Source organism: Siphonobacter curvatus, assembly GCF_002943425.1.
GTDB lineage: Bacteria > Bacteroidota > Bacteroidia > Cytophagales > Spirosomataceae > Siphonobacter > Siphonobacter curvatus.
Window position 1 is genome coordinate 1 of the sequence record NZ_PTRA01000006.1, and the last position, 57,671, is coordinate 57,671.

The window sequence follows — 57,671 nt, forward strand, 5'->3', positions numbered from 1 at the left end:
CTTCGCTTTGAAGTGCAGGACACGGGCATTGGCATTCCCGAGGAGTCGTTAAAGCAGATTTTTGAGGAGTACTCCCAGGCTTCACTTGACACGACCCGCAAGTTCAAGGGCACGGGGCTGGGCCTGGCCATTGTGCATTTGCTGTTGAGTCTGCACCAAAGTCAGATTTTTGTGGAAAGTCAGCAGGATCAGGGCTCCCGCTTTTACTTTGACATTGCCTTTCCGAAGGCCGTTTAAGTATTAAAAAATGGCTTTTAAGAAAGAAACCCAATGATTTACTGTTTAAGATAGTACAGTAGGACATCGTTCTTTTTCAGTAGCTTATCCGAAAAGGGCGGCAATAAATGCAATAATGTTGCATTTATTGCCGCCCTTTTCCTTGTGATTCCAAAAGTGTAGTTACTTTTGCAACATTGTTGCATTTTTACTCCACTATAAACATGAAGCGTACATTTAGAAACCTTGGCCTGTTTATGCTGGCCTCTGCTGCCTTTCTGAGTTGCCAGAAAGACAATGCAGTCGAAGATTCTTCCACCCGCGAACACCGATTTTTGCGGGTACTGGTCTCGGATCAGGAATCTAAACAGCTAACCCAGATTAACCCCTATGACGGCACCACCAGTACTTTTGACGCTAAATATCCCCTGGCGAATCTCTATACGACTGCTTCTCAGCGTTTTGCGGCCGTTTTGTACCAGGGCCAGAATCTGGTGGAAGTATTTGATTCAGGCTTCGAATCGCACGTTGATCATGTCGATCAGAAAGGTACGCCCAAGTTTGGTTCCATTACGGCAACGGGTCTCAAGCCTACGCACTTCAAAAGTCGCGGTCAGGAATCCCTGATTTTTAACGACGGAGACGGTACCCTAAGCCTAGGCAATGAAACCAATTTTCACACCGCCGGAGCCCAGATGCAGGTCATCAACGCCGGACTCGTCCCGCACCACGGAGCCATGGCGGCTTTTGACAATGGTACCTATGCGGTAACCTCGGCCCCGGCCAGCGGAAAAAGTCCAAACCGGGTACTCGTCATTGACAAGCAGGGCAAAACAACGCACGCGTCTACGCAGGAAGTCGGAGCCATTCACGGCAACGCGACGGATGGAGCCCATGCGGTTTTCGGTGCCTACACCTCGGCCGAGGCTACCAGTGGAGGCGTATTGGTCGTTGAATCGAACGGCGAACAACGGATGATTGCGAATCCCGCAGGCTTCGGAGCGTACCGCCTCGGCAGCATTTACTACGCGGCGGCGGCCAAGAAATTCATTGGTTTTGTTGCGACCAAGGGTGCGTATCTCATCGATTTGTCCAGCAATCAGATTACCCCTATTTACGCGGGTACGGATGCTTTTCAGTGCAAGGTAGATTATGCCGGGAATCGTTTGCTCGTCCTTTCGCTTGATGGTAAACTGCGGGTGTATGATTTAGCCAGTAATCGTTTGATCAAAGAAGGCAACGTAATCGGCACGACCGATGCTGGAGCTACGTATAAACCCATACTGGAAGCTACCAACCGGTTTGCGTACATTGCTCTGCCGACCACGGGAGAGGTACATCAGATTAACCTCGAAACGCTGGCTACGACCACCAAACACAAAGTGTCTGCCAAACCCGTACGTCTGACTTTGCTGGGTTTTGAAAGCAGCGAAGGTCATAATGACTAAGATTTCTTCCCATTAATTCTAAAAAAAAAGAACCCGAAAGCTCGACACTTTCGGGTTCTTTTTTTTAGGCCTTATTCCCATTTCGGAAACGGATCGCGGAAGCGTACGCCGGTCTGCATCCGCCGGATTTCGGCTGGGGTACACAGGCAGCTTTCCAGTTCCCGAATGATTTGTTCTTGTGCCAGGTCCTGACCAATAATCACCAACTCATTCATGCGATCGCCAAAGTCAGGATGCCAGCGTTTCCGAATCAATAATTCATTTTCCTGATAAGCGGGATAGTACAGGCGTTCTTTCTCCGGAATTGCTGCCCACCAGGTACCCGCCGGCTCGGCCCGTAAAGAGCCTCCCGCCTGCCCCCAGCTCAGGGCTTTATCGGGTCGCGACGCCAGCCAAAATAACCCCTTCGAGCGTATGATCCCCGCGGGCCATTCTTCCTGAAGATACGCCCAGAAACGCTCGGGATGCAGCGGCCGGGAATTCCGGAAAACGAAGGAATGAATGCCGTACTCCTCACTTTCGGGAGTATGATGGCCTTTCTGTAATTCCTCTACCCAGCTTTCTGCCTGCGACGCTTCCTCCAGATTAAACAGCCCCGTATTCAGAATCTGTTCGGGTTCTACCCGACCGAAACTTGATTCGACCAAGCGGGCTTTGGGATTCAGATGCTGGAGAATGGCCTTTAATTCCCCCAGTTGATGCGGGGTAATTAAATCCGTTTTGTTGAGAATCAATACATTGGCAAACTCAATCTGATCGGTCAGTAAATTAACGATACTCCGCGTATCGGCCTGATCGTCTGGGTTGAGCTTCCGACTGCGGACGGTATCAATCGAACCAAAGTCTTTGGCAAAGTTGTAGGCATCAACTACGGTTACGAGCGTGTCCAGCCGACTGAACGCCGATAAGTCAATTCCCATCGCTTCGTCGGTATAACTGAAGGTCTGAGCTACGGGCAAAGGCTCTGAAATGCCCGACGATTCGATCAACAGGTAATCAAAACGGTTTTCTCGAGCTAGCTTTTCCACTTCAACCATCAGGTCTTCCCGCAGAGTACAGCAAATGCAGCCATTAGACATTTCGACGAGTCGTTCCTCGGTACGAGACAGTACATTCTGCGATTGAATCGTCTGAGCATCCACATTGACTTCACTCATATCATTGACGATAACGGCCACTTTCAGGCCGTGACGGTGATGCAGGAGATAATTGAGCAGGGTGGTTTTACCCGCTCCCAAAAATCCGCTCAGTACGGTTACGGGGAGTTTTTTTACCATGAGGAGAATACGTTAGGGGTTCATATTTGCAACGTTGTTGCAAATATGAACATTTAAATGCAACATTGTTGCATTTATCAACCTACTATTTTCTCTTCAAGTAATACGAAGCCTCATCGCTGAGATTGTAGTAGCAAGGTTACTCGGCTTCGTTCGTATTGGTTTGCAACCAGGCTACTTTTTGCTCGGATTCATGGGGCTGACTAATTAATTCCCCGTACAGTTCAGGACGGCGGGCCTGTAAATAGCGATGCCCTCCGGCCTGCGTGAGATTGTCGGAGGTCAGGATTGCGGTTACGACTTCATTATCCAGGGATCGGCATTCGGCCAGTATATCACCGAAGGGGTCCAGAATCATGGAGCACCCGTTTTTGAGCTGATCGTCATCCATGCCGATGGGGTTGGCAAAGACGGCATACACGGCATTATCGTAGGCTCGGGCGGGTAGCCATTTCATCAACCACTGCCGCCCTTTGAGTCCATCAAATTCAGCTCGCAGGGAAGTGGGGTCATACTTCCGGTTCTCCCAGAGTTTGGGATCTACAAATCCGGCTCCGGGACGAGTAGAGGGCGTACACATGGTTACGTGCGGCATCAGAATAATCTCGGCTCCGAGTAGCTTGGTGGCCCGCACATTCTCGATGATATTGTTATCGTAACAAATCAGGATACCGCATTTCCAGCCGTACAGATCAAACACGCAGTACGCGTCGCCGGGCGTCAGGTGTGGATTGATGAAAGGATGTAACTTACGGTACTTTGCCAATAGGCCGGATTGATCCACGCAGACGTAGGCTTTGTACAGACGATCCTGTTCATCCTTTTCGAATAAACCCGCTGCAATTGCAATCCGATGCTTTCGGGCCAGACGGATCAATTCATCGGTGCTGGGTCCCGAGGGGATGGGCTCGGCGATAGCCAGCAGTTCTTCCCGACTCAGGTGTCGGGCAAAAGTATATCCGGTAATAGAACACTCGTGAAACGCAATCACCTGAGCACCGGTCTGAGCGGCCTTGCCCGCCAGTTGATCGATGATGGAAAGATTATACGCTTTGTCACCACTCTTGTTTTCAAACTGAGCAGTAGCCATAACCAGGGTTCGCATAAGAGGCTTGTTTGAGTAGGCCCCAAAACTACGGAACCCGCTGGCAGCAGAATTGTACAAATTCGACAAGCCTTAGTCAGGTGAAGGAAGGAAATTGACCGCCAGACGATTTTGCTGTTTCAGATAAAGTGAAGGCGTAAGGCCGGTTAGCTTGCGGAATTCCCGGATCAGATGGGCCTGATCATAGTAGCCCGCTTCGTACACCGCTGGTGTCATCCCATGTTTGTACTGGGGCTGTTGTACCTCTTTGAGAAAATAATGCAGCCGAACAATACTGCCCATTTTTTGCGGACTTACGCCAATGATTTCCTTGAATTTACGCTCCAGTTGCCGTTGTTCGTAGCCTGTAAACTGCATCAGTTCACGAGCCGTAAAGCATCCGTTTCGCTGAATGATCCACTGCGTAGCGGCTGTGATGAGGGGTTGCGGCCGATCCGTTGCCTGCTTAAGCAAGACTTTGAAAAAATGATCGAGCTGCTGCTTACTCGACTGGACGTCAGTTGAGTCGCTGAGTTGCTGATACAGGTCACGGCTCGCCGTCCCCAGTATGAGATCCAGTTCTACGATTTGGTTGCTTAGCTCCGAAGCGGGTATTCCCAATAAAGAGCTCATCCCATACGGCTGAAAAACCACGATGATCAGATTGGTAATTCCGCTCGCATATACCGTTTTGTACTCCCTGATCTGCCCATAAACGAAGGAGGCCGGGAGTCGATCGCCCCGATCATCTTGCAAAAGCGAATTAAAGGAGAAAACCAGGCCTGTACTACCGTCCGAGAATAACCGTAATTTTTGTACGCTTTCAAACGAATGCCGGATGAAGAGATAGTGCCGGATGAACGGCAGCAAAGCGGGAGCGGGTAACAGTTGCATCGCTGAAGAGGAGTTGGGTAACCTTCAACCAAAGGCAAAGCCTACGCAACATACGATTTTTTCGTTGACTGTAGTACCCAGACACCCGATAGGCTACCTGAAGACTTTCTAAATACCCCTCCGACCCACGCTTCATGTAAATTTCAGCCGGGATGCTGTTCCCCGGCTGAACGTACACTTAAGGTAAAAATTCCCGGCTTATTGCTACGCCCGCCATGGTACCTGCGGCGACGGCGACACTCACGGTTCGCTTCATGGTCGTGGCATCACCCGCGGCATACACCCCAGCGATACTCGTTTTTTGCAGGGCATCTACCTGAATATAACCGTCTTCTGTGTGCACGCACCCCAGGTCCCTGGGTAATGGACAGTGCTGTTCAAAAGGCGGGCGGGCGTACAGGGCATTCAACGGAAACTTCCGGCCGTCAGCAAGTACCAAATGCTGTAAATACCCATTTTCGTGAACGATCTCCTGTAAAGGCGTTTCTTCAATGGTAATACCAAGCGAACTAAGAATGGAGGTGTCCGGAATGGTGGAAGGTGCGTTGGTGAATACGGTCAGTTGCGGAGTCCAGTTACGGATGAGGCGGCCCATTTCCAAAGCGGTTTCTCCGTTCATGAGAATACCGGTTGGCTGATCGCGATACTCGTAACCATGGCAATACGGACAGTGAATGACTGAGATGCCCCAGCTTTTGGAAAAACCGGGCAGGGCGGGCATCAGGTCCCGAATGCCGGTAGCGAACAACAGTTTTTTGGCCTGTATAACGGAACCCGCATCCGTAGTCACGGTAAAATTCATATCCTGCCCCGTTACGCTGACAGCCGTTTCGCTTTGGAAACGAACCGTGGGATAGTTCAAGACCTGAGCTTTGGCACGTTCGGCAATCTCGGCAGGTGTACTGCCATCCTGCGTAAGGAAATTATGGGAATGAGGAGTTTGACGGTTACAGGGCCGACCGCTATCTAGGATAACGACTTGTCGAATGGCTCGCCCCAGGCTCAAAGCTCCGGCTAAACCGGCGTAACTACCGCCAATAATCACGACATCTACAGATTGTTTCATGGTCTTTTCAGGAAAGTAACGTCACAAACGTAAGACTTTTGTCACATATATGTGACATTTCAATGCAAAATTTTTTAAAGCCCTATGCCTTTACTAAACGAAAGCCAGGCAAAATGTTTAAGACTATTTTTAGCTACGGAGCCCATCGCTTCGGCATTGACCGTCGCAGCAATTACTCCACTAAAAAACATGGCAATCCATTCCGCTGTAAATTCGGAAGCGATCAAACCCTGAGTCTGCAATTGGGTGATCACACCCCGATACCGCGAGTAAAATGCATCATACTGAGCACAATCAGGGTTTTGTGACGAGTGCAGATGTTCCGGTCGGGTATGTAGTTTGCTGAATAGCGAAAACTTGGCTCCGCATTCTACACCCGCGTACACCATATTCTCCAGTTGCTTCAGCGGATCATCCGAAGCTTCCAAGGCCTGCATCATGGCGGTCCGGCAACTCCGCTGCATTTCCTTCTGGCAGCTCATCAGTAACGCTTCGCGGGTTTTGAAGTAGCGGTGAAGCGTCCGCCGGGTAATGGCGGCTTTCTCCGCTACCTTTTCCAGCGGAGCGGAATAATCCTCGTTAAAGACGAGAATGGCGGCGTCGATGATCTTTTGTTGGGTGTTTTGCATACCGTAAAAGACAAAACTACGAAAAATTTATTGGGAAGAATGGCTTCTGAACCTATCCATTGAATGGATCAGCCGAGTGTTGATGAGTTACCACTCGGCTGATTCGGTTTCTAGGTCCAGTAGGTAATGGGGGCTTTCGGGAAACGCTCCTGCCAGGCCCGGGTCAAAAACGTTCGCAAGGATTGCATCATTTCAGGACGGTACACAAACTTCACGCCCCCAAACTTATTGTACTTGCTGGCCCGACTGCCCTCGTCCATTTCAACGCCAATATTGGGATACCAGCCGGATAATGCCGCCTTGCTGCCGGGGGTGAAACGGTGGGTAATGAACTCAACCGTCAGATCGCAGGGAAAATCCAGGCGATCGGCTAACTGATCCAATAGGTCGGTATAATGCTGCTGCCAATCGGGAATGGGCATGATGGGAGCCAGTACCACCCCCACCGCGTAACCTCCGCCGCCAAGGGCACGGGGCAACGCTAGTTTTCGCAGGGCTTCGATACGAGCCGCCACCGGTGCCGTTCCGCCTTCGAGGCGGCGGGCAATGGGTTCGGCGTTTAGACTTACCCGTGCCCGCGTCCGGCCTTCGTGGGGCAGGTTCAGCAAGGGGTTTACCTGATCATACTTGGTCACAAACCGCAACTGAGCCTGCGGGCGGGTAGCGAAATAACGGACGCATTCTTCTAAACTGCCCGTGAGGTGTTCTATACCAATGACGTCGGTGTAGCAGCTTACTTCAAAACTCGTCACCCGGTCTTCCCTTTCATAGGTAGCCGTATGGGCCAGCAGTTGCGGCAGATTAGCAAAAACCCTGGTAACGGGCGGTCCCGACAAACTTCCGGCCAGGTAACAGTACTGACAGTGAGCCGGACAACCTTCGGCCAGGTTGAGCTGCCAGTCGGCCGAAGGCGGTGTTGGTTGCAGCCGCAGGGCACTTGGCGGAGCTTTCACCACGGCCAGGGTATTCTTGGCGTTTCGGTAGGTTTCGCGTTCGTCCGCACCACGCAAACCCGTAATGCGGTTATTTTTCAAGACTTCAATGGGTAAATCCAGAGCCTGCATCCGCTGGTACATTTGCTGACCGAAAGGTTCTTCCAACGCGTCTGGCGTAAAGAGCACCCGCTTGGGTAACCACAATCGGCTGGAGACAGTAGGACTCAAACTAGACGTAATTTTCTCGGGAATGGTTACCATCAGATAAGGAATTAGGGTTGGTTTCTTCGCTATTATATAAACCCCGAAACACCCTTTTTAATTCAGTATAGCCCCAATACTTACAAATACATACTATTGATTTACAGATACTTGTAAATTATTTTCACTATATTTTCCAGGAAGCTTTTAGTAAAATGGACGTACCTGGTTTTATCGAGCCATCTCGGGAGTCTTTCGAACCGAGTACCTCTGTTTTCCGCCAACAAAAAAATACAATATCGGATTTTCCTACTGACATACGGCTGTCATCCAGCCATTAGAGCTTTGCTATCGTAACCTTAAACGCACGCAAGATGTCTGGATCTTTCAAGGTGAACGCAGGAATCATCACACCGAAGCTCGCGGAGAGCAAAGCATTTTACCAAAACGTACTGGATTTTACGGTCCTATTTGAAAACGACTTTTTCGTATTGTTGCAACAGCCTAGGGGTACGGCAGAAATTAGCTTCCTCTTGCCCGATCATCCTTCGCAACAGCCGCTATTTCATCCGTCTTTTGCCGGAACGGGCGTTTACCTAACCATCGAAATTCCTGATGTTGAGCAGCAGTATGCACGCATCAAAAGCTTGGGCATACCTATCCACATTGATTTACGAAAAGAACCTTGGGGAGATAATCATTTTGCGATTGTTGATCCCAATGGAATCAGTATTGATCTGGTTACTTATCAGAGCCCAGCGTAACCAGAACCATAAGACTCGGTTTGTTTTTGTTCACCGCAAATAAAAAAGGTCTACCTGTCGTCACAAGTAGACCTTCATACGTTTAATCTTCTCAGTCATCAAAGCCGCCACTTCTTTGACCGATGAAGTGATACAAAAGTGGCTTCAAACTGCTAAAATGTTGTTGATCTTCGACAAATGGTAGGTTTAGCTCGATAAATGGTAATTTTTGCAGGTTTTTTAGAAAAGTAGTTAACATTAGTTTACCTATACTTATTAACTATTTAGATTACCAAAACTTTCGGTAGTGTTCCACTCAAGGATTTAAGTACATTGGTTCAGTATTTACGGTAAGGGACTGGGATTGTCCCAAATCAACTAGAATAGTAAACTGATGCAAGCCCGCCTCTTCAGGACCATGGATGAATCGCAACCTCAACTCAGCTGGGCGTGCAGGCACCTTCCTTAAGAATTCGGATAGTGGTTGAAAACGTCGTTCTTCATCTGCTACCTGTACCCAATCACTCAAATCGCTCCCGGCAGGTAAACCAGTAGTATAGGATTGGTTACTGATTGTTTTGATGGATTTTATCTGATCCAGGGGTACTTCTAAGGGGCTACAAGCCCAAGCACTCCAGCTTCCACTCCCCTGAAATGTATTTGAAAATTGGAGTCGGCCGTGAAGAATTATCTCAAGCTCAGAAAAATGAACGGTGTCACGGGGAGTTACTGGAACAACGCCTTCAGCAGTACGTTTCCCCAACTGTGATTCGTAGGATTGAATGGCGTAATGCAACACGGAATCCTTGCATTTTCGACAACTCCAGAATGTGCCCACGAACGTAGGACCTAAGAATAAAAGCAAGAGAAAGCTTAGACTTTTCATGAAGGTACGATTTCTCCATAGACACGCTTTTTAGGATTTGCGTTGGTGTACCGACTAAATCAAACCTTATTCTTAGTCTTTGCTAAGCAGGAGTGGCCTGGTATTTTTACCAAGAACCCTAAGTTATTACTACCAATCAACCTATTAACTCATATAATCCATGCAAACTGTCGCTTTACAATTCAATGCCAATGGCTACCTCATGAAGGATAATGTTCAGTTGGCGGTGTCGGAGGAAGGAAATCCTGCCATTCTTAAAGTGGAGGAAATGCCCATTATCGAAGAACCCATTTCTAAACTGGGCCTGGACATAACCTTGCTCATTGCAGTTCCTAATCAAAATTCCCGCCAACTCGAAGAATTTGAAGCTTCCTGCGTACTTAACTATGAGCAGGCCTTATTCTTACGGAATTTCATTGATACCTTCCTTCAGGTAAATAAGTAACGCTACTTTCTTACTGGAGTACTACCGTTTTTTGCTGAGTTATTGCTCAGAAAAGCACACCTTCTATGCATCTATGGAACAAATCCCTGCGTACTTTCGTAGTAGGATGAGCTTTCATTTAGTCAACATGCATAAACACACCTGGCCCCTTCTCCTGGGAATGTTTGTCGTATCTGCGTGCTCCAGTACGCATTACTACGCGGCACGTTCCACGGGATCGGCATTACTGGAAGTAACGGATCAGGCCAACCCTTCGCTGGTTTCCGGGCCGAGTTCCAATCTAGCCAACTACCTGCAAACGTACCATGATAGTCTGGATCGTTCCATGAATCAGGTGCTGGTACAATCCGCTAAATACCTTAAAAAAGGAGGTGTAGAATCCGAATTGGGTGATCTACTGACGGATTTATTTCGCGAGCAGGCCCAGAAACGATACGGAGCTACGATTGATTTGGCTCACATGAATAACGGAGGAATTCGAGCCGAACTTCCCGCGGGCAATATTACGCTACGGAATGTGTACGAAATCATGCCTTTCGACAATGATTTGGTGGTACTGACGGTATCGGGCGAAACGATGCGTCAGTTTATCGAATACCTTGCCGCCCGTCTGGACCCGCAGTCTGGTCTGAAGCTGGTAGTGGATAAGGAGACTAAAAAACCACTGGAAATCTACGTACAGGGTCAGCCCTTCGACTCGCAAAAAACCTACCGTATTCTGGTAAGCGACTACGTAGCTACGGGTGGCGATAGTGCCTTTTTCCTGAAAAATAGCCTGAAATCAGAGCCGTTGAATTACCTCATGCGGGACGCCATACGCGATTATTTCGTTAGTAAAGGTCAGCAAAATCAAATTCTTAATCCCCAGCTGGACGGTCGTACTACCCTCCGCTAAGTCCCTAATTGTATGCGTTCTGATCGTCGCCATTTTTTTCGACAACTCACGGGTTTAAGCGGAGCCTTAGTGCTGGGTAGCTTTGAGGGCTGGTCCCAAACACAGGCCGATTCGCTCAAACTAACTATTCTACATACCAACGATACGCATAGTCACCTCGACCCCTTTCCGCCCGGTGACCGTAATGCCGGTAAAGGTGGTGTCGTCAACCGGGCTCGTTTACTCAGTAAAATCCGGCAGGAAGAGTCTCACGTACTGCTGTTCGATGCCGGGGATATTTTCCAGGGTACGCCCTATTTTAATCTTTTCCATGGAGAGCCGGAAGTACAGAGCCTGAGTATGCTAGGATACGACGCCATTACGATGGGCAACCATGATTTTGACGGCGGTATGGAGGTATACGCCAAACAAATTCGGGAGCACGCAACTTTCCCCGTCCTGGTAGCTAATTATGATTTCAAAAACACCCCGCTACAGGATTTAGTAAAGCCGTACAAAATCTTCAAAGTCAACGGCCTACGCATCGGCGTTTTTGGTCTGGGCATTCAACCCAAGGGATTAATTCCGGCGAAATTATTCGGCGATACGCAGTACCTTGACCCCTTGACTAAGGCGAATGAAGTAGCGGCGTTTCTGCGGAACGAGGAAAAGTGCAGTTTAGTCATTTGCCTTTCTCATTTGGGCTTCAAAGGTAGTGCCGGAGAGATAATCGATCCGATTTTGGCTGCTCAGTCCCGGCATATCGATCTCATTATCGGTGGGCATACCCATACCTTTTTACCCGAACCCAAAGTCTTTACCAACCTGGATGGCAAGCCTGTACTCGTGAATCAGGTAGGCTTTGGCGGTATCAATCTGGGGCGTCTGGACTTTACATTTGATCGTGTGACCAAACAGGTATTTTCTTCAGGGAATAATTTGACGGTTGCTTAACTACTAATAGTCCAGCAAAATTTGACTTTTCTGACTCCTAACCTTAAAAGCCTGCCTTGCTTACAAAGCAGGCAGGCTTTTAAGGTAATATGAGATATATAGGTGGGTGGATGATGCACAACAAGGAACGCCAAATTTGATAACATCGGCATTCTGGGAATAGGTGGCTCCGTTAGTTTGCATGAAAATCCCCTTATCCAATTCAACTAACGGAGGTTCACCGAACATGTGTTTACGAATCGGCTAACACGTTTGCTAACGCTATCCGTAAACGTCACAAACATACAAGCCTAAAAAAAAAGGTTAGTAGACCTAATCTAACTACTATTAGGCCCCCATATTTAGGGGCTTATTATTCAAAATAGACGGTAGACTTATGAGCAGTAATAATTTAACAATTCTGCTTTTTTGAGTAGCTAAACTATTTACGATTCCTATATTATACCTAAATTTTCTGATTAATAAAAATCAAAAATTAGTTTAACAAAAGTTAAACAATTATGTTATCAAGTAACTAACTGCATGTATATATTGTAAGTCGTTCCGCCCGTATACCTATCTTTTCGTAACTTAAACCCTACGCTATGATGCACCGTTGGCTTTATCCAGCCTCATTCCAAACCATTCAGTATAGTAAGTTTTTTGATTTTTAACCCCACACCTTTTAGTTTGTGACCCATCCGCCAATGAATATGACTCGCCTTGAATTTTTAGTCGCCCAACACGTTACTATTAAAGAAATATTACTTTCTTCTTTTTCCGCTGACGACGATACGGTCATTCGTCTAGCGGATAGCCTGCTCATGAATCAAAGCAAAATTGCTACTGAACTACAGGAACAGGCTTACATGCTCATTAGAGCGGGAGACCTTCAGTTTGAGGTATTCAATAACCGGGGACACGTCAACATTCAGCAAAAAGAGTAAAACCCGGATCAGTGAATTTTTGAAAAGCTGGAACCTTCAGGCCTTGCCGCGAATGTTCCAGCTTTTTTTGGCCTTTGAAAAGCGATAAGTTGCCTTGACCGAGATTGTGCAGGATGTACCAATGAACGGATCGCTTTATCTTCGGACCGTCAAATGAATCTCTAACCGCATGAAAAAATTACTTTATCTGGTCAGCATATTTCTAGTTTGTGGGGGTTCGGCCCCCCGTAGCATCAGCTGGCTGGCGTTGGGTGACTCCATTACATACCTTAATGACCACACGGATGAAACGCAACATCGCATATCCAAGGGTTACCTAACGCTCATTACGGAACGACACCCGCGAATCCAGTATATCAACCAGGGACATAATGGATGGTCATCCGTACAGATTGCCCAGAAGATCGAATCACTGGGGCTGGTGAAAGCGGATGTATTCACCGTTTTTCTGGGCACGAACGACTGGTGGCAGGGAAAGCCCCTGGGCACGCTGGCGGATTATGAACAGCATACCGGAGCCGAAACCATTTACGGTTCCTTTCGTATCATTCTGGATAAGTTCAAACAGCTCAATGAATCCGCAAGGGTCATTCTGATTACGCCGATGCAGCGGGTAGATTTTGTGTACATCAATAATTTCAAGAATCAGGCGTATGGTTCGTATCAGGAAAAAAATGGACAGCGACTGGAACAGGTCGTTGAGGCTATTAACCAAATTGGAAAGCTGGAGAAGTACCCCGTCGTTGACCTCTACCACGATTCGGATTTGGCTCTGAAAAAACTCGTCCGCTTCAAACGCCTGAAAGATCCCCAAACGGGTCAGTACCGCGACTATCCTTATCCTGACTTCATCGGCGTACCCTTCAATCCCGATACTGATGACTATCCCTACCCCAAAGAAGCCGCTGCCCTGACCTACGATGGTTTGCATCCTTCCGACGCCGGCTACCAGATCATCGCCGACCGTTTACTGGGTAAATGGCGGGGACGGAAGTAATGGTTTTCGTTGTTAGTTGCTGGTTCGAGCGATTCAATTTACGAGTATGGGTGTAGCGTATGACTCAATAAAAAAGCACCGCGACCTCCAAGATCGCGGTGCTTTTTTATTGAATTTTATCCGATACTCGTTTGTCTAGAAGCTGTACCGGGCTCCCAGCTGAATCTGGTAAGGGTTACCAGAGGGGTTCACGACACCCGCGGTGTTCACGCGGTAGTTGAAACGAGCAGCCGTTTTATCGAAGCCAGCGGCTTGCAAACCATACAGCGTCTGCGTACCCAACGTCTTCGTTACACCCCAGTTTTTGTTCAACAGGTTCGAGAAGTTGAATACGTCCGCTGAGATTTCCAGTGCGTGGTTTTTATAAAGCTTGAACTTCTTGTTGGCCCGTACGTCGAACGTACCGTAGAAACCATTGATTCCACCATTACGCTCCGCAATTTTTCCTTCGTATTTCAGGATGTAATTTTTGATGCTCTGACTAGCGTCAGGGTTATCCAAAATCGCCTGTAGGCCCGTACGTACGTTCTCAGGAACGCTACCGTTGGTACGGCTGAAAATATAGGCCAGATCGTTCGTACCCACAAAGTCACCGTTGTTATTCGCTCCTGACAATATCGAGTAACGCGTACCGCCGATGCCGGAGTAACGAACCCCAATCGTGATACCGTAGAAGGAAGGCAGCGTAGCGGCCAAGACCACTTTACTGCGGAAATGACCGTCTGAATACGTCACCCGGCTCAGGTTACGTGGGTCATCTACTACGGGCAGGGACAGGGTTGCTGAGTTGGCTACGTTTCCGTTAAAGGACGTATTATCGCGGATGTCGTTCCAGGTATAGCTGGCCGTGATTTCCCCATCCCGGAAGTAACGGTACGTGGCATCAGCTACGAAAGCAAACTGGTTTACTTTTCCTTCGCTAACCAACTCCAGGACGCGACCATATTTCTTGCTGATTCGACCTTCCAGCCAATCGGGTACACCACTCGTCGGCATGCTGTTCAAAGGTACGTACACGCCCCGATTGCCTTCTTGTGACAGGCGGAAGAAAGGCTCTACCGCCATGTTGCGATCTACGTAGGTGTAGTTGTTACGACCCAGTGACATATATCCGGCGATTCCTACGCGAAGACGATCCGTCAGGAAGCGGCTGTACGACAGGTTTGCTTTGTACACCACGGGAATACGAACATCCGGACCATAGGTGTTGATGGTAGGCAATTGAAACTGAGCCAGACTTGGAATACTACCGTAATTATTCCGGTACGCATTGAAGTCCGGTCTCGGCACGTTTGCTCCCCGAACATCCACGGTAGCCAGGTGCTTACCGTCAAAGGTTAGGTTATTGATAACCATGTAGTTGTTGATGTCGGAAGCAAATACCCCCCCGCCAAAACGTACATAATCGGTGTGACGCTCGTTCACATCCCAAGTAAATTGCAGACGAGGCTGTACGACAAAAGCCTTCAGTTTGTTATCGGTACGAATACCCAGTTCGTTAAGCAAATCCTGATTAAGCGGAGAAGAAGGGTAATGCGTATAATCCAGACGCAGACCGGCCGTCATGTCCAGACCGCGGGCAATCTTGGTTTGCATTTGTCCGTAAATACCCGCGTTAAGCGTTTTACCCGTTACACCCCAGTCATCCATCAAAGGCACTTCGCGGTAGTAGCGGTAAGGCTTCAGGTTGTTGAAGTTTTCCAGAGCCGTAATCGTACCGCCCGTGGTTGGATCTACCTCCGTATTATAGTGGAAGCGACCATTTACTTCACTACCGTACACCGAATAAGCATTGGTGTACATCACGTCAAAGCCAAAGGTATACTGTACTTTGTCGGTGTTGTAATACAGGTTGTCTACCAACTGAATGACGTTGTTGCGGAAACGTTCCTGAGCAAAACGGTGACCACCCATCTGGATGTTCGTCGTAGCATTCCGGCCTCCAGTTAGGGTAGATGCGACGTTTTCGACGATCGCCCGGGGGATGTTGGCTCCGGGCAATTGATCACCGGGGCTACTTTTCTGGTAGGTATACAGGTGCTGAAGTTTCAGCTCATTGGTCATCCGCGGATTCAGCGTACTGCGTAAGGTAGCCAGCAAGCTGTTGTCTACGTTGTAATCGTTACCGTACGATTCATACAGGTTGATGGCCGTGTTATCGGCTAAACCTAATTTATTAACGTCGCTGGTAAAGTTATTCCGCAGGGTCAGCAGGTGCTTGTTGTTGATCTGCCAGTCGATCCGGGCAAAGGCTGCGTCCGAACCACGTTTTTTATCAAAATTACCGTACTGTCGACCTTCGGGCGACATACCGTACTTGTTACGGGCAATGGTAATGTACTGATCGAGGGTAGCGGTTGTTACGTTAAAACGGCTTTCATCGGTAGCCGTCCGAATGTCCGCAATGATCAGCGGGCGGGAATCCTGCTGGTGATCCCATACCATGAAAAAGTGTAGTTTGTCCTTAATGATCGGACCGCCCAGCGAGAAACCGTACTGATTCGTTGAGAAAGGAGCATCGCGTTTGTTCCCCCGAATATCATAGGGGCTTGACAGCCAGTTCGCCCGCGTATAGTTGAAAATGCTTCCTGTAAATTTGTTGGTACCGGCTTTCGTTACCACACTCACCGTACCACCCCCGGCCCGGCCGAAGGTTACGTCATACTGGTTGGTCACGACTTTAAACTCCCGAATGGCTTCCATGGAAATCGAGTATGGAGCCCCGCTTCGGCTGGTGGTGGCTCCGGCCGAGGTCGGGTTTTTAGCCGTCATCCCATCAATGGTAAAGTTGGTGGAAGAAGCTAACTGACCCGAAAGGTTATCCCCACGACTCAGCGGAGAAAGGTCCATCAGAGAGCGGTAGTTCCGACCGTTTACAGGTAGTGTCAACATGGCTTTTGCTGAAATGGCCGTCGCCGTACCGATATCTTCGATCTTGTTTTTCAGACCGGAAGCGACAACTTCAACTACCTGTAAGCTTTGTTCACCTTCCTGCATGGTCAGGTTCACGCGGATGGCGTCACCCTGGTTGAGCATATAGCCCGTTCGCTTTTGTTCACCGTAACCAACGAAGGTGGCACGCACCAGATAGGGACCACCCAGGGGAAGCTCTTTAAAAGAGTATTCACCTTTGGCATTCGTAACGGTTCCGGTCGTAAAGCCCGTCGATTCGTTTTTGATCTGAACGGTTGCTCCCGGTAAGGGTGCGTTATCTTTTTCATAAATAACCCCGAAAATCGAGGCTTGCGTCGTTTGGGCAAACGAGGGCTGAGCAAGCCAGCACGTACCCAAAACAACCAGGATGGCGAGTAATAAAGATTTTTTCATCTAATGGGAATAAAGCGTAAAATTCCCGCAAATAGACAGTTCCAACGTTAACTGGATATTAACCGCCCGTTACGAAATCAATACGAATGAATTCCGCAATAAATGCCTCTCTGTGGTTCTAGGCCCGTAAACCGGTTTTATCTTCCAGCGTCACACGGGCTATTTCATCCTTTTGTTTGAAGCTAACTCGCTAGTGCTGTTAGATGTACCGCAGCAGTTCCATTGTGGCTCGCACCATCGCAGGCGTACCCCCAATCCGGTCGTGAAAGCTGACGGATCATTGACGCCGCCGGGTTTCCGATTCAGCATATAACTGATCAAACTCCCATTTAACCTGATTCAAAAACGGATCGACCGAGAAACGTCGACCCTCCACGAGTAAACTATCATTGCACCGCAGAGTAGACGGTACCACCACAAAATCTCGGTTGTGAGGTGTTGAATAAGTAAACTATCCATTTTGAAATGAGCCTGTGCTCCTACCTAGCAAAGGGTCCCAGTACGAAAAAAGGCAATAAGAAGCTGTTTCATCGAAGGGATGAATGAAAAAAGGGAAGAAAATAAAGAAGTGCGTATTAGTCGATGCGGACCAAAGCCCGGCCCTGCATGTGCCCTTTCAGTATGGTTTCAAGGACGGCGGGAACTTCGGCCAAGGTGATTTCTCGCGTTAAGCTCGGTAAATCCGCAGGTTTCCAATCGCCACTCAGGTGCTTCCAGATTTCCGATCGGGATTCAATGGGGTATTCAACCGAATCGATTCCAAGGAGCTGTACGCCGCGTAGGATGAACGGGAAGACCGTCAAGGGCAATTCGCCCCCATTCACCATGCCACAACAGGTAACCACCCCGCCGTACTGCACACTTTTAACAAGAGTAGCTAATACCGAACCACCCACGGTATCTATGGCACCGGCAAAACGCGGTTTCAATAGGGCTTTCCCTGAGGTATCTTCCAGCTCCGTACGGGGAATAATTTCGCTGGCCCCCAGACGGGTAAGGAACGCATGGGCTTCGGCTTTGCTACTAACGGCGGTAACAGGATACCCCAAACGTTCCAAAATGGCTACGGCAATAGAACCTACGCCGCCCGTCGCTCCGGTAACGACTACAGGCCCCTGCTCGGGACGAATTCCGGACCGGAGTAAGGCCGCTACGCTCAACCCGGCCGTAAAACCCGCCGTACCGTAACTCATACTTTCTTTGAGGCTTAAGGACTCGGGCCGACGAACCAGCCATTGAGCGGGCACCCGAATGTATTGGGAAAGGCCACCGCTGGTATTCATGCCCAGATCAAAACCGGTAACGATTACCTCATCGCCTACCTGCCAGTCGCCGTGACTGGAAGCTTCAATAACCCCTGCTGCGTCGATGCCCGGCGTATGGGGGTATTGGCGAGTCACGCCCCGATTACCCGAGGCAGAAAGAGCGTCTTTATAATTCAGCGAGGAGTAACGAACCCGAATCAGGACTTCTCCCGCCGGGAGTTCGTCAATCCTTTTTCGAGCTAAAGTAGTTTGAAAAGAACCGTCGGTTTCTTGCGTTACAAGCAGACATTCAAAGGTGGTTTCCATGCGTTTTGAGTGTAGATGATGAACCTTATGACTCCAACCGTACGACAATCTTGCCACTGAGCGTACCGGCTTCCATTTGTTCATGTACCTGGATGATTTCATCGAAGGTAAACATATGAGCGATCCGGGGCTGAATCAGGCCTTTGGCTAGATAATCGGCGAGTACCTGCATGTCTTCGCCGCTGGAATGGACAAACAGGAAATCCGCCTGTAAGCCCCGTACTTCGGCCTCCGCTTTCCACGCCTCCCCCTTTCCACTCGGAATGGTGATAAGCCGACCCGTTGGTTTCAGAATATGCAGGGCTTTCACGGCAGCTTCGGCCCCGAGTGTGTCCAGAGCAAAGTCAATATCCTGCGTGACCTGTTCGAAATCGGTGGTCTGGTAATTGATCCATTCATCGAGTCCCCGGGCCTTCAGTAGAGCTTCGTCTTCTGCCTTCGCCGTTCCGACGACGTAAGCCCCCAAAGCCTTGGCCATTTGTACGGCGAAAAAACCAACCTCTCCGGCGGCCCCCTGCACAAACACCCGCTCGCCCGCCCGTACAGCCGCTTTCCGAATCGCCTGATACGCCGTTAGAGCGGAAAGAGCCGTACCCGCAGCGATTTCGAAGGAAACGGAGGTGGGTTTCAGGGCTAAATGTTGGGCAGGAGCGGCTACGTACGCGGCATAAGCTTTGCCATGACCAGGGAAGTTGATCATTCCGAATACCTCGTCCCCCGCTTTAAAGGCGGTCGCGGCACTTTCAACGACTACGCCAGCGATGTCCCAACCTAAAACCAGAGGCGGGTCGTTTTTAATGTTTTCGTACTGTCCTTTCCCCTGTAAGGTTTTGTGATCTACCGGATTGATGGATAGAGCCTTGACTTGTACCAGTACCTCGCCGGACCGGATAGCGGGGCGGGGTAAGTCCCGGAGCTGTAATTGATTACGCCCGGCAAGGGGTTCCATGACGATGGCTTTCATACCAGAAAAGATTTAGAAACTGCAACTACGCAACAGTAACGACGATCTTGCCTACGGTTCTACCCGTTTCCTGTTGGAGATGAGCCTCACCCATCTGCTCAAAGGTATAGATTTTAAAGAGATGGGTTCGTACCATTTCCTCCGCTACTAAAGCGGCAATTTGCTGCATATCGGCTCCATCAGATTGTACCAGAAAGAAAAAGGCATTGATTCCCAGAGCCGCGGCCTGCTGTGTAATGGCTTCGGGCAATCCCGTAGGAATACTGATGAGCGTAGCTCCCGGTTTAAGTACCTTGAGTGAACGTTCCAGTACGGGCAGGGCTCCCACGAAATCCAGTACCAGATCCACCTCCGCCACGACTTCATCGAAGGGCTGAGCCGTATAATCAATGAATTCATCAGCTCCCAGACTTTGTACAAACGCCTGATTCGATGCTGAAGCCGTACCGATGACGTACGCTCCGAAATGTTTCGCCATTTGTACGGCAAAATGACCCACCCCGCCCGCAGCAGCGTGAATTAAAACGCGTTGACCCGGCTGAACCGGAGCTTTATGCACCATGGCCTGATAGGCCGTCAGAGCAGCCAGGGTAGCGGCAGCGGCTTCTTCGTGACTAACATTAGCCGGCTTCAAAGCTAACTGGTCAGCGGGAGCGGCGACGTATTCCGCATAGGCCTGACCATGACCGGGAAAATTGACCATGCCAAATACTTCATCGCCAACCTTGAACGCCGTTACGTTGGAACCAATTTCAGTGATAATCCCGGAAACATCCCAGCCTAGAATCAGTGGATGCACGGATTTTAATCGCCCGGCCATGCCTTTTCCCGCCCGCGTCTTTGCATCAACGGGGTTGATACTGATGGCTTTTACCTGAATCAATACTTCATTTTCCTGTACGGTGGGTACGGGCACATCGGTGTAAACAAATTGATCGACGCCTCCAAATTCATTAATTACAATGGCTTTCATGCTGGTTGTGGTTCTAAGTGCGGTGCAAAGTTGTACCAGTTTTTCCAGTACTTCCCGGTAGATATTTTCTCATTTCCGGTACATTTGTGCCAATGGTAGTAAAATCATGCCTTGGTGGATTTTGCGTTACGGTCCATACCGAAAGTTTTTACGTTACCGGTCCATTCATTTCATACAATGATGCAGAAAGAACGTTTGCACGAGCCTTTTACGATTGTTCACAAAACCCTCGATGAATGTCCTAAAGGCGGGCATCAGCACTTGTTTTTTGAGCTGGTTTATATTTTGTCGGGTACTGGCGTTCAGTGTATTAATCAGAATAAGTTTTCGTACCGCCCGGGGCATATGTTTCTGATTACGCCAGAAGACTGCCATTCGTTTGCAATCGAAACGACGACGGAATTCTTTTTCCTGCGGTTCACCGACATTTACCTGCACACCAATACCTTTCAGACCGACGACATTCAGCGACTGGAATTTATTCTGCAAAATGCCAACCATCAGCCGGGCTGTATTCTTCGTAACCAGCCCGACAAATTGCTGGTACAACCGCTTGTGGAGGCCATTATCCGCGAGTATGCCCAGTGGGACCGGTACAACAAGGAACTTATTCGTCAATTGGTGAATACGCTGCTTGTCATTGTTACCCGAAATATTGCCCGCTACTTACCTCAACAGGTGCAGGCCCATACTGACGAGCGGGCTCTGAACATTCTGCATTACATCCAAAACCATATTCACGAACCCGAAAAAATCCGGGCGGAAGCCGTCAGCCAGTACTTTGGCCTGTCGGAAACGTACCTTGGCCGCTATTTCAAAAAGCATACCCAGGAAACCATGCAGCAATACATTACGAACTACCGGACGAAGCTAATCGAAGCCCGGTTGCAACATAGTGACCTGCGAATCAATGAAATTGCCTACGAGTTGGGTTTTACGGATGAAAGTCACCTCAACAAATTCTTTAAAAAACAGCGAGGAATCAGTCCCACCGTATTCCGCCGCCAGCAGAAATCCGCACTAGCGTAATAAAGCTTTTTGCTGCTTTGTCAAAGCGGCGGCTTTCTGTAGAGCCTCCGCCAGCGGTAGTCCTTTTTTCATGCCCGGACGCTGATGACCCGTAGACGTCAACCAGGCGTCTTTCAGTACGGCCTGCTTTTCCGCTTCTAGTTCCAGCAGTTGGGCACCTTTGGGGTGAAAAGCTACGCTCGCTCGGGCATCCGTCGCGGTAGCTGCCTGATCTTCCCCCAGCCCTACCAAGAGTTGCTGAGCCATGAGCCAGTGGCCCTGTGCCTGCGGGTGAATACCATCTTCGGCCAGGTAAAAAGTGGCGTTCTGTTGCCGCTGGGTTTCCAGATAGTTTTTCATGGGAAAGTGAATGTCCAGTACCCGCCACTGCTGAGCATCTCGTTGCGAAAGTAGCCATTCAGCGTAGCGATCCAGCACAGCGGCGTAGCCCTGAGCCTGTCCCCGACTCTCATCGTATACGGGCGGGGTGACGTGGATGATGGTGGCACCCGCCTTCACGACCTGATCATGCAACCACTGCATTCCTGTACGGAAGGCGGCAAACCGGCTTTCATCCCAAGGAAGGTAGATCCCATCGTTCATGCCGTAACAGGCAATTACCAAATCAGGTTTGGTTTGCTGCAAAACCCGAGTCAGCCGTTCGTGTAGATCGGGCCGGGGAAATTTACCATCGGCGTGGTTGGGCTCGGATAGACCGGATACCGTTTCACTGGGTAAACCCACATTGATGATTTCGTAGTTCTGACGGGGGTACTTCACGCGTAAATATGCCGCTACATCGGTCACATAACGGCCATCGTAAGTAATACTGTTACCCAGGAAGACAATTCGATGTACCTTTTTAGGAAAGGGTTGAGCTTTTAGATCTATGTGACATAACAAGCTGATCAGCATCAACACCAGGAAACGCTTACTGAATAAACGAGCGTGAATAGAACGCATTCTTTATTTTGGTTTAGAGCAAATGATAGAGATTAGCCCCCTGCCGCCGTAAGATAAGCGGAGGATCTCTTTTTAGAAAATTACGGAGCAAGTACCTCAACCCTACGAAGAAATCAATTTTTAGCTCTATAAAAAAAAGAATGGGGTACAAGCCGCCTGCGAGTACCCCATTTGAGTCTACAACTGGACAGGGTCCAGGTGAGAGCTGCATAACCGTCAATTTAATTTGTAATTCCAGTGTCTTGAGGCCGTTCCAGATTCACATGTCAGGCATTGCATCGAGGCAATACTTTTCCTTATACGCCGAATAAACCGTAGATATGCTGTTTACAAACTCAAACCTATAAGGTAATTTTCACAATGGACATAGAATAACTTGACCAATTCTTGTAGTATTAATACTACAAACACGACTCTTACCATTAGTTAATTTTTATTAGATTTTGTATTGATTGCCAATTTTGGAGGGAAGTTACACTGGGTAAAGTTTCAGCAATTGAAAGAAATAGAACGTTTTATTCGTGCTTCTATTTCATTGGTATATTCTATTATTGACTTATCTTATTTTCTGACTTTAGTTAGACAGCTCACGTTTTATATTCCCTATCTTAAAATATCTTATCAATCGTTTAGTTACTCTTAACTCTCTTCTACTTTTCAAATAATCTTTAGCGGGAAAAAATAAGAAGGCAGAAGAACAAGTACTGCTTGATTATTCCAGTAGAGGAAAGTTATTGACCACTGATTAACCTGCGTTACTGTAGTAAGTATTTTATTCAATTTTTACAGATTATTCAATAAAATAGTTAAGTACCTAGTACAATTCTAAACAAGCAAAAAGTAGGGCTATAAACTGTAAACAAACAAGGGTACGCAGTTTTGCGTACCCTTGTTTAAAATCATACCTCCAATCGTTTACTTTTTCTGTTCGGATAAGAAGGTTACTAGAGAAGCAAATTCTTCGTAGGAAAGGGCATTGGCCAGCCCCGCAGGCATCATCGAGTTTTCCATTTCTTTCCGGCTGATAATATCCGAAGCTTTGATGGTGTATACCTGCCCGGCAATGTCGCGGAGCACCACCCGGCTGGCGGATTCTTCCGTTACAAAGCCCATGTAGCTTTTCTTACCTTTTGCGGTAATCATAACCGTTGCAAAACCCTGAGAAATAGAGGCGTTGGGTTTCAAAATGGATTCTGCAATCTGATCCCGGCTCATGATCGAACCAATTTGTCCCATAAAGGGCCCTTTCATGGGTTCATTGCGGCTCAGGCTGTGGCAGGCAATGCAGCCCTGCTGCGTAAACAGGGTTTTACCCAGCGTAGCATTTCCTTTTAATTTTTCCAAAGCCAGCATGACATCCTCGATGGACGACTCGCCTACCTGACCTTTTTTATTCTTGATTTTCTCCAGGTCCACTTTGACCTCTTCTTTCGCCACCGTAGTCTCCTGTCCACCCCATTCGGCGATGTTCATGCGATGACGGCTGTTGAGATCCGCGTAGAAGGCTTTATCGCCGGACTGCTGCCACTGTTTCATCAGAAAATCCTTCACCTTCGGCGATGATTCCCAGGCAACCGCTTTGTAGTATGGACCGTGCGTGTCGGGTCGCGTACTCCACCACCAGCTTCCATCGTAATCGGCTTCTTTCTGATACAAGCGGGCCAGCGTTACCAGCATCTGCTTTTTCAAGGCAGCATCATTGGTTTTGTCATAGGCAGCCATGATACCGTCTACTGCCTTAGGATCGTGCATGGAACGTAAGGCCCATAAAGCGAGGGTAGATTGATCAGTACCCAGTGCTTTTACGCAGGCGTCAACGGCATTCAGGCTCACGAGTGCCCGAGCGGCCAGGTGGGCGGGTACGATCGCCGAGTTAGGCGTCGCGTGAGGTCCTTCGGCATTGCCTACAGGAGCTACGAAGGATGCCGGTACTTTCACCCGCAAGAGAGCCGTAGCAGCCTCCGGTTTTCCCAGACGGCCCAGACCAATGATGGCCGCTGTTTGTACGCGGGCTGAAGGATCGTTCAGAGCTTTCAAGAAAGGTTCAAGTGGCACTTGTTGAGCCCAGGCTTTGCGATCGGCCAGAGCTTTGAGAGCGAACTCCCGCAGGGTGGTATCCTCGGTCAGCTTAACCAGATTGCTGATGCCCTGACTCCCCGCCGACTGAGCGTAAGTGAACAAAGCGGCTACCCGACTGTGCAGAGGCTGAGATGCATCCGTCACCAAAGCCCACGAGGCCGGAGCTACGCTGGCAGCCGGACGCGTAAGCAATTCCTGCTGAGCAGCCAGACGAGCTACGCTACTACCCAGCTTCAATGCTCCGACTAGCTGTTCAACACTGGCTTTCTTGACATCCATAAACGGCTTGTAAGTCCAGCTTTTCGGAACCGCCCGCACCACAAATCCCTTACCGGGGTTACCCGAATAACCGGCACCATCCCAGGCAGACAGATAGGCCTGTCCGGACGCGTCTACGTCAATATCCGTAATCTGCGGAAGTCTGATAAACTCCTCCTCTTTTTGCGTAAAACTGGCCTGATCGGATGTCACGCGGTGCAGGTACAGCTGGTTACGACCCCAGTCGGCCATCATCGGCACGCGGTTGTATTTCTCCGGCCAGGTATCATCGTCCATAAACAAGGAGCCCGTACCCGAACCACCGCCCACGTCAACCAGAGCGGGAATGATTTCATCGGTGAAATGCATGAACAGCGTTGGATAGCCGTACTCGCCCGTTTGGAGTAAATGGCTGAAGCGGACGTTCCAGCCGCCGCCGTCGTTGGTGTTTTCCCGCGTGAAAATGTTCATGTACGGGTCAATAGCGACGTCGTACACATTTCGCGTACCGTGGGCATACACTTCCATTTCGGTACCGTCGGGCCGTACTCGTACGATTCCACCGCCGAGCATGGTCAGCTTTTTACCCGATCGGTCTATTGCGTCATGGAAACCAAAATCACCTACAGAGATATAAATCCAGCCATCAATTCCCTGACGGATGCCGTTGGTCGCGTGATCCGTTCCCCGGCTTTGCAGGAAATTCGGATTACTGATGTGTTCAATCAGCGGGCGGGAAGGTCCGTCCGCTACGCCATCGTGGTTTTTATCGTCGAACACGACCAGGTCCATCCCCGTAGCCACGCCCTTTTCCTTCGAGAAAACCGTATGAAGTACGAATACCTGATCGCCAATGGTCAAAATACCCCGTGGGTTATCGACTTTTGCAAAAATGGTATGCGAGTCGAGCTTGCCATCGTGATTGCTGTCAACGAGGCGGACAATACTGCCCTGCCCCGCCTTCTTACCCAGCGAACCCATCTTATCCACCCCTACAAATACTTCTCCCGAAGGTGCTAAGGCCAGACAGGCGGGGCTTGGCGTCAGCTCCGGTCCGGTAAAAGGAGTCACCCGTAATTCCCCGGGCCAACTAGTTCCATTGGGCAAAGAATCGATGAGCACCCGCTGCGAGGGAAGCGACTGCGGGCGATTCGTGCGGGAGGTATTCCAGAATAATAATAAGGAAGCTGTAATCAGCGGAAGAGTAATCTTAAGCATTAGGGAAGAGGAGGTTTCGTGAATATACAAATGTAGAGGTTACCCTTATTTTTTAGACCGTAAAAGCCAGCCTTTTCCCTAATATTTGCAAATCGTTATTAATTACCACTTTTTCAAGTCCTAGCCTGTGCTTTGCAACGTATCCTCCGTTATGAAATACAGGCTTTTGAAAGTCTATACGGAATGGTGCTTTTTAGGTATCCTTAATGAACCTGGAAGTGCTATCAAACAAGCAAGGGACTGAAACGTACTACCATTCACAGCTAACCGATCCCAAATGCCATGTTAGACCTCATCATTGATGCCCGACCCGCAACCCTGGGTAATAACTTTACGATTCGCCGGATTCTGCCTTATCGGCTTCGACGCATGATCGGCCCTTTCATTTTTATGGATCACGCTGGTCCGGTACAGTTTACCGCCGAGCAGTTGCCGAGTATGGACGTTTTGCCGCACCCGCACATTGGTTTATCGACGGTCAGCTACTTGTTCAATGGTTTGGTTACCCATCGCGACAGTTTGGGCGTCGAACAGGTGATTCGTCCCGGCGAAGTGAACTGGATGACCGCCGGTCGCGGCATTGCCCATTCCGAGCGTTTCGAAGATCCAGCAACGCTGGCCGGGGGATCGCTGGAGATGCTACAGACTTGGGTCGCCTTGCCCGAAGCCGACGAAGAAACGGACCCGGCTTTTACCAATTACCAGCCTGATCAATTGCCGGTTTTTACCGATAAAGGCGTCTGGATGCGACTCATCGCCGGAGAGGCCTTTGGGGTTAAAAATGATGTCAAAACCCATTCGCCGCTGTTTTACGTGCACGTGGTTTTACAGGCCGGAACCCGCTTTGGCATTCCCCTGGGCTATTCCGAACGGGGAGCCTACGTAGCCAAAGGCAGCGTGGAAGTCAATGGCCACCGCTACGGCGTGGGGCAGTTGCTGGTTTTTACACCAGGGATTGATCCAGTCTTGGTGGCGGTTGAAAACAGTACGATCATGTTACTGGGCGGTGAACACTTGGGCGATCGTTACATCTGGTGGAACTTCGTTTCTTCCAGTAAAGAACGGATTGAACAAGCCAAGGCCGACTGGCAGGCGGGCCGTATTCCGCTACCGCCGACCGACCATACGGAGTTTGTTCCCTTACCCGAAGACCGATCCAAACCGGCGGGTTCCCCTCCGCCCCAGGCTTTGTCGTAAGACGGTACGATACGAAAACACGATCCGGAAGCTAAATTTCCGGGTCGTGTTTTCATAGGTATACTACTTCAATTCTTTTGATTAAGATTTCCTTTTGCTTTCAAAGGGATAAACTAGCATTTCTGTCACCATTCATCTTCACTATAACATTCTATCAATCAATTACTTCATCAAACAACAACGTCCCTTCCAGTAAACCTAGCCTAAGATATCCTCCTAGTATATACCGTTTTTTTAAACGTATAATTTAACGTTATTTTAAGCGTCTTTTCAATCTTTACTACCGGGGCTTTTTTCTTCCCATACAAGGCCCGAATAGGTACCGATTTTAAAAAGATTTTTGATTTCTGTAGGGGAAAGTCCGACTGAGTTGTCCTAGCCACCGAAGACATCAGCCGTAAGCCCCATGCAAGTAGTCTCGTTTGAGCAGGAATTTGAGCAGCTTTTTAAGACCCACGTGAAGAAACTTCACGCCTACGCCTACACACTGGTGAAAGACGACGTGATGGCGGAAGAAATGGTACAGAGTGTCTTCTGCCGCTTGTGGGAGAAAAAGCTGCTAATTCGGGAATCTACTACGGGTTATCTCTACCGGGCGGTTTATCACGAAAGTCTAAACTACCTCAAACACGTCAAGGTCGAGCAATCGTACCTGCAATATGCCCAGCGGGAGCTGAAAGACCGACCCCAACAACCTACTCACACGCTCGAACTCGTGGAGTTGGAAGAACGCCTTAATCAGGCCTTGCGGGACTTGCCCGAGAAATGTCGGACCGTTTTTCACCTGTGCCGAGTAGAGGAGCTGAAGTACCAGCAGATTGCCGACCTGTTGGAAATCCCCGTCAAAACGGTTGAAAACCAAATGGGCAAAGCCCTACGCTTTTTACGTCAGCAACTGGCTGACTACCTACCCCTGCTGGGACTACTTGTCTGGTTACCCCAATCCCCTTTGTTTGTATGAAAATCGATTCAAAAATGGACGATTTACTGGTGAAGTACATGCTGCATGAAACCAGTATACCCGAACGAACGCAGGTAGAAGCCTGGCTACGGGAAAGCGATCGTCACCAGCAGTACTACGCCCAGTTCCGCACCATTTGGCAACAAAGCCAGCCTTCGGCTGAACCACTCGTACTAGATGAAGAGATCGCCTGGGAACACTTTCAACAGCGAATTCAAAAACCATCTATTCGCTCCATCCCCCGTTTTCGAGGCTGGATACGGGCGGCAGTTGTCTTACTGATGCTGGGTATCGGCTGGCAAACATACCTGTGGCTGACGCCGACCGAACTGCTCAGCGTTCAATCCGGCAATCAACCCCAATCGATTATCCTACCCGACGGCTCCAACGTGACACTGAATCGGCACTCGTCGCTGCGTTATGACAAAACCTTTCGTAGCCGCCGGGTACACTTGACGGGAGAAGCCTTCTTTTCGGTGCAACGTGATCCATCCCGCCCCTTTACCGTTGAGGTCAATACCATGTCGGTAGGCGTGCTAGGCACTTCCTTTAATGTAAAGCAAACCGATACACAAACGGAAATAGTGGTAAAAACCGGTCACGTGCAAGTCCGTCGTCAACCGTACCGGATCGACTTACGCCCGCAGGAAAAAGCGATTGTCCCCACTGACGAACGCAAACCGGAAAAACTTAAAATCCACGACGATCTCGACACGTATTACCACACGAAAACCTTTGTTTGCAGGCAGACGCCCCTCCGTACGCTCGTCCAGACTCTCAATGAAGCCTACGGTGTTCAGATACGCATCGCCCGGCCGGAATTGGAAGCTTTACCCATTACTACCACCTTGCCGCAACTGCCGCTGGAACGCGTGCTGGAGATCATTGCTCATACCCTTCAGTTAAAAATTGACCAGCAGGGAGATCAATTCCTGCTGAAATAGGCCTTACCTTTCGGCATGCATTCCATTCCTGTCAGGGCGTGGGTAGTAACGATTCTGGGTGCCTTCGCCTGTATTTTCGACCTTCATGCCCAACAACTGCTCGTTCGAAAAATTTCACTGACGGTGAAACGAGAACCCCTTTCGCAGGTGCTTCAACACATCGGCGAGAAAGGCGATTTCTATTTTTCTTACAACAGCAACCTGATCCCCCGCGACAGTCTGGTCTCCTTACAGGTGAGCAACCAGACCGTTCAGTATACCCTACAGCTGTTGTTTGGGAACCGCTTTTCGTACAAGGAAACGGGTAATTATCTGATCATTCAGCCGGGAAAAGTCGAACGACAATCGACCATCAGTGGCTATATTCTGGACGATGAAACGGGCGAAAAAGCCGACCTCGTGAGTATTTACGACAAGACGCGGTTTGTAGCCACGGTCAGTAACGACCAGGGCTATTTCAAACTTCGGGTCAAAGACCGGAGTGTCCCTTTATCGTTCACGGTCAGTAAAATTGGGTACGGCGACACCACGCTGACCCTGCCAGCCAACCAGGAAGTAACCATTCGCATCAAACCCAAAGCGATCCTGCTCGATGAGGTGACGATCAATCCGAATTCCCGGGGCGAACGAACCTGGTTGGGCCGGACCTTTCTGTCCCGTCGCTTGCGGGCCCAAAGTCAGAACTTGAGTCGCTTTTTCGTCAATCTGCCCTACCAAATCGCCCTCACTCCGGGTCTGGGTAGCCACGGTCGACTGAGTTCACAGGTCGTCAATAAAGTGTCGGTCAATCTACTGGGTGGGTACAATGCCGGCGTACAGGGGGTCGAAATTGCGGGCGTTTTCAACATCATCAAAAACGATGTTCGGTCGGTACAGTTAGCGGGTTTGTTTAATCTGGTGGGTAGTAGTGTCTACGGGTTTCAGGCCGCCGGTCTGCTAAATAGGGCTCTGGATACGCTTCGGGGCGTGCAGATCGCGGGTGTTAGTAATCGCGTTCAAACCAGTCAGCGTTCCGTACAGATTGCGGGCGTATTCAATACGGCGGATATTACCCACGGCAGTGTTCAGCTGGCGGGGGTATTGAATCAGGCCCGGCGGGGTACTGCCAGCGTACAGATTTCCGGACTGGTCAACCACCATCGTGATACGGTAACGGGTGCTCAGGTGACCAGTCTTTACAATTACGCCCGGCATGTGAAAGGATTACAACTGGGCCTGATCAATGTAGCCGATAGCTCATCAGGCTATAGTCTGGGCCTGATTAACCTAATTCGAAACGGCAAAATGAGTTTCACATTAGCCGCCAACGACGTGGTGCCTTTCCAGCTGACCTTTAAAAGTGGTACTCACCGCCTGTATACCATTCTGCTAGCGGGTTATTCGCCCTTTGCTTCGCAACCCGTGTTTACGTTTGGGGCGGGGCTGGGACGAGAATTTCAGCTGGGTACCCGCTGGTCACTCGCTACGGACCTTACCTCGCAAAATCTGTATCAGGGTAATTGGGACACGCTACCCATACTGGCTCGTCTGGAAACGAGTCTGCAATTCCGGATCAATCCGCACTGGACCCTTTCGACGGGGCCTGCCCTATCCCTCACCTATGCGGATCAGCTCAGCGAAGTCTATACCTCGGCAAAGGGCTATCCCCACTGGAATTTCTCCTCCACTGCTTACGGCTGGGTAGGTTGGCAGGGCGGTGTACAAGTTAATTTTTGAGAAATCTAGCTTATTTTTATTCTACATAATTTACTTATAGTCAGCATTTTACACCAAATCATATCGCTTTATAAAAAGTACTTCCCTAAAAAAATGAAAATAAATTTAGGGTAAGGCTAGAGCATGTTGTCAAGGATATACAAAACGAAAGAACGTTAGCCCGGTACCAGCTGGCGACTTTTCGTAGACGTAGATTCTCATCACTTCATGCATTCATAGCTCATGAAAATTTTTTCTTACTCCGCTTCTTTCAAAAAATGGTTTACACTCCTCTTCGCTGGATTGGCATCGGGAGTTCAGGCTCAGGATTTACAAAAGAGTGTTGCTCATATTGGTCTGGTCTATCCCTTAAGTAGTAATGGCACCCACGCCGACCAATACTCCAACTCATTTTCTCTGCATCTACTGGCGGGCGTTTCCGGGGCGGAGACGGGTTTCAGTATGGCGGGCCTAGGCAGTGTCGTTCGACAGGATGCGAAAGGATTGATGCTATCGGGCCTTTTCAATACGATTGGCGGACGGGCTCAGGGTGCTCAGCTGTCGGGACTTCTGAACCGGGCTCAGTCGGCCCGGGCAACCCAATTGGCGGGATTGCTAAATGTAGTCAGCCAAGAGACGCAGGGTCTACAACTAGCGGGTGTCACCAATGTCGCTGGAACGGGTAAGGCCGTTCAGGTAGCGGGGGTGGGCAACGTATCTCGCCAATCGACGGTACAGGTGGCCGGGGTTTTTAATCAGTCCGAAGAAGTCCATACGCAAGTTGCTGGTCTGATCAACGTGGCCAAACGCGTCAAAGGCGTACAAATCGGAGTACTGAATATAGCCGATAGCAGTGATTATTCGATTGGGTTGATTAATCTGGTGAAAAATGGGGAGAAAAGTATTTCCTTAAGTACCGATGAAACCTTGACGGGCTTCTTGTCCTTCCGTTCCGGTGGACGAGTCCTATACGGATTGGTTGGACTCGGATACAACCTGAAACAACCCCAACAATCGCTGTACGGACTGGAAGCGGGTCTGGGGGCTCACGTACTCGTGCGTGAACCGTATCGCGTGAGTCTGGAAGCCGTTACGGTAACCCTCACTGACTTCAAAAAACGGGAGTATTTACGGAACTCTTTACGTATACTACCTTCCGTTCGGTTCGCGAAACAATGGGAATTTTTCCTTGGGCCCACGATCAACTACGTAGACTTCACGCGTGAGACTTCGGATGATTTGCGGGGCATTTATCTCTGGAGTAAGCAGCGAACCAAGAATACGCAGGGCTTGTACCTGGGTGTAACGGCGGGGTTACAGATTATCCTGTAATTGTTGTTTAGTAATAGTTTGGGGTTTCATTACAGGTGATGTGTTAATGTGTAACACTTAGTATTATAGGATTAGTATTTCGTCCCGTTGAGTTGGCTGGTTTTTTAGTCCGTATGTATTCCATGCCGGCACGCCCACCGCTGACTTCCTCTTGCTCTAGTCCAACGCATTGCCGAGGAAGAAGGTGGCTTGAGCCCCAGAATGCGATTCCCGGAATGGAATTCCGACATGGAATGTGATAGGACGGGGATTGGGTTTATGTCGCACACACAGATAGTTGGTTGTACTTTAACAACTTCAAACCATTACCTAATGAAATGCTAGCGGATGAAAACCCTCCCACTGCAGAGGTTCTCCAGCTACCACCCAACCGTGCTTGCGGTACCAAAGTCGATCTAGGTAAGGCGAATGTAAGGGCTACAGGCAGTACGTTTCATGCAAAAATACAACCTGCTTTTTGACCAGATACATATAGTATTTGCGGGCTCTATTCTACATTGAACCAGAAGCCTGTGTTCGGTAACAACTACAGAAATTTACCGGATTCTGAGGCATTTTGCTTCAAGTTTGGGACATTCTGTGTTATTTTGGACGTTTTCTCTCTTTACGTAGAGATTTACCAATCGTACCTACCATGATTATTGAACCTAAAGTACGTGGATTCATCTGTCTGACGGCCCATCCCAAAGGATGCGAGCAAAACGTTGTGAATCAGATTCAGTATATCCAGTCCAAAGGCCCGATTGAGGGGCCTAAGAAAGTGCTGGTGATCGGAGCTTCGACCGGCTTCGGGCTAGCTTCCCGCATTACCAGTGCCTTTGGCTCGCAGGCCGCAACTCTCGGTGTGTATTTCGAAAAGCCACCCCAGCCGGGCAAACCGGCTTCAGCGGGCTGGTATAATACGGCCGCCTTTGAAGCCCAGGCTCAGGAGGCAGGTCTGTACGCCAAGAGTGTGAACGGCGATGCTTTTTCCAACGAAATCAAAGAGAAAGTGATTGGCCTGATCCAGGCCGATTTAGGTCAGGTGGATCTGGTGATTTACAGCGTGGCCTCTCCCCGGCGGACCAATCCGAATACGGGCATTACGCACAACTCCGTATTGAAACCGATTGGCCAGTCCTTTACCAACAAAACGGTTAACTTCCACAACGGCGTCGTTTCGGAAATCAGCATTGAACCCGCTACGGAAGAAGACATCGAAAATACGGTCGCTGTCATGGGTGGTGAAGACTGGAAACTTTGGATTGAAGCCCTGAAGGCAGCAGACGTACTGGCTCCGGGTGCTTTGACGGTCGCCTATTCTTACATCGGACCAGCCCTTACCGAACCCGTGTACCGCAAGGGTACCATTGGCCGGGCCAAAGATGATTTGGAAGCAACGGCGTCCAGCATCACGGATACGCTGAAAGACCTGGATGGCAAAGCTTATGTTTCGGTTAACAAGGCTCTGGTAACGCAGGCCAGCTCGGCGATCCCCGTTATTCCGCTGTATATTTCACTGTTGTACAAGGTGATGAAAGAGCAGGGCATCCACGAAGGTTGTATCGAACAAATGCAACGCTTGTTCCAACAACGTCTATACACCAATGGAACCGTACCTACGGACGAAAAAGGTCGTATTCGTATTGACGATTGGGAAATGCGGGAGGACGTTCAGGCTCAAGTGGCCAGTTTGTGGGCAGAAGCAACTACTGAAAGCTTACCGCAACTGGGTGACTTGGAAGGATACAAAACCGACTTCTTTAATTTATTCGGTTTTGAAGTAGGCGGCGTTGCCTACGAAACTTCCGTAGACGAAATGGTCGAAATACCCGGTCTGGCTTAAGAGTCAGTACCCTTATGATTATATTGAGATACCCTGTCCAAGGCCGGAGGCTTGGGGCAGGGTTTTCTTTTTGAGCGTTCCCCGCATTCATTTCCACAACACTATTAAAAAAACCGTCAGGCAGGACCCAACGGTTTTCGTGAATTAACCCACACCTTTAACTTAATCGGTGAACAGCAAATATAGTAAGTCACGTGACTTTATATACGTTTTATAAAACTTTTATTACCAGACTTGGGCAATTTTTTTGAACACATCTACTTCAAGATCAGAATATGTGTTTTGTACCATAATTTAAAAGACAACCGTTCTCACTATTTCAAAACGGTGAGATTTAATTTAGACGTTCGTAAACGCATAGCAAAAACTACTAATAGCTCTGTTTTATTTTAAAAGTGATTATTTGTAACGGGGATAAATATCACTTTTGAGTATAAATCAAGGAGTAACATGTCTAATTAAACAATAAACCTCATCCGGAAGCCAGATGAGGTTTGATTTCAATCCAAATTAATTAAACAAATAAACACTGCTTGTGGGAGATTAAGGTTTACGTATAGTACATTGTATCTAATTATTACATCTTATTCATTGTTTTGTACCAGATAGGAGATCAGGTATGGAATTAAGTAAAAGCCATGCTCCGTTACCTGCCCACACCCTTATCATCAAGGCTTACTTAAGCTTCATTGAGCAGGGTATAGAATAAATTACCGCTATGATGCTACTGAGTTTTGATAAGGAATGTGTACCATTAGGCAATCTAAGGACAAGGATGTAAGCCTTGTGGAAGGACTCGATGCTTTTTCCGTGCTGATCTTTTTAGCTCCTGAACTCCTATGCGTTTCTTACCGACCCACTCACGCTGTAGAATCTGGTGTGACCGGTATTTCAAGGTACTATAACACATTTCCATAGTCAGCCTATTTCAAAACGAGCTTTTCAATGAATCTTTAGCCTCATGGATACAGGCATCCCGCAACCGTGAAGCCGGTTAAGCACGAAATCCCATACACGTCTTATCTTTAAGAAAACCTTCGCGATCAAAGGCTTTCTTAGCCTTATCTTTTCGGATAATCCTCACCAGATCGGATAGGATCTGGATTCGATTGATGGAATTTTTCGCTTATCTTTTTACCTTTGTTCAACTTTTCTTCTACCTGCTATATACGTATCCCCATCAATTTTATACCGTCTATAGGATTTACAATGCTTCAAAAAACCGTTACTATTTTAGTTGTTGACGATGATAAGGATGACCGAGAGTTTCTGGAACTAGCTTTTAAAGAAGGCGGTTACCCGGGAGATCTCATTTTTGCAGAGGATGGAGAATTTGCCTGGGAGTTGTTACAGAATCAGGCGTTGGAACCTTCGCTGATTTTGCTTGATATTAATATGCCTCGGCTTAATGGCTTATCGCTGTTGACTCGGATTCGGGAAAGTACGGCGTTGAAAGCTTTACCCGTTTTGATGTTTACTACTTCCGAACAGGAAGAAACCATCAAGAAAGCGTACGAGGAGGGAGCAAACAGCTACATTGTCAAACCCCAAACGTATCAGGATTTAGCTCAAACCTGGAAGCAAATTTATGCGTACTGGGCTCAAATTATTGAATTACCATCTAAAGGTCTATTTTAAGTCACTGGCAGTTTTGCTTTTGAACCAAGATTATCATGAATGAAAAACCGTTAGTACTGGTCGTTGAAGATAACCCGGATCATCGGTTTATTATGAACTGGAGTTATGAAAAAAGTAATCAGCAATGCCGGTTACTTTTTGCTGAGGACGCGGAACAGGCATTGTTGTATCTGGAAGACGTTAATCCCAGCTTTATGTTATTGGATTACGAATTACCGGGTGAAAATGGATTTGAACTGCTGGATCGGCTCCGGACCTCGCGTCAGTGGAAGCACTTACCCGTGGTGATGTTTTCCCACTGGGAAAACGAAGCCTTTATTAAAGAGGCTTACACCAGTGGCGTCAATGCCTTTGTCATTAAGCCCCAGAACCGCAAAGAGTATATCAATGTCTGGAATACGGTCTTTGATTTCTGGAACAATCATAATCAATTGCCGAAGGTCCAGAAACAACCCCGGTATTCATAAAAAAACTCCCTCATGAATCACGGGGGAGTTTCCTGCTTAACCTCTAAACCTATGGTTCAAAATTACACTTCTTTAAACGGGGGTATCAAGCTTATTCTATGAACTGTACGCTTTATATGTCAAATGACAAAAATTGACGTATAAAGGGTTCCTCTCCCTTTTTTGCTTCTGCCCCTACTCCGGTTTTTTCCAGTCCTAATACCGCTCTTACCAAACGATTTACGTTCCTGCTCATAGATCTCATTTTTCAGGGTTCATCAATGCTTTTCTTCTGAGTTTGAAGACGCTTTGCTTACTATACTGACTGAAAAAATCTACCCTTTTCAAAGCTCATAAATCGATAAAACGTCCGTAATATTCAAGTAATACTGTAGGTGGATTTTTGTGGCTTCTCACCATATCTACCATGCAACGAGCATTAACTTCTACCGTTCTTCTGGGCCTGGCTCTCTGGTCCTGTACGGATCACTCCGATCCCGACACTTCCAATGCGGTGGTCTTACAAAACCACTCGGTTACTCCGGCCCTGCTGAAAAAACAGGCGGGCTTTGAATCCTTGGAATTATTTTCCCTGATCGGCTCGGACGACAAACTACCCCAGTCGCCTGATTTCGTTTTTGGTGGATCTGCGGATGGTTCCGGCCTGCTCAAAAATGCGGATGGAACGTTCTCCATGTTGATCAACCACGAGGACAACTTCGCCGTATCCCGGATCACGCTCGACAAAACGTTTAAACCCGTAAAAGGCGAGTACATTCTTAACTCCGATGGTGGTCAGTACCGGCTGTGTTCAGCCACGATGGCTACTCCGAAAGAGCATGGCTTTGGTCCCGTGTATCTGACCTGTGGCGAATCAAGCGAAGAGTCTCAAATTCACGCCTTGGACCCTTACAGCCCTGCCGGAGCCGCTAGTATGTCCCGAACGAAGTCGTCACTCGGTCGTCAGAATGCCGAACAGGCTCTACCTTTACCCAAAACGGCGTTCCCCGGCAAAACGGTGATTATGGTGGGTGATGACGATAGTGGTACCAACGGTGGTCAGGTATTCCTGTACGTAGCCGATCAGGTAGGTGATCTGGATAACGGTTCGTACTACACCCTTCGTCGCAAGGATCTGAATCAGAGAGAAATGGACATTAAGCAGAACCAGAAGTATGCCGTTGAGTTCGTTAAAATCGAGAATCAGAAAACCCTGACGGGTCGCCAAATGAACGAAAAAGTGAATACTGAGCTGAAATCCATTCAATTCGGTCGCGTAGAAGACGTAGATTACCGCAAGGATGGCATCGGTCGGGAAGTGTACTTCAATGTAACGGGTCAAAACAACACGGGTGTAAATGCTGATTATTCCCGTACGAAATACGGCCGCACCTACCGCCTGACGCTCGATGAAAACAACCCGCTGGCGGGTCAGCTGGAGGTGATTCTCGACGGTGATGATCGTACGGGCAAGGCTAAAACGTTCCAGGATGTTGATAACCTTTGCGTAACGAAAAATTACGTATACATCCAGGAAGATCCCAATGGCTACGGTGACGAAACGCACGATAGCTACTTGTACCAGTACAACATCGCTACGGGCGAGCTGAAAGTAGTATTCGAATTGGATCACCACCGGATGGCTGCTGATAAGGAAAAATACAATCAGAATAGTGCCGGAACGCAATTTGCCCTTTCCAAATTCGGTGATTGGGAATACGGCTCACTGGTTGATATCTCTGAAGAAACGGGCAAAGAGGCCACCTTTATGCTGATGATTCAACCCCACAGCTGGCGTTCACCGGCGTACGCGGGCGTGGATGGTGGTAGCATCCGTAAAAACGAAAATCAGGCCAGTCAAGTGGTCATTATTCGTGGCTTACCCCGCTAGTCATTCTTGATTTTATAGAACTTATTCCTGCCGGGTACTCCGGCAGGAATTTCTGCTTTTTCCCCATGAAAAACCTTGGGCTTTTCCTTGCTTTCGTTGGCCTGAGTCTCGCCCTCTGGTGGTCGTGCCAACCCAAACCCAGTCGGGCCGAACGTGTACAAACGCAGTTCCGGCAGGATATTGCCGGACTTGATTCGGCCGTCACTACCTTACTGCAGGCCGTACTCCAAAAACGTCCCGCCGATGAATTGCAGCAGCGTTTTCAACTGGCCCGACTGGCCTATAAACGCGTGGAATGGTTGACAGAATACTATTTTCCCGAAACGGCAAAAAACCTGAATGGTCCGGCTCTCGACGAATTCGAGGAAGCCGATAACCTCGTCATTCCACCCGAAGGCTTTCAGGTGATTGAAGCATATGTATTCCCGGTGCTGGATACTGCTCACTACGCGGAGTTGGAACAACACGTTCGCGTACTCAAGGCTAACCTGACGCGGCTTTCGTTCATGGATGGCTCCAATCAGCTTACCGACGCTCACATTTTTGACGCGGCCCGGCTGGAAATTTTCCGCATCATTGCCCTGGGGATTACGGGATTCGACTCACCAGCCGCCCTGCATTCGTTGCCCGAAGCCCAGAGTGCCCTGGCAGCCCTGCGAGAACGACTGGAACCCTATACGCAGGCTCTGGAAGTGGATCATCCCGAGCAGGCCCGGCAAATTCATACTTTGTTTATCAGTAGCGAACAACAACTGACTGGCTCGTTCGATGCCTTTGATCGACTGGATTTTCTGACGAATTTTCTGAATCCCTTGAGTTCAGCATTGTACCAGGCTCAGTTATCTCTTGGCATAAAGCCGTTTGAAGAATCCCGCACGCTTCGTAGTACGGCCCAGACTTTTCAGGATACGGCTGGATTCAACGCGGAACATTTCGTATCGGTAGCCGCTCACCGCTCGACGCCCGAAAAGATTGCGTTGGGTCGGAAGCTGTTCTATGATCCCATCCTTTCCGGGAATCGCCAGCGAAGCTGTGCTTCCTGCCACCAGCCCGACAAGGGTTTTAGTGACGGTCAAACCCGCAGTGCTTCGCTGTCGGGGGGCCTACTGACGCGGAATACGCCCACGTTGCTGAATGCTGCCCTGCAAGCCCGCCTGTTTCACGATTCACGGGTGGTTTATCTGGAAGACCAGGCGACTGATGTGATTGGTAATCACGAAGAAATGCACGGTTCGCTGGACAAAGCCCTACTGGAGCTGCAACAAGACCCTAATTACCGCAAGGCTTTTGCCAAAGCCTATCCCGAAGGCATGACGACGCACGCCATCCGGAATGCACTGGCCGCCTACGAACGAACGCTGATTTCGCTGAACAGCCGTTTTGATCAATATGTACGCGGCAACCAGCAGGCCCTAAACGCAAGTGAAAAACGCGGGTTCAATCTTTTCGCCGGAAAAGCGAAGTGTGCTACCTGTCATTTCTTGCCCCTGACGAATGGTACGGTTCCTCCCTTCTACGAAAAAGCAGAAAGTGAAGTGCTCGGCGTACCCGCTCAGGCCGGCTGGAAAAATCTGAGTCTGGATTCGGATGTAGGAAAGTACAATCTGACGGGTACTGACCTGCACCGCCACGCTTTCAAAACACCGACCGTACGGAATGTAGCCCTAACGGCTCCGTATATGCACAATGGTGTATACAAAACCCTCGAAGAAGTCGTGGAATTTTATGACCGGGGCGGTGGTCAGGGCCTTGGATTAACCGTACCTAATCAGACGCTGTCGGCCGACCCGCTGAACCTAAGCACGCAGGAAAAGGCAGATCTGATTCACTTCATGAAGGCTCTGACGGATGAATCGTTTCTTTCGTCCCGAAAATAAGTAGTCTTGTATTTACTGAATTGCCCTGCGTATCTGCGACCCATGTATCAGATACGCAGGGCAATTGGTTAGTATGCAAACTTGATTATCAGTACTTTATTTAGCTATTCTGTTCAGGTTCTGTCGCAGAATCTCCTTCGTTGATCGTTTCTTTTTTGAACTTTACCATTAAAAAAAGTAACTTTCCTTCCTACGAGCATTCTTACCAAATCTGACGCACCCATGGCGGTCTTCAAGCTAAAAATTAATAACCGTGACTACCAGACGGAAGCTGATCCGGATACACCCCTGCTGTGGGTCCTACGGGATCATTTAGGACTGGTGGGTACCAAGTTCGGCTGCGGTATGGCCCAGTGCGGAGCCTGTACAGTTCACGTCAACGGCGAAGCTACCCGTTCCTGCGTACTGACCGTTTCAGCGGTATCCCAGGCAAAAATCACGACGATTGAGGGGCTTTCCGAAAAAGGCGACCATCCCGTACAACAGGCCTGGAACGAAGTCGATGTACCGCAGTGCGGGTACTGTCAAGCGGGACAAATCATGACGGCGGCGGCATTTCTCAAGAAAAATGCCAAGCCTACGCTGCCCGAAATCGAAGCGGCCATGTCGGGCAATCTTTGCCGCTGTGGTACGTACCATCGCATTCGTGAAGCCGTACAGCGAGCCGCCACGAAGAAAAAGTAGCTTCCCCTGCTCTAAGCCCTAACTGCATTCATGACTTCCAACAGACGTACCTTTCTAAAACTGGCGGCTTCCGCAGGCGGAGGCTTGCTTTTGGGTTTTCACTGGACGGACAGTGAAGCCGCCCCCCGCTCCGACGGCACCTTCAATAGCTATCTGGCTATTTCGCCCGATGGTACCATCACCATTCAATCTCCCAACCCCGAGGTTGGACAGAACATTAAAACGGCCTTCCCCATGCTGGTAGCCGAGGACCTCGACGTGGACTGGAAACGCGTCGTGATTGTTCAGGCTCCTTTGAATACTACCGCATTTGAGCGGCAGGTTGCCGGTGGCAGTGGCTCCATTCGTCACTCTTACCAACGCCTGCGAAAAGCCGGAGCTACGGCTCGGCAGATGCTAATGCAGGCCGCCGCCAAACGCTGGCAGGTCCCCGTTCAGGATTGTACAACCGACAAGGGCTTTGTCCTGCACGCGGGTAAAAAGCTCAGCTACGGCGAGCTGGCTACCGAGGCTTCCGCCCTGCCCATTCCCACCGATGTGGTATTGAAAGACCGGAAAGCTTTTAAACTGATCGGACAGTCCGTGGCCAATACGGATAATCCCTCAATTGTGATGGGGAAACCTTTGTTTGGACTTGACTTTTACCGGGAAGGGATGCTGTTCGCCATGATTCAGCGACCTACGGCTTTCGGACTAAAGGTAAAGTCCGTCGATGCCGAAGCGGCGAAAGCCATGCCGGGCATTGTCGATGTGGTTACGTTTAAAAACAATGTGGCCATCGTAGGGAAATCCACCTGGCAGGTACAAAAAGCCCGCGAAGTCGTGAAGATTGCCTACGAAAAAGAGGCCGATCTGGAAAGTACGGCCGATCATAATCGGCTCTTGCAGGAAATGCTGGACAGTTCCAAAGCGACGGTTCGACGAAAAGACGGTGATGTGGATACGGCTTTTCAGCAGGCGGCCAAGATTATAAAAGCCGAGTATCAATGCCCCTTTCTGCCCCATAATCCGATGGAGCCGATGAATTTTTTCGCTCACGTTCGGCCCGATGGCGTTGAACTGGTAGGCCCGACTCAAACCCCGGAACTCGCCCGTACGGAAACGGCCAAATTACTTAACATCAGCCCCGAACGGGTCAGCGTAACCATGACCCGCATGGGCGGTGGCTTTGGTCGCCGCTTGAAGGCTGATTACGTGCTCGAAGCCGCCGAGCTTTCGAGTTTAATTAAGGCTCCGGTGAAAGTAATCTGGACGCGTGAAGACGACATGGGTGGAGGGAGTTACCGGCCTTGTGTGCGGTACCGGTTTGAAGCGGCTCTGGATGCTCAGAACAACCTGATTGGCTATAAATTACGTGGTGTGGGCTTCAATGTCGGCAACTCCACACGGGAAGACAATTTTCCATCGGGTGCCGTCCCGAACCTGCTGATTGATTCGGTTGATCGCAAGTCTGCCATTACCACGGGACCCTGGCGGGCTCCGATTACCAATTTCCTGGCCTTCGCCGAACAGTCTTTCTTAGATGAAGTTGCCCAGGCGGCAGGGAAAGACCCCGTTGCCTTTCGGTTAGCTTTATTGGATCAGGCCAAAGCCAAACCCGCCGGAGCCATCAAATATGACATTGACCGCATGAAGGCGGTTATTCAACTAGCGGCCCAGAAAGCGGGCTGGGGTCAGAAGAAAAATCAGGGCTTTAGCGTCTATTTTTCGCATAACTCGTACGTGGCCCAGGTAACGGAAGTCAGCGTGAAAAAAGGTATCCCGGTAGTCAGCAAAATTCACGCCGCGGTTGATTGCGGCCTGGTGGTCAATCCCAGCGGTGCTCGCCAGCAAGTGGTAGGTAGTATTGTGGATGGTCTGGGCCATGCGATGTACGGTAACCTAAGCTTCAAAGAGGGCGTACCTGAACAGAAAAATTTCAATAGCTTTCGGCTGATTCGTCTTTCTGAAATTCCTGAAGTAGACGTTCACTTTGTCGACAACGGGATTGACCCTACGGGTCTGGGTGAACCTGCCTTACCTCCCACGGGTGGAAGTGTGGCAAATGCCCTGTTTAAAGTGACGGGTAAGCGACTCCGAAACCAACCGTTTAGTGAAGAATACAAGGAGTTGTTGTAGTAAAATGAATAACTGATTGCAGATTGCCCCCAAGTAGTTGAATACAACTTGGGGGCTTTTTTGTAACACAAACTTGTATCAATAGCTCGTAACTTATTTATCTAGTATAACATTTCGCATTCCTTCACATACCTTTTTTAATCGCTGATAAGCGGCTGGCTTATTGGACGATTTGTCCATTTCGATAGCAAGTTGCCCCGCAGAGGCTTCTACATGGAAGGTCGTTTGATCGGGTAGCGTCGTCGTTTGATTAATATCTACCTGGGAGGTCCATGCCTCGGGTCCCAAAGCATCCGTCAGGTATTCCTGCAGGGCAGCAGTTCGGGACTTATCATAATGGGCTGAAAAAGTATACGCTTCTTCATTGTCCTTGACCGTAATGGCCGTGTCTGAGGAAGAAGTACACGCAGCACTCCAAAGCCCTACCGCTAAAATCACTCCACTTACAAACGTTTTCATAGCTAGATTTTCATTAGATTGTATTGCAAGGTACTAGGTATTAATCAATTGTCCAATATCTAGCCTACTTCCTTTTGCAACTAGCTTTCCTATTACTTAATCCTTTTGATCGTAATACCATTTACTTTTCAAGTTTTAGGCTGCTTTTCCATACCCATGGACCGCTGGAATGAGCCTTTTAGTACTACTCCCTATACCTATTCTCCTTACTTAAAACCATCTGCTATTATGGAATTCATGCCTGAAAAACCCGAATTTGCTGAAAACGATACCTTACACACTATGCTGGCTAAGGTGATGGCCCAGAATCGTTTGATTTTAGATCTCTTACGGCGACCCTTATCTACCGAAGATAAAAATGAACTTACCAGTCGAGAGCGGTATTATTTTCTTTCGTATATGATCTATCTGATGGAAAACAATCAGGTCAGTTATTCAACCGATGATTTAGTACGTTACAAAGATGAATTTGAGCAACTAAAAGCACGGTTGAACGATTAGCAATGCATCTATTGGGTAGACTAGCTTTACTGGTAAAACTAGTCTACCTTACTTAATTCATCTACTTTAAAAGTATCATGTCTCACAATTATCCCCTCCCTATGATTCTAAACAAATCGAATCAAAACATTAATCTCATCCATTAGAGAAGGATTTATGGATTTAATTTTATCTGCATTAAATTATATTTATTCACTAAATCTCTTTTATACAACAGCTAACTTTTATGAATTATATAGAACTCCTCCCTCTATACGTATAAAATTATTTTTGATAAAATATTGTAATATAACTACTATAAAATATGTAGTATTAATACTACAATACAAGCCTTATCACATACAAATACAAAATTATGATTCTATTATAAAACTCTATATATCAGTTACTTATCATAAGTATTACTAAAATTAATCAAATTATTATCATTCTGATAATTCGTCAATAATTTCATTAATTAAGTACCTATCCTTAATTTTTTCATTTTTGATTTTTTTATTATTCGGTTATGTATTTAGTTTGCACCGCATTAGACAAAGCAACCCGCCAAGTTGTATTGGCTCAATGTACTATTTCTCTTCCGCCTTTAGATTAAGATCTATTGTACCTATCAACCGCCGATTAGGTAATACTATTGAATGTTCTAAACTAGAGTATTCGAAGGTATTTATCTTCCGCCATTTGTTAATTTCCACGGACAGCCGCTACTGGTCTACACGCTCTATTAATTCATAATCTATTTATTTTAATCTTGCCGCTATCGGCTAGGTGTATTCCTATTTTCTGTCGCCCGTTTACGAAACCTTTTTAAGGTTTCGGTACAATTCTATTGTCTATTTTAACAGTATTCAACCATGAAAAACCTTGTATATATTGTTACACTTTTATTCATTCATTCGTTAGTATCTGCTCAGACAGCCCCTCCTACTTCCAGTATTCGCGGTAGCGTTTGGGAAGAAAAAGGCACCCCCAACAATACCAAAGAAAATGGTGAACCCGCTCTAAATGGTATTTTGGTTGAACTTCGCGACCCTGATTCGTTCGAGTTGATCAGTTCAACCATTACTGACGCTTCGGGTAATTTTGTCCTGCCTAGCTATCCCGGAAACTACGTCATTTCCTATGTGTACCCGACGCAAGGCTATACAGATAGTATTGATGCCAGCCAGACCGTAACGGTTCCGGCTAATGGATCGGTAAGTGTTCCCGGCATTGGTCTGAAACCCGTTATAAATACCCTGACTTACTGTACGGGTAAGCCCACAACCGTTACGAGTTGGTCGGAAACCTTCCAGCTGCCAAAGTATAATGCTTCGTTGGGTAAACTCAATACCGTTTATATGTACGCGATGGAATCAGCGTACCATGCAAATATTAATATTGAAAATACGGGCAGTGCGGATAACTACAAGTTGTCCGTAGGTGGATCAATTCTCATGGATCTGCCAGCCGTGGTGGGTGATATTGAGCTTTTAACGAGCGTTAAGTTCTCCGGATCACTAGCCAACTTCGACGGAAAAGTTGATTACGCAGGGCCTTCCGGAGTCTCGTATTATTACAAATTTGCCAGTACGACCAGCGAAAAGAGGTATACGTCTACGGCTCAGAAAAACATCTTTACGGGTTCGGGAAATTTAGCCATTCCTACTACCGTAGAAAGTTCTACCACCATTTCAGGAGCCGGTAACCTGGAGACGGTCGTTTCAACGGAAGTGGGAGCCGGAGTTTGCGTCACGTATGAATACATTCCAACCAGTTTGCCCGTGTCGTTGGTTGCTTTTACCGTAAAGGCAGAAGGATCTCAGGCTGCTCGCCTGCAATGGAGTACGTCCGCTGAGCGAAACAATGCCTTCTTCGAAGTGCAGCATTCGACGAATGGAAAAACGTTTGAATCTGTGAATAGTGTTATTGGAAAAGGTACGACGCAAGTACGGCAGGAATACGTATTCACCCATGAAAACCTGAATCCCCAACTACTCCACTACTATCGATTGAAACAGGTTGACCAGGATGGTTCATTTACGTATAGCCCTATTCGTTCACTACAGTTAGCCGACTATAAAGGGATTTCGCTACAGGTTGCTTCCAATCCCGTAGTAGATGGAAACGTAAAGGTACTTATTGATTACTCGGACGAGAATTTAAAGAAATCTACCTCGGTGCAATTGTATTCCTTACAGGGCACGGTTATCGCGAGTCAACAACTGGAGTTAGTAAATGGACATAATGAAGTTCATCTTCCCGTACATGGCGTCGCTCCGGGTTTATATCTGGTGTCTTTGAAAAATGACTCACTGGGTTCTGCTAAAACGTTTAAGGTAATGATTCAGCGGTAAGATTTACGCTACCGCATCGATAAATCCGTAACGAAAGACCTTCAATCTTTGGTTACGGATTTATTGCCATTGGTACTCGGGGTCTGGAGCAAATGGGTTGATTAGTTCTGCTTTTGTAGATGGTATAGAAATTCCAGAGCCGCTGCATCAGGTAAGGGACGAGTCTGTACCTGATCCCCCAGGTCCATGATCGACTTGCTTCGGTTTTCGTACACAGGCCAGGTCGGCAGGCCTTTTCCGTTGGGATTTCCGGTCTTGATAAAATTCAGCCAGTAACCAGACATGATCCGAGCCAGTTCGTGATCCACCTGCTGCCAAGGACGATCAATGAATTTCAGGTTATCGTAGGCATACGCCACTTCCCCCGTATGAAAGGCTCCGTACTTGGCATATTCCCCAGTACCCGGCACTTTTCGAGTGAACCGATAGACGTACACGGGCTGACCTTGTTGACTTTGCATCTGAGCCCAGGCGTAGTTTTGAATCCCAAACATGAGATCCCGCGAAAGATTGTATTGAGACGTTACCGCCTGTTCTTCGGTATGAGCCGGGTAAAAAGCCAACAGCGAAGTGGCCTCTGAACCATACTGTTGCTGTAAGTATTGTCGGTACATTTCAGCCGTTTTCAGCGGACTTTGCAACAAGCCTTCTTCCTGATTCCAGCCGGTCAATAAAACGACGGGGTTCTGTTTACCAGCGGCAAAGAGCTGAGCAATTGTTTCGGGCAGTATGTATCCATCAACAATAGGCCCTCGCACTGCGGTCGCCATTCGTTGAATGTCAGTAGCTGGTTTCCTGCGAAGCTCAGCCAGTGAGGCAGCTCCCAAGGTATGCATCGCGTGGACACCACTTTCCTCGGCGGTTTTCAAATTGGCAAGGGGTCGTGCAAAACTGGCTCCACTTTCGGCAATGGCTTTATGAAAAAGATGACGAGCCAGCGGACTCGCGACTAAACTATTTACACTCATCGAACCCGCCGATTGACCGGCAATGGTTACGTTCGTAGGGTCACCTCCAAAGGCGGCAATGTTTTTCTGGACCCAACGCAATGCGGCAATCTGATCCATCAGACCATAATTCCCGGAAGCGTGATGTCCGGATTCCTGCGTAAGCTCGGGATGAGCAAAGAAACCAAAGGGCCCTACCCGGTAATTGAAACTAACGAATACAATGCCTTTTGCCGCCATAGCGGTGCCATCGTAAATGGGTACGGCACTTCCTCCGCCCGAAAAACCACCCCCGTAAATCCAGACGAGTACGGGTCGTTTTTCGTCTTTACGAGCCGCCGTCCAGACATTCAGGTACAGACAATCTTCACTAATGGGTTCTTTGGGTATGAGAAATTCCTGACTCCACATACTAAACGGAACGGGCGAAGGCTGCATGGGGCTGGGTCCGAAAGTAGTACACGTTCGAACGCCTTTCCAGGGTAGCACTGGTTGAGGAGCTTTCCAGCGAAGATTGCCTACGGGTGGAGCCGCAAAAGGGATGCCTTTATAACTACGAACGTTTCCCTGACGGGTGCCCGTAATACGTCCTCCTTCTACGCGTAGCGTTTGAGCGGTACTGGTGGAGACGAGTCCAACGATTCCGCTCAGTAATACGCAGACGCAACTGATCCATGTTTTCATCATTGGAACTAAGGTACTGCTACCCGGTTTGCCATAAGAATTTTGCTAAAAAACAATACTTGATAGGGTAAAGCATTCTCCCAGTAAGTCCAGGTATGAGCACCGGGGCGTTCCGTATAATCATGGGGAGTCTGGTTTTCCATCAGACGGCGATGCAACTCGCGGTTGGTTTCAATGAGAAAATCATCCACCCCAATGTCCAGAATCAACGGCAACTGATTAGTCTTGAGTCGGTCAGCCAGGGTTACTAACGTGTAGCCGGGGTAAGGGATTGGGCCGGGCTGGGGCGGTCCCAGTAGTCGGGCAAAGTTGCTAGCCCGCGACCGGGCAAAGCTTGAATCCACCTTCCACTGAGCAGTATTAATATCCATCACTCCACTCATGCTGCCCGCCGCCGCGTACAATTCAGGATGGCGGCAGGATAGGTACAGGGCTCCATGACCACCCATGGAAAGTCCCGCAATGACACGGCCTTTTCCCGAGCGAACGGTACGATAGCTGCGATCAATTTTCTCAATAAGCTCCTGAGTAATGAAGGTTTCAAACTGACTCTCCTTTCGTAAAGGGCTATCAAAATAGTAACTGGTTGGATCGCCGTCGGGTGTGACAATAATCAGATTATACTGATTGGAAAGTCGGTGCAGTAGCGTCCGGTCAGGAGTTTTGGTCAACCAGTCCCGAAAGCTACCCGACCCGCCATGCAGCAGATACAACACGGGAAAGGCCTGTTTACTTTTCTTGTACCGGTCGGGTAAAACCACTGCCGCCCGCAGGGTTCGGTTCATGCGGGTACTAACAATCTCCAGCGTATCAACGTGAGCTGCCCGGACTGAAAATGCGGTGAGCGTAAACAGTATGAGGAAAAAAAAGTTTTTGAACATAGCAGAGGTAGAGAGGGATTGAAATGGGCTCAAATACTATGGATGCGAAGGTACATACGGATAGCTAAAAGCGGTGCGAGCAAGTATACCCAAGTTATTATTCGCTAACCTAGTGTTTTTTTAACCTGAGTTAATACGTTTTAATCATAAGTACACAGATTACCCAAAGACTCGCCATATTTACTTAGCTTAATCAGTACTCTGATTAAGTACGATGTTATTGCCGCCACATACATTGATCCGTTTGCAGAAACTAGTGCATTTTTCTGTGCCGTAACCCTTATCAGGAAGCGGTTTGAAAGTGTATTGTTTTTGCCTATTATTCCATGAATTATCACATACGCTTACTTGTAGTCCAACCGAATGATCCGGATTTAGAGAAAACCCGGAATTTTCTTAGTGGAGTCTACGCAACACCAGAAATCTTACGGTGTAAAACCATCCCCGAAGCGGCTGATTTTTTACAAAATTCCGAAGCGGCTCGCTTGGAGGTAGTACTCCTAGACAGTGCAGTTGCCGGTTCTAATTTGGCGGAATCCATTACAACTTTGGTATCGCTTTGTCCCCAGCTTCCCCTCATCGTTCTGGCCGATGATCCAGCCTTTGGCCTTAGTACCCGATTCATTGAGCTAGGATTTTCAGATTATCTGCTCAAAAGCGAATGGTCGGCCTTCTCTCTGCAAAAGAGTATTCTGTACTGCATTGAACGTTGCAAACTGAAAGCCTCCTTACGCGAATCCGAAAAACGATACAGTACGCTGTTTCAGTCGAGTCCCGAACCGATGTGGGTGTACGATATGGAAACCCTCCATTTCGTTGATGTAAATGAAGCCGCTGTAAAGCATTACGGATACGATAAGGACGAGTTTCTTCGCATGTCCATACGAGAAATCAGGCCCAGCGAGGATATGCCCTTACTGGAAGAAGCCATAAAAAGATCGCGGATTTCGGAAGAGGGTTCTCTTCAAGGCATGTTTCGGCACAAGAAGAAAAACGGGGAAATTATTTTTGTTTACATTCAGAGCAAGGTCATTTTACTCAATGACCGTCCATCAAAGCTCATTCTGGCCCACGATATTACTCAGCACGTCCAGTACGATAGAGCCATCAAGGCCCAAAATCAGAAGTTGAAAGAAATTGCCTGGATTCAGTGTCACGTCGTCCGAACCCCCATCGCTCGCCTGATGGGTTTGGTTGATGCGTTGGAGGAAGAAGATATGAATGAAACGCTCCGAACTGAGTTACTGGTTCACATTCGTACTTCGGCTCATGAACTAGACACCATTGTTCGAGAAATCGCTCACAAAGCACAACAGGTGAACGTAACCTTGCCTTACAACTTATGAAAGTACTTATCGTAGATGATGATTTTATCATGCTTAAGCTCCATCAGCTTCGGGTCATCAATGCGGGCTTATCCCCAGAACCGCAACTTTTTTACAATGGTAGAGAAGCTTTGAATTTTTTACTGGAAGCTGAAAAAATGGACGAGCAATACCTCATTTTATTGGATTTGAACATGCCCATTATGAATGGTTGGCAGTTTCTGGAAGCCTTACAGCAACAGGCCCTGCGTAGTACCATCCGGGTGGTGATTGTTACCTCATCCGTGGATCCGGCGGATCGGCAACGAGCGAAGGATTACCCACAGGTAGCGGGGTATCTGGAAAAACCCCTTAACCGTCAGGGAATGGATCTCCTGGCTTCGGTTTTTGAAAGCTAGCCATAGTACTGCCTTGAGTAAACTCTATTACGCTTAGGTTTGCCTACCGTTTTTGACAGTAAGATATTTCGGAAACTGAGTACATGGCTTTTTATCAATAATTACAGAAAGTGTACCCCTGCCTTCTGATAGGCTTCAAAGAGTGGATCCGTTGGGTCGCGTTCAGTAATAATGTGAGATACTTCCGAAAGGCGACATACCGCAAAAGGATCCTGCGTGCCAAGCTTACTGGCATCTGAAAGGGCTACTACCTGAATTGAAGCAGCGGTCATGGTTTGTTTCAGTTCGGCTTCGGGTTGGTTGGTAGCCGTAATTCCCGCCTGAAGATCAATCGAACAAACGCCCATGAAAAACAGGTCCGCCCGAAATTGTTCGGCGGTTTTTACGGCGGCTAGTCCAGTTAAAATTTCACGTTCCTTATCGTACTTCCCGCCGAGTAGGTGGGTTTCAATGTTCGCGTACAAAGCCAATAAGGGAATCAAAGCCGTATTATTCGTGATGACGCGAAGTTCAAGGTCCGCCGGTAACAGAGAAACGAGTGTATACACGGACGTACCACTATCCATGAATACCGTCATTCCGTTGCGTAGCAGCCGTACTGCTTTCAGGGCCATCCGTTCTTTGTCCTCGTTCAAGTAACCGATTCGATCTTTAAACGTCAACGGATGAGCGGAGCGAGGCATGGCTCCCCCGCGAATTTTAGCGAGAAGTCCCAGTTTCGCCAGTTCATCAATATCCCGACGAATGGTATCTTCTGAAACGTTTAGCTCCAGACTCAGGTGGGTGAAGGCCACCGTTTTTTCTTTTTCAAGCTGAGCCAGAATATGCGAAAAGCGTAATTCTTTTTTCATAACGTTTAAGGCAGACGATAACTTACTTCCAGACGATTCTGTTCGGGATCGTGACTTTCGAATTCGTAATAGCCGTCCCCGGTTACTCGCGGTCCGCGTAAGATCGGAAAACCCGCCTGAGCCAATTCCCGAGCTTTGCTTTCGACCGCCTCGCGACTTTCTACTTCAAATGCCAAATGGATCAACCCTAAGTGTTGCTGCTGAAGGGTGTCATTCCGGTTTTCCGGAATATCCGATTTATGAAGCAATTCCAGCCGGGCTCCAGACTCGAAACGCAGAAAATAACTTTCCAGCCCCGTGGTAGTGTTGTAGTACTTGGCGTTAGACTCTCCCCGAAAAAAGGTCTCGTAAAAAGCCCGCATGGCTTCCAGATTACGGGTCCAAATGGCGACGTGTTCTAATTTCATCCTTGAAGATTAATGAAAGGTTCGATACGAAAGACTCACGAGTAGTAATAACGCGGCGATGCCCGCAAAGGCGATGGGCAAGGAAGTCAGCTCAGCCACCAGACCAATCAACGCCGGACCGGCCAACTGCCCCGCGTACCCAATAGTAGTTACGATAGGAAGAGCCTGAGCGGCCGAAGTATTGGGCAATTGTCCCGAAGCACTGAAAAAGATCGGAACAATGTTGGCGGCTCCCAGTCCCACAAGTGTAAAGCCTACCAAGGAAAGTTCATACCAAGGGCTCAGGATTACCAATCCAAAACCCGCACTTGCCAGTAAAGCTCCGCCCTTGACCAGCGTTTGAGCCTTCAGCTTCTGCGTGAGACCATCGCCCACTAGTCGCATGATGGTCATGGCTACGGAGAAAGCCGCGTATCCGAGTCCCAGCAGGGGTGAATCGACGTGATGAACGTCGCGTAAAAACACACCACTCCAGTCCAGAATAGAACCCTCTGCCAGAAACGCAATGAAACACATCAGTCCTAAAAACAAGACCGGACCACTCGGCCAGCTTAGGCCAGCGGAAGATTCATTGCGTACTTCTTCCATCGCAGGTAACAAAGCCTTGTACTGCGTGAAGAGAAGGATAACCAAACTCAGCGACACCAAACTAGCGGCCAGCAACGGACTTAAGGGTACTTTCAATAAACCCGCCATCACTAAGGGTCCTAAAATGCCTCCCAAGCTGTAGAGGCCGTGGAAGGAAGACATGATGGGTTTTTGTAACTGTTTTTCTACACTGAGTGCCTGTACATTCATCGCCACATCCACCGTAGCCATACTGGCTCCGAAAAAGAACAGGGCGGCTCCCATAGCCATCGGATGAGCCAGTACCACCAGAGTCGGTAACAATAGAGCCATTAGTAAGCCCGCAACTAGAATTACATTCCTGCTTCCGTAGCGATGTAAAAAAATGCTACTCAAGGGCAGCATGATCAGAGCTCCCGCCCCCAGCGAAAGTAGCAATAAACCCAACTGAGCTTCATTTAGAGCTAATCGTTCTTTAGCAAAGGGCACCAACGGAGCCCAAGTGGCGATGCCAAGACCGCACACTAGAAAAATAAACAGGGTAGCTCTGCGGGCTTTCAGTACATGCATAGCATAATATTTTTTGCAATATTATACAAAAACGCAAATTTCCGCAAATGTTTATTTTTAAAATGAATAGGTGCATTCTGTTGTTCTTTCTAATACAAGTTGTCTATAAACAAAAAGAGACGGAACAAGCTCCGTCTCTTTTGCATAGAATCAAGGTACTGAAAAGGAATAGCCTAAAGAATTACGATTTTACGAGCATATACACCCGAGCGGTCCTGAATGCGTAATACGTAGGTACCCGGCACAAGCGACTGCGTAGGATTAACGCGTAACTCCTGCGAAGTGGGTGAAATTTGTACGGGTACCCGAACGCCCTGTAACGTTTGCAACTGCAGTTGCGTAGTTTCGTCTTGAACGCGTACGCTAAAGGCCTCTCCCCGATTTGGATTAGGGTATACGGAAAATAAACGATTTTCGGGGGAATCAATAATCACGGATACACTGCGGAAGACCTGACTACGGCCATCCGTATCCATTTGTCTAAGGCGGTAGTAGTTCACACCATAAGTTGCCTGTTGATCGACAAATGTGTAGGCCTGTGCTTGTTTGGATTGACCCTTGGCCGCTACGGTACGGATACCCTCGAAGCTTTTACCATCGCGACTTTTTTCAACAATGAAATAAGCACTGTTTACTTCCTGAGCCGTACCCCAACTCAGTACAGCCTGTTGCTGGTTATTAGCTTCCGCCTTGAAGTAGCTCAATTCCACGGGAAGTGAGTTTTCCTTACATCCTGGCACATTGGCATTAAATAACTGGTAGTGATTTTCTCCACCCGACTGGTCGTAACTACGAGCAATCACCTGACCATCAATATTGCTAGAAATACTCTTCACAACATCGGCAGACGGAGCCAGTAGACTTCCTTTAATGGTGTTGTTTTGATCCGTCAGTAGAATTTTACTGGTCTGGTGAAAGTTGAAGAGAATGAACTGTCCTTCCTGATCACCAATACCCGTGAAATTAAAAGGCTTCCAGTTGAAAGTTCCGTTTACATTCACATTGATAACAAAGGGCGTATTGGCATCGGGACGGCTTACGCTACCAGCAAATCCAATGGAATTAATCCGGTTTAAATTATCACCAGAAATATTCAAGACGTTTACGGTGTTGGCTTTTAGAACTACGCGTACCTGCCCATGACTAGGAATATTCGTAGCACTCATGGGGTCACCGTTAGGCGTCAGCAAAGTAGTGTTTGAAGAACACAACGAAATGTTCTGAGAGGATACTTCAAAATTTTTATAGATCGTCTCGAAATCAATCTTCTCGCCCGCCCCAATGGGCACCTTATCGATGGGTTGCGTCAGAGCTAGTTCAATGCGTGGATTGCTATCGCGTGAAGATCCCTTTTTAAGAATTCGCGTGCTTTCCGTTTGATTATTTCCATTGGAAACGTCCGTATTACTCAGATTTCCAATCTTCACGTAGCGGCCGTTTCCAATCTTCACGGTATTACCGCTTTCAAAAATCACCTGATTGCCTACGTACAGGCCAATGATGTTCGATCCAGTTCCTTTGTACGTACCAACTTCATGAATATTGACCTGATAGCCACCTTTGATGATAAAATTACCACCGACTGCCATAGGTCCGTCGGTTTCGTTACTCGATACCGTCAGGTTCTCCCGAACCATTACGTTAAAGCCCATCGCGGGGCTTAGGGGGTTTTGTGCATGAGCCGTTACCGCAACAGAGGTAAGCACGGCTATCGCTATGATATTCCGCAGAGTAGATGTAAACTGCATACATTTAATCCATTATAAATGAGACAACAGGGTTATGGCCCTTGCTGGCAGGCAGGGGTTAATTCAATGCGTATAAGTATACCTTAGGCCGCGGCATGAGCCTCGGTCTTTCAAAAGATGGCGGAACGAATATCCATATACGTAATCCTTAGTAAGGCATACGATACTGCAGGCGGCAAACAGTAATCAATAGGTAAAAGGGACTATTGGGCTTCGCAAAAGAAGTCCTGGATGAGAACTGGGCGGCAAGTCAGGAGTGAGCAGAAAACAAGAGGGCAAAAGGACTGCTACAAACACTAAAAATACTGGCAGGTACTATTTGGCGTTTAGACCTAACTATTTCTTGGCGGAAGACTATTTCTCATGTACGCAAGAACACCCGAAGTGGCGGCAGGGCCTTGATTACGAGGCAAATGTAGCAGGCTTTTTTTATTAAGCAAAAAGTGATAATTAAATTTTTTTACTAATAACGAACCGTCATATCCGTTCGGTTTCTGAGTAAAAATAGGGCTAACTCTACTTACGAGGGAGATTTGTTCATCCCAAACTGCCTCTAGTAATAGCCTCCATCACTCATAATTTCAAACGTATATTGATTTTACTCAATAGTTGAGCGGTTATCAGTACTAGACCCGCGAATGCCAGACTTTTTAATAAACCTACGCCTCCCGTCAACACAGCGTCGGGTAAGGACCTGCCCGTAAGCTCCGCCAGACTATAAAAATAATACGGTAATAGATAACAGGTCAGCGTATAGATGCCGGCGGGTTTGAGCCAAGTAAACCAGTGTACCTTTTGGCCAATTTCGACTAAGCCATAAACGACTGCATACGTGAGCAAAGCAATACCAGTACAAAAAAATACCCAAGTAGGAGTTGCCTGTATCTTGGAAATGATAAAGTAAGCATGAGCGATAAAACCGGCTCCCAGCATTAGACAGCCCGCTCCCAACAGAAAGCTTAGCCCTCGAATCGAATCTTGTTTTCGTAGCAACAGAGTGGTTAGCAAACCAGCCATGGTAAAGGCGTGAAAAGCTCCATTACCTAAGATGATGTCCTTCACATCGAACCCTCCCACCTGCCAATCCGCGTGAGCGGCGATTGTCGTTAATGTGAAAAACAAGAAGGCTGCTGCCAGTGCTCCAACCTTCCCCTTCATTCCTAGATAAAGCAGTGCTGAAACGCCGTAGCTCCAGCCGATCAGTCCCAGGATTCCCCACCACTGAGGCCGGAAGATTTGCGGATTTTCCGGTGTCCCTCCGCGGAATCGTACGGCCAGCACCAGCAAAATCACTATACCAATACCTTGTAGCACGCGGACCGTAGAGGAAGGAAAAGTTTTCGGATACACATTCCAGATCAGGAAAAAAGCCGTAACCATCAAAATCTGAAACCAGGCCGAAGAAAGACCAGTGAGGTTCGCATTGAGTTCCGGAACATTGACGGTAAAAATTCCCATCACCAGCAAAGCTAAGGTACGTAATACAATATGCCCGGAAATCCGTACCGGGGATTCCCCTTTGGTCAATCGGGCATCTACCCCAAGCGGAATGGACATACCCAGAATGAAAAGAAAACAGGGAAACACCGTATCCGCCAGCCCCAGAAAATCTACGTCAGCCTCGGCGTGTTCCAACCAGGAAGGAATCGCCCGCAGTGTCCAGAGATCGTTGACAAAGATCATGAGTAACATCGTCAATCCCCGAAATACGTCGATGGAAGGAATACGCGAATTTTTCATAGCAACAAACTAGGGAGTTAGGCGGGTAATTTCACTGTACAGGTCCTGAAAACAATGCGTGGGCGTTTCTTCGGAAGTGCTTTTTTTGCGACCGTAGAATTCATCCAGAAAACTACCGGCGTCTGACCATACGGTTTGCATCATCCCCTGATACAATTCTTTCATGGGCCGGGTAGCCGAGCGGCGAAACCGGAGCATGTCCTGTACCTGAGCAACGGCATTTTTAGGTTTCCGCCAGGGACAGGTTACTACGCTGAGGCCTTTCATGGCAAAGTACACGGGCGTTTGGTCGGGGCGTTCGTAATGCCAGTCACAAATCATCACGTCTTTCGGAATCAGATCGATGGCCCGGTGGGTCTGGTTAAAGCTGGCTTCCCACATCCCCATACCCGTGACTTTACCCTCCAGTAAGCGATCTCCCCACATCCAGAGTTTGCGGTTTTTCTGGGCCAGATGGTCCCGAAGCGTGCGTACCTCTCCGGCGTATAGTTCAGCCGGGTCACGACCACCGCAGCGGGGGCAGCGGGCTTCCCCGATGTAAAAGACTTCATCTAGCCCGGCGTGGAAGGCAGAGGCTTCGAAGGCATCGCAAATTTCGTCCATCAGGTCGAATACGATCGAGTGTACCTCCGGATGCAGGGGACAATAGCTTTTACAGTACAAGCCGTCGGAATTGGGCCATTCGTACTTGGCGGGCATTTTCACCCAGGGGGTTTCATCCAGTTGCGGGTATTTCTCCAGCAGATTTCCGGTTTTGTTAGCCCAGGACTGATGACCCAGCAAATTAACCTGTGGGATCAGCGTAATCTGGTGTTTGCGGCAGGTCTGCACGAGTCGGCGTACCTCGGCTTTTGACAGGGCAACACTGTCGCGTAATTCAGGATGCGTTTTGAATTGATAGTTGTAGTCCACCCGCAGGACCAGCGTATTGACTTTTCGGGGAGCCAGTTCCGTATCAATGAATCGGATAAACTCATCGAGTCGATTTGGTAAGGGAGCGGCGATACAGAAGCCCCGAACGGGAAGCAATGTATCCAGCGGCATTTGCTGAGCCTGGGTCTTCGCAACCGCCAGCACTAAAATCATCCACAGAAAAAGTCGTTTCATAACGATAGTTAGAGGTCTAGCGTAAAGATACGTCAGCCAGCGAAGACCTGGCTTTAATTCTACGCTATCTTCCTTGATCTAGAAAATAATTTAACGGATTAATCGTCAAAATAGCTTTTTCCGGTACGCAGTGGGCATTCCTACGGTATTTTCTGGTTCGGAGCCGCTATTGTTTGGCCTCGCGAAGGCTTTTTAGGCTTTTCCGTTGGCAATGCCCCATTTCTGTTTTAATTTTAATTATTTAAGCCGTACTCCGTACGCAGCTCCCCTGTTTTACTGGAAACTTATGTCTGTCGCGTCCTTCCTCATTGTCTTCTTTTTCATCAATTACGTCCGCAAAACGTTAAATACAGCGAATAAAAATGTCTGGCTGGATCAACAGCTGGTATACCTCCGGCATTTTTCTATCGCTCTGCTCGTAGGTCAGATGATCCTTCGGGATTCGGTACTGATTCGGATGGCCTGGCCACTCGTGCTCTTTGGGATGGTTCTTGCCGTTTTCAAGCTGGATTTTTTTCGTCCCGTACGTTCGGTTTCCATTTCGCTAATTCCTTTCACGGCAGTCTCGTTTTTATCTACGTTCATTCAATTGATAAACCAAGATTT

At 48.3% G+C, this 57,671-nt stretch carries 47 protein-coding genes (1 of these 47 running past the window's edge); 26 read left to right on the top strand and 21 right to left on the bottom strand.

The window, feature by feature from the left end; translation table 11 throughout:
- Together C5O19_RS21630 and C5O19_RS21635 are read left to right on the top strand one after the other, a co-directional pair.
- Positions 1 to 237: ATP-binding protein (locus tag C5O19_RS21630; protein WP_133163407.1), on the top strand; the 237-nt coding region annotated here is incomplete at its 5' end.
- A gap of 203 nt (positions 238 to 440) precedes the next feature.
- Complete coding sequence (locus C5O19_RS21635) at positions 441 to 1,664, top strand: hypothetical protein (protein WP_104715478.1); 1,224 nt, start codon at positions 441 to 443, stop codon at positions 1,662 to 1,664.
- A 71-nt stretch (positions 1,665 to 1,735) separates the two neighbouring features.
- Here the strand turns inward: C5O19_RS21635 and C5O19_RS21640 are convergent, their stop codons facing one another.
- The 6 genes from C5O19_RS21640 to C5O19_RS21665 form a co-directional block, all read right to left on the bottom strand.
- Positions 1,736 to 2,941: a GTP-binding protein gene (locus tag C5O19_RS21640; RefSeq protein ID WP_104715479.1), complete on the bottom strand. Its 1,206-nt coding sequence runs from the start codon at positions 2,939 to 2,941 to the stop codon at positions 1,736 to 1,738.
- 139 nt (positions 2,942 to 3,080) lie between these two features.
- Positions 3,081 to 4,046: a nitrilase family protein gene (locus C5O19_RS21645; protein WP_104715480.1), complete on the bottom strand. Its 966-nt coding sequence runs from the start codon at positions 4,044 to 4,046 to the stop codon at positions 3,081 to 3,083.
- A gap of 72 nt (positions 4,047 to 4,118) precedes the next feature.
- Entirely contained in the window at positions 4,119 to 4,919 is an 801-nt protein-coding gene (locus C5O19_RS21650; RefSeq protein ID WP_104715481.1) for an AraC family transcriptional regulator, read from the bottom strand.
- Positions 4,920 to 5,097: 178 nt separating this feature from the next.
- The gene (locus tag C5O19_RS21655) at positions 5,098 to 5,985 is read right to left on the bottom strand and encodes an NAD(P)/FAD-dependent oxidoreductase (protein WP_104715482.1); all 888 of its coding nucleotides are present in this window, start codon (positions 5,983 to 5,985) and stop codon (positions 5,098 to 5,100) included.
- Between the two features lie 74 nt (positions 5,986 to 6,059).
- Positions 6,060 to 6,614 carry a TetR/AcrR family transcriptional regulator gene (locus C5O19_RS21660; protein WP_104715483.1) on the bottom strand — a complete coding sequence of 185 codons (555 nt, stop codon included), beginning with the start codon at positions 6,612 to 6,614 and terminating at the stop codon, positions 6,060 to 6,062.
- A gap of 110 nt (positions 6,615 to 6,724) precedes the next feature.
- Entirely contained in the window at positions 6,725 to 7,810 is a 1,086-nt protein-coding gene (locus tag C5O19_RS21665) for an SPL family radical SAM protein (RefSeq protein ID WP_104715484.1), read from the bottom strand.
- A 314-nt stretch (positions 7,811 to 8,124) separates the two neighbouring features.
- Here C5O19_RS21665 and C5O19_RS21670 point away from each other — a divergent pair, with 314 nt between their 5' ends.
- The 6 genes from C5O19_RS21670 (at position 8,125) to C5O19_RS21700 (ending at position 13,575) form a co-directional block, all read left to right on the top strand.
- The gene (locus tag C5O19_RS21670; RefSeq protein WP_104715485.1) at positions 8,125 to 8,514 is read left to right on the top strand and encodes a VOC family protein; all 390 of its coding nucleotides are present in this window, start codon (positions 8,125 to 8,127) and stop codon (positions 8,512 to 8,514) included.
- A 1,025-nt stretch (positions 8,515 to 9,539) separates the two neighbouring features.
- Positions 9,540 to 9,824: a hypothetical protein gene (locus tag C5O19_RS21680; protein ID WP_104715487.1), complete on the top strand. Its 285-nt coding sequence runs from the start codon at positions 9,540 to 9,542 to the stop codon at positions 9,822 to 9,824.
- Between the two features lie 127 nt (positions 9,825 to 9,951).
- A complete protein-coding gene (locus C5O19_RS21685) occupies positions 9,952 to 10,719 on the top strand; it encodes a 5'-nucleotidase C-terminal domain-containing protein (RefSeq protein ID WP_165796099.1) in 768 nt (255 codons plus the stop codon).
- 12 nt (positions 10,720 to 10,731) lie between these two features.
- A complete protein-coding gene (locus C5O19_RS21690; protein ID WP_104715489.1) occupies positions 10,732 to 11,652 on the top strand; it encodes a bifunctional metallophosphatase/5'-nucleotidase in 921 nt (306 codons plus the stop codon).
- A gap of 692 nt (positions 11,653 to 12,344) precedes the next feature.
- Complete coding sequence (locus C5O19_RS21695; protein ID WP_133163423.1) at positions 12,345 to 12,578, top strand: hypothetical protein; 234 nt, start codon at positions 12,345 to 12,347, stop codon at positions 12,576 to 12,578.
- Between the two features lie 169 nt (positions 12,579 to 12,747).
- Positions 12,748 to 13,575: an SGNH/GDSL hydrolase family protein gene (locus tag C5O19_RS21700; RefSeq protein ID WP_104715491.1), complete on the top strand. Its 828-nt coding sequence runs from the start codon at positions 12,748 to 12,750 to the stop codon at positions 13,573 to 13,575.
- Positions 13,576 to 13,710: 135 nt separating this feature from the next.
- Here the strand turns inward: C5O19_RS21700 and C5O19_RS21705 are convergent, their stop codons facing one another.
- From C5O19_RS21705 to C5O19_RS21725, 4 genes are all read right to left on the bottom strand, one after another.
- Positions 13,711 to 16,902 carry a carboxypeptidase regulatory-like domain-containing protein gene (locus C5O19_RS21705; protein ID WP_104715492.1) on the bottom strand — a complete coding sequence of 1,064 codons (3,192 nt, stop codon included), beginning with the start codon at positions 16,900 to 16,902 and terminating at the stop codon, positions 13,711 to 13,713.
- 575 nt (positions 16,903 to 17,477) lie between these two features.
- Positions 17,478 to 18,473, bottom strand: coding sequence for a YhdH/YhfP family quinone oxidoreductase (locus C5O19_RS21715; RefSeq protein WP_104715493.1), 996 nt, complete (start codon positions 18,471 to 18,473; stop codon positions 17,478 to 17,480).
- Positions 18,474 to 18,498: 25 nt separating this feature from the next.
- Positions 18,499 to 19,437: an NADP-dependent oxidoreductase gene (locus C5O19_RS21720; protein WP_104715494.1), complete on the bottom strand. Its 939-nt coding sequence runs from the start codon at positions 19,435 to 19,437 to the stop codon at positions 18,499 to 18,501.
- A gap of 25 nt (positions 19,438 to 19,462) precedes the next feature.
- Positions 19,463 to 20,410 carry an NADP-dependent oxidoreductase gene (locus C5O19_RS21725; protein ID WP_104715495.1) on the bottom strand — a complete coding sequence of 316 codons (948 nt, stop codon included), beginning with the start codon at positions 20,408 to 20,410 and terminating at the stop codon, positions 19,463 to 19,465.
- A 177-nt stretch (positions 20,411 to 20,587) separates the two neighbouring features.
- Here C5O19_RS21725 and C5O19_RS21730 point away from each other — a divergent pair, with 177 nt between their 5' ends.
- A complete protein-coding gene (locus C5O19_RS21730; RefSeq protein ID WP_243406475.1) occupies positions 20,588 to 21,439 on the top strand; it encodes a helix-turn-helix domain-containing protein in 852 nt (283 codons plus the stop codon).
- Here C5O19_RS21730 and C5O19_RS21735 read toward each other — a convergent pair.
- Both C5O19_RS21735 and C5O19_RS21740 read right to left on the bottom strand, forming a co-directional pair.
- Entirely contained in the window at positions 21,431 to 22,381 is a 951-nt protein-coding gene (locus C5O19_RS21735) for an SGNH/GDSL hydrolase family protein (protein ID WP_104715496.1), read from the bottom strand. The two genes, C5O19_RS21730 and C5O19_RS21735, sit on opposite strands and share 9 nt — an antisense overlap.
- Positions 22,382 to 23,296: 915 nt before the next feature.
- A complete protein-coding gene (locus C5O19_RS21740; RefSeq protein ID WP_104715497.1) occupies positions 23,297 to 25,936 on the bottom strand; it encodes a DUF7133 domain-containing protein in 2,640 nt (879 codons plus the stop codon).
- 282 nt (positions 25,937 to 26,218) lie between these two features.
- Here C5O19_RS21740 and C5O19_RS21745 point away from each other — a divergent pair, with 282 nt between their 5' ends.
- The 12 genes from C5O19_RS21745 (at position 26,219) to C5O19_RS21805 (ending at position 42,544) form a co-directional block, all read left to right on the top strand.
- Positions 26,219 to 27,133, top strand: coding sequence for a pirin family protein (locus tag C5O19_RS21745; RefSeq protein WP_094812821.1), 915 nt, complete (start codon positions 26,219 to 26,221; stop codon positions 27,131 to 27,133).
- Positions 27,134 to 27,539: 406 nt separating this feature from the next.
- A complete protein-coding gene (locus C5O19_RS21755) occupies positions 27,540 to 28,094 on the top strand; it encodes an RNA polymerase sigma-70 factor (RefSeq protein WP_104715499.1) in 555 nt (184 codons plus the stop codon).
- Positions 28,091 to 29,038 carry a FecR domain-containing protein gene (locus C5O19_RS21760; protein WP_104715500.1) on the top strand — a complete coding sequence of 316 codons (948 nt, stop codon included), beginning with the start codon at positions 28,091 to 28,093 and terminating at the stop codon, positions 29,036 to 29,038. The genes C5O19_RS21755 and C5O19_RS21760 overlap by 4 nt, the downstream gene beginning before the upstream one ends.
- A 15-nt stretch (positions 29,039 to 29,053) precedes the next feature.
- Positions 29,054 to 30,754, top strand: a complete 1,701-nt coding sequence (locus C5O19_RS21765) for a carboxypeptidase-like regulatory domain-containing protein (protein WP_104715501.1) — start codon at positions 29,054 to 29,056, stop codon at positions 30,752 to 30,754.
- 222 nt (positions 30,755 to 30,976) lie between these two features.
- Positions 30,977 to 32,065, top strand: coding sequence for a hypothetical protein (locus C5O19_RS21770; RefSeq protein ID WP_104715502.1), 1,089 nt, complete (start codon positions 30,977 to 30,979; stop codon positions 32,063 to 32,065).
- A 634-nt stretch (positions 32,066 to 32,699) separates the two neighbouring features.
- Positions 32,700 to 33,890, top strand: coding sequence for an enoyl-ACP reductase FabV (gene fabV, locus C5O19_RS21775; RefSeq protein ID WP_104715503.1), 1,191 nt, complete (start codon positions 32,700 to 32,702; stop codon positions 33,888 to 33,890).
- A gap of 1,209 nt (positions 33,891 to 35,099) precedes the next feature.
- Positions 35,100 to 35,528 carry a response regulator gene (locus C5O19_RS21780; protein WP_104715504.1) on the top strand — a complete coding sequence of 143 codons (429 nt, stop codon included), beginning with the start codon at positions 35,100 to 35,102 and terminating at the stop codon, positions 35,526 to 35,528.
- 35 nt (positions 35,529 to 35,563) lie between these two features.
- Positions 35,564 to 35,995, top strand: a complete 432-nt coding sequence (locus C5O19_RS21785; protein ID WP_104715505.1) for a response regulator — start codon at positions 35,564 to 35,566, stop codon at positions 35,993 to 35,995.
- Between the two features lie 406 nt (positions 35,996 to 36,401).
- On the top strand, positions 36,402 to 37,865 hold the full coding sequence (locus tag C5O19_RS21790) for a hypothetical protein (protein ID WP_104715506.1): 1,464 nt from the start codon (positions 36,402 to 36,404) through the stop codon (positions 37,863 to 37,865).
- A gap of 65 nt (positions 37,866 to 37,930) precedes the next feature.
- Positions 37,931 to 39,742, top strand: a complete 1,812-nt coding sequence (locus C5O19_RS21795) for a cytochrome c peroxidase (protein WP_104715507.1) — start codon at positions 37,931 to 37,933, stop codon at positions 39,740 to 39,742.
- A gap of 222 nt (positions 39,743 to 39,964) precedes the next feature.
- Complete coding sequence (locus C5O19_RS21800) at positions 39,965 to 40,426, top strand: (2Fe-2S)-binding protein (RefSeq protein WP_104715508.1); 462 nt, start codon at positions 39,965 to 39,967, stop codon at positions 40,424 to 40,426.
- 30 nt (positions 40,427 to 40,456) lie between these two features.
- The gene (locus C5O19_RS21805) at positions 40,457 to 42,544 is read left to right on the top strand and encodes a xanthine dehydrogenase family protein molybdopterin-binding subunit (protein ID WP_104715509.1); all 2,088 of its coding nucleotides are present in this window, start codon (positions 40,457 to 40,459) and stop codon (positions 42,542 to 42,544) included.
- A 93-nt stretch (positions 42,545 to 42,637) separates the two neighbouring features.
- Here C5O19_RS21805 and C5O19_RS21810 read toward each other — a convergent pair whose 3' ends face one another.
- On the bottom strand, positions 42,638 to 43,003 hold the full coding sequence (locus C5O19_RS21810; protein ID WP_104715510.1) for a hypothetical protein: 366 nt from the start codon (positions 43,001 to 43,003) through the stop codon (positions 42,638 to 42,640).
- 228 nt (positions 43,004 to 43,231) lie between these two features.
- Here C5O19_RS21810 and C5O19_RS21815 point away from each other — a divergent pair, with 228 nt between their 5' ends.
- Positions 43,232 to 43,504, top strand: a complete 273-nt coding sequence (locus tag C5O19_RS21815; protein ID WP_104715511.1) for a hypothetical protein — start codon at positions 43,232 to 43,234, stop codon at positions 43,502 to 43,504.
- Between the two features lie 854 nt (positions 43,505 to 44,358).
- Complete coding sequence (locus C5O19_RS21820) at positions 44,359 to 45,840, top strand: T9SS type A sorting domain-containing protein (protein ID WP_104715512.1); 1,482 nt, start codon at positions 44,359 to 44,361, stop codon at positions 45,838 to 45,840.
- Positions 45,841 to 45,941: 101 nt separating this feature from the next.
- On the opposite strand, the gene C5O19_RS21825 is transcribed toward C5O19_RS21820, so the two are convergent.
- Positions 45,942 to 47,471 carry a carboxylesterase/lipase family protein gene (locus tag C5O19_RS21825; RefSeq protein ID WP_104715705.1) on the bottom strand — a complete coding sequence of 510 codons (1,530 nt, stop codon included), beginning with the start codon at positions 47,469 to 47,471 and terminating at the stop codon, positions 45,942 to 45,944.
- 8 nt (positions 47,472 to 47,479) lie between these two features.
- The gene (locus C5O19_RS21830) at positions 47,480 to 48,352 is read right to left on the bottom strand and encodes an alpha/beta hydrolase (RefSeq protein ID WP_104715513.1); all 873 of its coding nucleotides are present in this window, start codon (positions 48,350 to 48,352) and stop codon (positions 47,480 to 47,482) included.
- Positions 48,353 to 48,678: 326 nt separating this feature from the next.
- Between C5O19_RS21830 and C5O19_RS21835 the strand changes: the two genes are divergently transcribed.
- Together C5O19_RS21835 and C5O19_RS21840 are read left to right on the top strand one after the other, a co-directional pair.
- Positions 48,679 to 49,698 carry a PAS domain S-box protein gene (locus C5O19_RS21835; RefSeq protein WP_104715514.1) on the top strand — a complete coding sequence of 340 codons (1,020 nt, stop codon included), beginning with the start codon at positions 48,679 to 48,681 and terminating at the stop codon, positions 49,696 to 49,698.
- Positions 49,695 to 50,075: a response regulator gene (locus tag C5O19_RS21840; RefSeq protein WP_104715515.1), complete on the top strand. Its 381-nt coding sequence runs from the start codon at positions 49,695 to 49,697 to the stop codon at positions 50,073 to 50,075. Before C5O19_RS21835 ends, C5O19_RS21840 begins: the two co-directional genes overlap by 4 nt.
- Before the next feature lie 101 nt (positions 50,076 to 50,176).
- Here C5O19_RS21840 and C5O19_RS21845 read toward each other — a convergent pair whose 3' ends face one another.
- From C5O19_RS21845 to C5O19_RS21870, 6 genes are all read right to left on the bottom strand, one after another.
- A complete protein-coding gene (locus C5O19_RS21845) occupies positions 50,177 to 50,926 on the bottom strand; it encodes a DeoR/GlpR family DNA-binding transcription regulator (RefSeq protein ID WP_104715516.1) in 750 nt (249 codons plus the stop codon).
- 5 nt (positions 50,927 to 50,931) lie between these two features.
- Complete coding sequence (locus C5O19_RS21850; RefSeq protein WP_104715517.1) at positions 50,932 to 51,333, bottom strand: VOC family protein; 402 nt, start codon at positions 51,331 to 51,333, stop codon at positions 50,932 to 50,934.
- Between the two features lie 9 nt (positions 51,334 to 51,342).
- Positions 51,343 to 52,470, bottom strand: coding sequence for an MFS transporter (locus tag C5O19_RS21855; protein ID WP_104715518.1), 1,128 nt, complete (start codon positions 52,468 to 52,470; stop codon positions 51,343 to 51,345).
- Positions 52,471 to 52,643: 173 nt separating this feature from the next.
- A complete protein-coding gene (locus C5O19_RS21860) occupies positions 52,644 to 54,218 on the bottom strand; it encodes a choice-of-anchor A family protein (protein WP_104715519.1) in 1,575 nt (524 codons plus the stop codon).
- A gap of 573 nt (positions 54,219 to 54,791) precedes the next feature.
- Positions 54,792 to 55,958: a DUF5009 domain-containing protein gene (locus tag C5O19_RS21865; protein WP_104715520.1), complete on the bottom strand. Its 1,167-nt coding sequence runs from the start codon at positions 55,956 to 55,958 to the stop codon at positions 54,792 to 54,794.
- A gap of 9 nt (positions 55,959 to 55,967) precedes the next feature.
- The gene (locus C5O19_RS21870) at positions 55,968 to 57,065 is read right to left on the bottom strand and encodes a family 20 glycosylhydrolase (RefSeq protein WP_104715521.1); all 1,098 of its coding nucleotides are present in this window, start codon (positions 57,063 to 57,065) and stop codon (positions 55,968 to 55,970) included.
- Between the two features lie 286 nt (positions 57,066 to 57,351).
- On the opposite strand from C5O19_RS21870, the gene C5O19_RS21875 reads away from it, so the two are divergent.
- Positions 57,352 to 57,671: the start of a sensor histidine kinase gene (locus C5O19_RS21875; protein ID WP_104715522.1), read on the top strand. It continues 1,033 nt past the right edge of the window; 320 of the gene's 1,353 nt are visible here — the first part of the coding sequence; the start codon lies at positions 57,352 to 57,354; the stop codon falls past the right edge of the window.

Bases quoted from the DNA above. Each gene is read 5' to 3' on its own strand.
- C5O19_RS21635 (WP_104715478.1), top strand. From the start codon at position 441: ATGAAGCGTACATTTAGAAACCTTGGCCTGTTTATGCTGGCCTCTGCT.
- C5O19_RS21640 (WP_104715479.1), bottom strand. From the start codon at position 2,941: ATGGTAAAAAAACTCCCCGTAACCGTACTGAGCGGATTTTTGGGAGCG.
- C5O19_RS21645 (WP_104715480.1), bottom strand. From the start codon at position 4,046: ATGCGAACCCTGGTTATGGCTACTGCTCAGTTTGAAAACAAGAGTGGT.
- C5O19_RS21650 (WP_104715481.1), bottom strand. From the start codon at position 4,919: ATGCAACTGTTACCCGCTCCCGCTTTGCTGCCGTTCATCCGGCACTAT.
- C5O19_RS21655 (WP_104715482.1), bottom strand. From the start codon at position 5,985: ATGAAACAATCTGTAGATGTCGTGATTATTGGCGGTAGTTACGCCGGT.
- C5O19_RS21660 (WP_104715483.1), bottom strand. From the start codon at position 6,614: ATGCAAAACACCCAACAAAAGATCATCGACGCCGCCATTCTCGTCTTT.
- C5O19_RS21665 (WP_104715484.1), bottom strand. From the start codon at position 7,810: ATGGTAACCATTCCCGAGAAAATTACGTCTAGTTTGAGTCCTACTGTC.
- C5O19_RS21670 (WP_104715485.1), top strand. From the start codon at position 8,125: ATGTCTGGATCTTTCAAGGTGAACGCAGGAATCATCACACCGAAGCTC.
- C5O19_RS21680 (WP_104715487.1), top strand. From the start codon at position 9,540: ATGCAAACTGTCGCTTTACAATTCAATGCCAATGGCTACCTCATGAAG.
- C5O19_RS21685 (WP_165796099.1), top strand. From the start codon at position 9,952: ATGCATAAACACACCTGGCCCCTTCTCCTGGGAATGTTTGTCGTATCT.
- C5O19_RS21690 (WP_104715489.1), top strand. From the start codon at position 10,732: ATGCGTTCTGATCGTCGCCATTTTTTTCGACAACTCACGGGTTTAAGC.
- C5O19_RS21695 (WP_133163423.1), top strand. From the start codon at position 12,345: ATGACTCGCCTTGAATTTTTAGTCGCCCAACACGTTACTATTAAAGAA.
- C5O19_RS21700 (WP_104715491.1), top strand. From the start codon at position 12,748: ATGAAAAAATTACTTTATCTGGTCAGCATATTTCTAGTTTGTGGGGGT.
- C5O19_RS21705 (WP_104715492.1), bottom strand. From the start codon at position 16,902: ATGAAAAAATCTTTATTACTCGCCATCCTGGTTGTTTTGGGTACGTGC.
- C5O19_RS21715 (WP_104715493.1), bottom strand. From the start codon at position 18,473: ATGGAAACCACCTTTGAATGTCTGCTTGTAACGCAAGAAACCGACGGT.
- C5O19_RS21720 (WP_104715494.1), bottom strand. From the start codon at position 19,437: ATGAAAGCCATCGTCATGGAACCCCTTGCCGGGCGTAATCAATTACAG.
- C5O19_RS21725 (WP_104715495.1), bottom strand. From the start codon at position 20,410: ATGAAAGCCATTGTAATTAATGAATTTGGAGGCGTCGATCAATTTGTT.
- C5O19_RS21730 (WP_243406475.1), top strand. From the start codon at position 20,588: ATGATGCAGAAAGAACGTTTGCACGAGCCTTTTACGATTGTTCACAAA.
- C5O19_RS21735 (WP_104715496.1), bottom strand. From the start codon at position 22,381: ATGCGTTCTATTCACGCTCGTTTATTCAGTAAGCGTTTCCTGGTGTTG.
- C5O19_RS21740 (WP_104715497.1), bottom strand. From the start codon at position 25,936: ATGCTTAAGATTACTCTTCCGCTGATTACAGCTTCCTTATTATTATTC.
- C5O19_RS21745 (WP_094812821.1), top strand. From the start codon at position 26,219: ATGTTAGACCTCATCATTGATGCCCGACCCGCAACCCTGGGTAATAAC.
- C5O19_RS21755 (WP_104715499.1), top strand. From the start codon at position 27,540: ATGCAAGTAGTCTCGTTTGAGCAGGAATTTGAGCAGCTTTTTAAGACC.
- C5O19_RS21760 (WP_104715500.1), top strand. From the start codon at position 28,091: ATGAAAATCGATTCAAAAATGGACGATTTACTGGTGAAGTACATGCTG.
- C5O19_RS21765 (WP_104715501.1), top strand. From the start codon at position 29,054: ATGCATTCCATTCCTGTCAGGGCGTGGGTAGTAACGATTCTGGGTGCC.
- C5O19_RS21770 (WP_104715502.1), top strand. From the start codon at position 30,977: ATGAAAATTTTTTCTTACTCCGCTTCTTTCAAAAAATGGTTTACACTC.
- fabV (WP_104715503.1), top strand. From the start codon at position 32,700: ATGATTATTGAACCTAAAGTACGTGGATTCATCTGTCTGACGGCCCAT.
- C5O19_RS21780 (WP_104715504.1), top strand. From the start codon at position 35,100: ATGCTTCAAAAAACCGTTACTATTTTAGTTGTTGACGATGATAAGGAT.
- C5O19_RS21785 (WP_104715505.1), top strand. From the start codon at position 35,564: ATGAATGAAAAACCGTTAGTACTGGTCGTTGAAGATAACCCGGATCAT.
- C5O19_RS21790 (WP_104715506.1), top strand. From the start codon at position 36,402: ATGCAACGAGCATTAACTTCTACCGTTCTTCTGGGCCTGGCTCTCTGG.
- C5O19_RS21795 (WP_104715507.1), top strand. From the start codon at position 37,931: ATGAAAAACCTTGGGCTTTTCCTTGCTTTCGTTGGCCTGAGTCTCGCC.
- C5O19_RS21800 (WP_104715508.1), top strand. From the start codon at position 39,965: ATGGCGGTCTTCAAGCTAAAAATTAATAACCGTGACTACCAGACGGAA.
- C5O19_RS21805 (WP_104715509.1), top strand. From the start codon at position 40,457: ATGACTTCCAACAGACGTACCTTTCTAAAACTGGCGGCTTCCGCAGGC.
- C5O19_RS21810 (WP_104715510.1), bottom strand. From the start codon at position 43,003: ATGAAAACGTTTGTAAGTGGAGTGATTTTAGCGGTAGGGCTTTGGAGT.
- C5O19_RS21815 (WP_104715511.1), top strand. From the start codon at position 43,232: ATGGAATTCATGCCTGAAAAACCCGAATTTGCTGAAAACGATACCTTA.
- C5O19_RS21820 (WP_104715512.1), top strand. From the start codon at position 44,359: ATGAAAAACCTTGTATATATTGTTACACTTTTATTCATTCATTCGTTA.
- C5O19_RS21825 (WP_104715705.1), bottom strand. From the start codon at position 47,471: ATGAAAACATGGATCAGTTGCGTCTGCGTATTACTGAGCGGAATCGTT.
- C5O19_RS21830 (WP_104715513.1), bottom strand. From the start codon at position 48,352: ATGTTCAAAAACTTTTTTTTCCTCATACTGTTTACGCTCACCGCATTT.
- C5O19_RS21835 (WP_104715514.1), top strand. From the start codon at position 48,679: ATGAATTATCACATACGCTTACTTGTAGTCCAACCGAATGATCCGGAT.
- C5O19_RS21840 (WP_104715515.1), top strand. From the start codon at position 49,695: ATGAAAGTACTTATCGTAGATGATGATTTTATCATGCTTAAGCTCCAT.
- C5O19_RS21845 (WP_104715516.1), bottom strand. From the start codon at position 50,926: ATGAAAAAAGAATTACGCTTTTCGCATATTCTGGCTCAGCTTGAAAAA.
- C5O19_RS21850 (WP_104715517.1), bottom strand. From the start codon at position 51,333: ATGAAATTAGAACACGTCGCCATTTGGACCCGTAATCTGGAAGCCATG.
- C5O19_RS21855 (WP_104715518.1), bottom strand. From the start codon at position 52,470: ATGCATGTACTGAAAGCCCGCAGAGCTACCCTGTTTATTTTTCTAGTG.
- C5O19_RS21860 (WP_104715519.1), bottom strand. From the start codon at position 54,218: ATGCAGTTTACATCTACTCTGCGGAATATCATAGCGATAGCCGTGCTT.
- C5O19_RS21865 (WP_104715520.1), bottom strand. From the start codon at position 55,958: ATGAAAAATTCGCGTATTCCTTCCATCGACGTATTTCGGGGATTGACG.
- C5O19_RS21870 (WP_104715521.1), bottom strand. From the start codon at position 57,065: ATGAAACGACTTTTTCTGTGGATGATTTTAGTGCTGGCGGTTGCGAAG.